The 57,671-nt window shown below is 57.7% G+C and carries 46 protein-coding genes, 4 tRNA genes and 1 pseudogene (1 of these 51 only partly in view); 24 read left to right on the forward strand and 27 right to left on the reverse strand.

Features of this window, described 5'->3' with window-relative positions; genetic code table 11:
• Positions 1–490: 490 nt before the first annotated feature.
• Entirely contained in the window at positions 491–3,409 is a 2,919-nt protein-coding gene (locus OGI63_RS00940) for a glycoside hydrolase family 3 protein (protein WP_041777452.1), read from the reverse strand.
• A 250-nt stretch (positions 3,410–3,659) separates the two neighbouring features.
• On the opposite strand from OGI63_RS00940, the gene OGI63_RS00945 reads away from it, so the two are divergent.
• The 7 genes from OGI63_RS00945 (at position 3,660) to OGI63_RS00975 (ending at position 11,322) form a co-directional block, all read left to right on the forward strand.
• Positions 3,660–5,714: a serine/threonine-protein kinase gene (locus OGI63_RS00945; RefSeq protein ID WP_041777453.1), complete on the forward strand. Its 2,055-nt coding sequence runs from the start codon at positions 3,660–3,662 to the stop codon at positions 5,712–5,714.
• Positions 5,715–5,770: 56 nt separating this feature from the next.
• Positions 5,771–6,754 carry a DsbA family protein gene (locus OGI63_RS00950; RefSeq protein ID WP_041777454.1) on the forward strand — a complete coding sequence of 328 codons (984 nt, stop codon included), beginning with the start codon at positions 5,771–5,773 and terminating at the stop codon, positions 6,752–6,754.
• Between the two features lie 112 nt (positions 6,755–6,866).
• Positions 6,867–6,940: transfer RNA gene (locus OGI63_RS00955), tRNA-Thr, on the forward strand.
• A 281-nt stretch (positions 6,941–7,221) separates the two neighbouring features.
• Positions 7,222–8,742, forward strand: a complete 1,521-nt coding sequence (locus tag OGI63_RS00960) for a G5 domain-containing protein (RefSeq protein ID WP_011743905.1) — start codon at positions 7,222–7,224, stop codon at positions 8,740–8,742.
• Between the two features lie 51 nt (positions 8,743–8,793).
• A complete protein-coding gene (gene rsmA / locus OGI63_RS00965; RefSeq protein WP_011743906.1) occupies positions 8,794–9,705 on the forward strand; it encodes a 16S rRNA (adenine(1518)-N(6)/adenine(1519)-N(6))-dimethyltransferase RsmA in 912 nt (303 codons plus the stop codon).
• A complete protein-coding gene (locus OGI63_RS00970; protein ID WP_011743907.1) occupies positions 9,702–10,628 on the forward strand; it encodes a 4-(cytidine 5'-diphospho)-2-C-methyl-D-erythritol kinase in 927 nt (308 codons plus the stop codon). Before rsmA ends, OGI63_RS00970 begins: the two co-directional genes overlap by 4 nt.
• A 61-nt stretch (positions 10,629–10,689) precedes the next feature.
• Positions 10,690–11,322 (forward strand): LytR C-terminal domain-containing protein, encoded by a 633-nt coding sequence (locus OGI63_RS00975; RefSeq protein ID WP_011743908.1) that lies wholly within the window; start codon positions 10,690–10,692, stop codon positions 11,320–11,322.
• Between the two features lie 116 nt (positions 11,323–11,438).
• On the opposite strand, the gene OGI63_RS00980 is transcribed toward OGI63_RS00975, so the two are convergent.
• Positions 11,439–12,857 (reverse strand): CCA tRNA nucleotidyltransferase, encoded by a 1,419-nt coding sequence (locus OGI63_RS00980; RefSeq protein ID WP_011743909.1) that lies wholly within the window; start codon positions 12,855–12,857, stop codon positions 11,439–11,441.
• A gap of 84 nt (positions 12,858–12,941) precedes the next feature.
• On the opposite strand from OGI63_RS00980, the gene OGI63_RS00985 reads away from it, so the two are divergent.
• The 5 genes from OGI63_RS00985 to trxB all read left to right on the forward strand — a co-directional run bounded on the left by OGI63_RS00985 (position 12,942) and on the right by trxB (position 20,660).
• A complete protein-coding gene (locus OGI63_RS00985) occupies positions 12,942–13,619 on the forward strand; it encodes an NUDIX hydrolase (protein ID WP_021912890.1) in 678 nt (225 codons plus the stop codon).
• Positions 13,583–15,742: a DUF6049 family protein gene (locus OGI63_RS00990; protein ID WP_011743911.1), complete on the forward strand. Its 2,160-nt coding sequence runs from the start codon at positions 13,583–13,585 to the stop codon at positions 15,740–15,742. The genes OGI63_RS00985 and OGI63_RS00990 overlap by 37 nt, the downstream gene beginning before the upstream one ends.
• A complete protein-coding gene (gene murJ, locus OGI63_RS00995; protein ID WP_011743912.1) occupies positions 15,739–17,478 on the forward strand; it encodes a murein biosynthesis integral membrane protein MurJ in 1,740 nt (579 codons plus the stop codon). Before OGI63_RS00990 ends, murJ begins: the two co-directional genes overlap by 4 nt.
• A 40-nt stretch (positions 17,479–17,518) precedes the next feature.
• A complete protein-coding gene (locus OGI63_RS01000) occupies positions 17,519–19,546 on the forward strand; it encodes a hypothetical protein (protein WP_011743913.1) in 2,028 nt (675 codons plus the stop codon).
• A 172-nt stretch (positions 19,547–19,718) separates the two neighbouring features.
• A complete protein-coding gene (gene trxB / locus OGI63_RS01005; RefSeq protein ID WP_011743914.1) occupies positions 19,719–20,660 on the forward strand; it encodes a thioredoxin-disulfide reductase in 942 nt (313 codons plus the stop codon).
• A 54-nt stretch (positions 20,661–20,714) separates the two neighbouring features.
• Here the strand turns inward: trxB and OGI63_RS01010 are convergent, their stop codons facing one another.
• From OGI63_RS01010 to rpmH, 8 genes are all read right to left on the reverse strand, one after another.
• Positions 20,715–22,001, reverse strand: a complete 1,287-nt coding sequence (locus OGI63_RS01010; RefSeq protein ID WP_011743915.1) for a ParB/RepB/Spo0J family partition protein — start codon at positions 21,999–22,001, stop codon at positions 20,715–20,717.
• 2 nt (positions 22,002–22,003) lie between these two features.
• A complete protein-coding gene (locus OGI63_RS01015) occupies positions 22,004–22,948 on the reverse strand; it encodes a ParA family protein (protein WP_003807153.1) in 945 nt (314 codons plus the stop codon).
• A 278-nt stretch (positions 22,949–23,226) separates the two neighbouring features.
• The gene (rsmG, locus tag OGI63_RS01020) at positions 23,227–23,961 is read right to left on the reverse strand and encodes a 16S rRNA (guanine(527)-N(7))-methyltransferase RsmG (RefSeq protein WP_041777455.1); all 735 of its coding nucleotides are present in this window, start codon (positions 23,959–23,961) and stop codon (positions 23,227–23,229) included.
• A 77-nt stretch (positions 23,962–24,038) separates the two neighbouring features.
• Positions 24,039–24,566 (reverse strand): protein jag, encoded by a 528-nt coding sequence (locus OGI63_RS01025; protein WP_011743917.1) that lies wholly within the window; start codon positions 24,564–24,566, stop codon positions 24,039–24,041.
• 155 nt (positions 24,567–24,721) lie between these two features.
• Positions 24,722–25,759: a membrane protein insertase YidC gene (gene yidC / locus OGI63_RS01030; protein ID WP_011743918.1), complete on the reverse strand. Its 1,038-nt coding sequence runs from the start codon at positions 25,757–25,759 to the stop codon at positions 24,722–24,724.
• Positions 25,759–26,064, reverse strand: coding sequence for a membrane protein insertion efficiency factor YidD (gene yidD, locus OGI63_RS01035; protein WP_011743919.1), 306 nt, complete (start codon positions 26,062–26,064; stop codon positions 25,759–25,761). The genes yidC and yidD overlap by 1 nt, the downstream gene beginning before the upstream one ends.
• Before the next feature lie 23 nt (positions 26,065–26,087).
• Complete coding sequence (gene rnpA / locus OGI63_RS01040; RefSeq protein WP_003807160.1) at positions 26,088–26,453, reverse strand: ribonuclease P protein component; 366 nt, start codon at positions 26,451–26,453, stop codon at positions 26,088–26,090.
• A 20-nt stretch (positions 26,454–26,473) separates the two neighbouring features.
• Positions 26,474–26,608, reverse strand: a complete 135-nt coding sequence (gene rpmH / locus OGI63_RS01045) for a 50S ribosomal protein L34 (protein ID WP_003807168.1) — start codon at positions 26,606–26,608, stop codon at positions 26,474–26,476.
• Between the two features lie 318 nt (positions 26,609–26,926).
• On the opposite strand from rpmH, the gene dnaA reads away from it, so the two are divergent.
• The 7 genes from dnaA (at position 26,927) to OGI63_RS01080 (ending at position 37,607) form a co-directional block, all read left to right on the forward strand.
• Positions 26,927–28,426 (forward strand): chromosomal replication initiator protein DnaA, encoded by a 1,500-nt coding sequence (gene dnaA, locus OGI63_RS01050; protein ID WP_003807173.1) that lies wholly within the window; start codon positions 26,927–26,929, stop codon positions 28,424–28,426.
• A gap of 495 nt (positions 28,427–28,921) precedes the next feature.
• Positions 28,922–30,046: a DNA polymerase III subunit beta gene (dnaN, locus tag OGI63_RS01055; protein WP_011742562.1), complete on the forward strand. Its 1,125-nt coding sequence runs from the start codon at positions 28,922–28,924 to the stop codon at positions 30,044–30,046.
• Positions 30,047–30,124: 78 nt separating this feature from the next.
• The gene (gene recF / locus OGI63_RS01060) at positions 30,125–31,336 is read left to right on the forward strand and encodes a DNA replication/repair protein RecF (RefSeq protein WP_011742563.1); all 1,212 of its coding nucleotides are present in this window, start codon (positions 30,125–30,127) and stop codon (positions 31,334–31,336) included.
• Positions 31,336–31,821, forward strand: a complete 486-nt coding sequence (locus tag OGI63_RS01065; protein WP_003807180.1) for a DUF721 domain-containing protein — start codon at positions 31,336–31,338, stop codon at positions 31,819–31,821. The genes recF and OGI63_RS01065 overlap by 1 nt, the downstream gene beginning before the upstream one ends.
• 292 nt (positions 31,822–32,113) lie before the next feature.
• Positions 32,114–34,240, forward strand: a complete 2,127-nt coding sequence (gyrB, locus tag OGI63_RS01070) for a DNA topoisomerase (ATP-hydrolyzing) subunit B (protein ID WP_033499638.1) — start codon at positions 32,114–32,116, stop codon at positions 34,238–34,240.
• A gap of 41 nt (positions 34,241–34,281) precedes the next feature.
• Positions 34,282–36,996, forward strand: coding sequence for a DNA gyrase subunit A (gyrA, locus tag OGI63_RS01075; RefSeq protein WP_021912818.1), 2,715 nt, complete (start codon positions 34,282–34,284; stop codon positions 36,994–36,996).
• A gap of 74 nt (positions 36,997–37,070) precedes the next feature.
• Positions 37,071–37,607 carry a DUF3566 domain-containing protein gene (locus tag OGI63_RS01080; RefSeq protein WP_003807186.1) on the forward strand — a complete coding sequence of 179 codons (537 nt, stop codon included), beginning with the start codon at positions 37,071–37,073 and terminating at the stop codon, positions 37,605–37,607.
• A 232-nt stretch (positions 37,608–37,839) separates the two neighbouring features.
• On the opposite strand, the gene gdhA is transcribed toward OGI63_RS01080, so the two are convergent.
• Positions 37,840–39,186, reverse strand: a complete 1,347-nt coding sequence (gene gdhA, locus OGI63_RS01085; RefSeq protein ID WP_011742565.1) for an NADP-specific glutamate dehydrogenase — start codon at positions 39,184–39,186, stop codon at positions 37,840–37,842.
• A gap of 190 nt (positions 39,187–39,376) precedes the next feature.
• On the opposite strand from gdhA, the gene OGI63_RS01090 reads away from it, so the two are divergent.
• Positions 39,377–39,820 (forward strand): MscL family protein, encoded by a 444-nt coding sequence (locus tag OGI63_RS01090; protein WP_011742566.1) that lies wholly within the window; start codon positions 39,377–39,379, stop codon positions 39,818–39,820.
• A 164-nt stretch (positions 39,821–39,984) separates the two neighbouring features.
• On the opposite strand, the gene OGI63_RS01095 is transcribed toward OGI63_RS01090, so the two are convergent.
• From OGI63_RS01095 to OGI63_RS01105, 3 genes are all read right to left on the reverse strand, one after another.
• Positions 39,985–40,057 (reverse strand) — tRNA-Ala (locus OGI63_RS01095).
• 1 nt (position 40,058) lies between these two features.
• A tRNA-Ala gene (locus OGI63_RS01100) sits at positions 40,059–40,131 on the reverse strand.
• 42 nt (positions 40,132–40,173) lie between these two features.
• Positions 40,174–40,247: transfer RNA gene (locus OGI63_RS01105), tRNA-Ile, on the reverse strand.
• A 100-nt stretch (positions 40,248–40,347) separates the two neighbouring features.
• Here OGI63_RS01105 and OGI63_RS01110 point away from each other — a divergent pair.
• Positions 40,348–41,049, forward strand: a complete 702-nt coding sequence (locus OGI63_RS01110; protein ID WP_021912820.1) for a M48 family metallopeptidase — start codon at positions 40,348–40,350, stop codon at positions 41,047–41,049.
• Between the two features lie 13 nt (positions 41,050–41,062).
• On the opposite strand, the gene OGI63_RS01115 is transcribed toward OGI63_RS01110, so the two are convergent.
• From OGI63_RS01115 to OGI63_RS01155, 11 genes and pseudogenes are all read right to left on the reverse strand, one after another.
• Positions 41,063–42,403 carry a hemolysin family protein gene (locus OGI63_RS01115; protein WP_041777183.1) on the reverse strand — a complete coding sequence of 447 codons (1,341 nt, stop codon included), beginning with the start codon at positions 42,401–42,403 and terminating at the stop codon, positions 41,063–41,065.
• A gap of 76 nt (positions 42,404–42,479) precedes the next feature.
• Positions 42,480–43,175: a carbonic anhydrase gene (locus OGI63_RS01120; RefSeq protein WP_011742569.1), complete on the reverse strand. Its 696-nt coding sequence runs from the start codon at positions 43,173–43,175 to the stop codon at positions 42,480–42,482.
• Between the two features lie 463 nt (positions 43,176–43,638).
• Positions 43,639–44,277 (reverse strand): hypothetical protein, encoded by a 639-nt coding sequence (locus OGI63_RS01125; protein WP_011742570.1) that lies wholly within the window; start codon positions 44,275–44,277, stop codon positions 43,639–43,641.
• Between the two features lie 69 nt (positions 44,278–44,346).
• Positions 44,347–44,748: an RDD family protein gene (locus tag OGI63_RS01130; protein WP_011742571.1), complete on the reverse strand. Its 402-nt coding sequence runs from the start codon at positions 44,746–44,748 to the stop codon at positions 44,347–44,349.
• 266 nt (positions 44,749–45,014) lie between these two features.
• Positions 45,015–45,215 carry a DUF6199 family natural product biosynthesis protein gene (locus OGI63_RS14260; RefSeq protein WP_034879698.1) on the reverse strand — a complete coding sequence of 67 codons (201 nt, stop codon included), beginning with the start codon at positions 45,213–45,215 and terminating at the stop codon, positions 45,015–45,017.
• Between the two features lie 1,092 nt (positions 45,216–46,307).
• A pseudogene (locus OGI63_RS01135) lies at positions 46,308–46,538 on the reverse strand (phosphoenolpyruvate carboxylase); the annotation flags it as partial.
• Positions 46,539–46,632: 94 nt separating this feature from the next.
• Complete coding sequence (locus OGI63_RS01140; protein ID WP_230468155.1) at positions 46,633–47,469, reverse strand: hypothetical protein; 837 nt, start codon at positions 47,467–47,469, stop codon at positions 46,633–46,635.
• Between the two features lie 169 nt (positions 47,470–47,638).
• Positions 47,639–48,415, reverse strand: coding sequence for an AAA family ATPase (locus OGI63_RS01145; protein WP_231837086.1), 777 nt, complete (start codon positions 48,413–48,415; stop codon positions 47,639–47,641).
• 44 nt (positions 48,416–48,459) lie between these two features.
• Entirely contained in the window at positions 48,460–48,879 is a 420-nt protein-coding gene (locus tag OGI63_RS01150; RefSeq protein WP_011742575.1) for an ABC-three component system middle component 2, read from the reverse strand.
• On the reverse strand, positions 48,872–49,297 hold the full coding sequence (locus tag OGI63_RS14235) for an ABC-three component system protein (RefSeq protein WP_319026322.1): 426 nt from the start codon (positions 49,295–49,297) through the stop codon (positions 48,872–48,874). The genes OGI63_RS01150 and OGI63_RS14235 overlap by 8 nt, the downstream gene beginning before the upstream one ends.
• Complete coding sequence (locus OGI63_RS01155; protein ID WP_231837090.1) at positions 49,188–49,910, reverse strand: hypothetical protein; 723 nt, start codon at positions 49,908–49,910, stop codon at positions 49,188–49,190. The genes OGI63_RS14235 and OGI63_RS01155 overlap by 110 nt, the downstream gene beginning before the upstream one ends.
• A 540-nt stretch (positions 49,911–50,450) precedes the next feature.
• Between OGI63_RS01155 and OGI63_RS01160 the strand changes: the two genes are divergently transcribed.
• The 3 genes from OGI63_RS01160 (at position 50,451) to OGI63_RS01170 (ending at position 55,276) form a co-directional block, all read left to right on the forward strand.
• Entirely contained in the window at positions 50,451–50,957 is a 507-nt protein-coding gene (locus OGI63_RS01160) for an RNA polymerase sigma factor (protein WP_157821773.1), read from the forward strand.
• A 324-nt stretch (positions 50,958–51,281) separates the two neighbouring features.
• Positions 51,282–53,678, forward strand: coding sequence for a glycoside hydrolase domain-containing protein (locus tag OGI63_RS01165; RefSeq protein ID WP_008783074.1), 2,397 nt, complete (start codon positions 51,282–51,284; stop codon positions 53,676–53,678).
• 833 nt (positions 53,679–54,511) lie between these two features.
• Positions 54,512–55,276 (forward strand): hypothetical protein, encoded by a 765-nt coding sequence (locus OGI63_RS01170; RefSeq protein WP_007058018.1) that lies wholly within the window; start codon positions 54,512–54,514, stop codon positions 55,274–55,276.
• A gap of 70 nt (positions 55,277–55,346) precedes the next feature.
• On the opposite strand, the gene OGI63_RS01175 is transcribed toward OGI63_RS01170, so the two are convergent.
• Entirely contained in the window at positions 55,347–55,982 is a 636-nt protein-coding gene (locus OGI63_RS01175) for a hypothetical protein (RefSeq protein WP_007054553.1), read from the reverse strand.
• Between the two features lie 144 nt (positions 55,983–56,126).
• On the reverse strand, positions 56,127–57,671 hold the 3' portion of the coding sequence (locus OGI63_RS01180; protein ID WP_011742577.1) for a phosphoenolpyruvate carboxylase. It continues 1,212 nt past the right edge of the window; only the last 1,545 of its 2,757 coding nucleotides appear in the window; its start codon lies off the right edge, out of view — the gene reads right to left on this strand; it ends in the stop codon at positions 56,127–56,129.

Below are 57,671 nucleotides of genomic sequence, written 5' to 3' on the forward strand. Positions count from 1 at the left end.
CCGCACCAGCAGACCGCCCCAAACTCAAGGAGCCAGGCCGCCGTGCTGAGCAGCAAGAGATAAACTTACACGAGAACCCGCAAACGCGCAACCCGACGGGCATGACGAAGCGTGAAACCGTTGGAAATCCAACGTTCCATCGGCGTGTCGAAAACGAGCCAAACGCGACCTGAAACCGTTGATGACACCATCATAGGACGCTAAAACCACGGCCAGGTGAACGCGAAAACAACAACCCACGGCGTGTCGGAATCGCAAAGCCAAATGCGGATGAAGCGAAGACGCGAACAATGCAGCCATCTGCGCTATGAACGCGATATGGGATCCATAGCCTGACAACCGCACCAATGCAATATCAGGAAATACAGCGCCAAGAAAAAGCAGCACACGGATCCGAACGAAGGCAATGAGATGCAAAAGCCGGGAGGCTCCATGTTCCACGGAGACTCCCGGCTTGGTATTCAATTATTGGTTTTCAGTTATCAGCCAATCACTCGGCCTGAGCGGGCTCTGCAGCCGGCTCAATCGTGGCGACGGCCTTCTTGCGGCTCAGGTAGCGCTTGATGGTCAGGAACTCCAGACCGATCACGAGCACCGCAACCACGCCCCAAGCCACGTACATGGCGGTCTTCCAGATCGGGGTGGCGACCTTCGGCTCGCCATTCGCGTACTGCCAGCTGTTGGCGGCCGTGTACAGGATGTTGTGCGCGGCCTGACGCATGGCCTTCACGGAAGTGGCGGACTTATCGGTGATGTGGTTGGTGATCTTGGTGGTGGCAAGCATCGAATCGTTGCCCGCACGCACTTCCTGATCGGCGTTCTGGTAGCCGTAGCCGCCGAAGTAGTCGGTCAGGACGAAGCCTTTGAAGCCCCACTCGCCGCGCAGCACGGTCTGCAGCAGCGCGCTGTCGGCGCCGGCATAGGTGTTGCCGATGTAGTTGAAGGAGCTCATCACGGCCTGGGCGCCGCCTTCCTTCACGCTCATCTCGAACGGCTTCAGATAGATCTCACGCATGGCCTGCTCGTTCGTCCACGTGCACAGCATTTCCGTACGCTTGGTCTCCTGGTCATTCAGAGCGAAGTGCTTCATGAAGGAGTACACGCCCTTGGACTTGGCACCGGAGATCTCGCTGGATGCCATCACGCCGGAGAGCAGCGAATCCTCGGAGAAGTACTCGAAGGTACGGCCGGAGAACGCGTTGCGGTGGATGTTCATGGCCGGTGCGTACCAGCCAGCCACGTGCATGTCGTGGGCCATGTCGCCGATCATCTCACCGAACTGCTTGGCGAGATCCTTGTTCCAAGTGCAGGCGAATGCCGTGGAAGCCGGGAAGCCGATGGAGCCAACGCCGGTGAAGTTGTTATTCAGCGATGCCGGGCCGTCCGCATCGGTCAGCTGGATCTTGCCGACGGACTTCAGAGCCTGGGTGCCATAGCCACCATTGGCGATGAGGTTGTCCATATCGTCGAAGGTGAGCTGGTCGAGCAGCTTGTCCCAATCGGCGTCGTCATAGTCCTTGCCGTACATATCGGACAGCTTCAGACCGTTCTTGGCACCGGTGGTCGGCATCTTGTCGGAATCCTTGTCGAACTTCTTCGGATCGTAGTTCGAGTTGTTGTAGAAGGTTTCCTTGGCCTTGTCGGACATCTTGAAGTTGGTCGGGGCGGCGGTGGCCTCCTTGTAGTTCGCGAAGTGGTCGGCGCGGGACAGGTACGTCACATCGCCCGCCACATCATCGAACTGGTTCGTGGCCACGGTCTTGTCGCCATTGTGGGTGTTCGAATCGGAATCGTAGGTGACGGTGTCCTTCACGGTGATCGCCTTGTGATCGATCACGTGGTGCGAATCGGACTGGATGGAGATGTCATAATCGCCCTTCTCCAGCACGTACGCCTTCGCGCCCTTGTAGTCGTAGGACGCCATGTCGTCGTCATCGAACTTGACGGTGACCTTCTGGGACTCGCCCGGCTGCAGTTCCTTGGTCTTCTCGAAGCCGGCCAGGTTCTTGGACGCCTTCTCGATGCCGCCGTCGGTGTACGGCGGGTTGTAGTAGGCCTCGACCACGTCCTTGCCGGCCTTATCGCCGGTGTTGGTCACGGTGGCGGTGACGGTCACCTTGCCACCCTTGTACTTCACGCTGTCGAGCTTCTGATCGAACGAGGTGTAGGACAGGCCATAGCCGAACGGGAACGCGACGGTGTCATCATAATTAATCAGGCCTTCGTCCGAAGCGGTCTCATAGAACTTGTAGCCCACATAGATGCCTTCGGAGTAGTTGACAAAGCCCGGAATGGCAGTGACGTCGTCACCCGTGAAGCCCTTGTACTTGGCTGCCTTGTCTGCCATATTGGTGTATTCGAACTTGCCGAAGTTGTTATAGGACACCGACTTGGTCAGATCCTTGAGGAAGGTGTCGGAGGTCTTGCCGGACGGGTTGGTCTCACCGGCAAGCACCTCACCAAGGGCGGAGAAACCGGTCTGGCCAGCCGGCGGGCACCACACGACGGACTGGATCTGCGGATAGTCGTTGAGGAAATCGAACTGGAACGTGTTCGCGCCGTTGTAGACGAGCGTCACCTTCTTGAAGTTGCTGGTGACCAGGTCGATCATGTCACGCTCGGTCTTCGACAACTGAAGGAAGCTCTCACCCTTCTGGAAGTCGTCATAATCCTTGGAGTTGTTCTTGTAGGTGATACCCTTCGCCTTCATGTCCGTCGGCAGGTCCGCGCCCTCGCCGCCGACACGGGTCAGCACGACCACGGCCTCGTCCGAGAAATCCTTCGCGTCGGAGACCAGCTTGTCGGAGTACTGCTTGGCCGGCACCTCGGGCAGGGTCCAATCCTGAGCGAACATGCCGACCTCAGGACGATCCTTGCGGTAGTCCGTGTACAGCTTGCTCAGCTCCGTATTGGTCTTCAGGCCAGCCTGCTTCATGCCGTCAAGCAGGGAGACGGTCTTGTACTGCTTCGACATGGAGCCGGAGCCGGTGCCGCCGTAGACGGGGTTGGTGGAGCCCCAGCCGAACACGTTGACCTTCTTGCCGGACAGCGGCAGGTTGGAATCGTCATTCTTCAGCAGGGTGACGGCCTCCGACTGCACATCCTTGGCCAGCTCGTTGGCCTTGGAAACCGTGGCGTCGGACAGCGTGTACTTGGTGATGGTCGCATTGTTGAGCAGCGTGGAAAGCGGGCCGGTCAGCATCATGGACACGGCCACGACGATGCCTACCAGCGCCACCAGCCAGGATTCGGAATGGACGATCTTACGGGTCGCCACGTCCTTGACCGTCTTCTTGTTGACGGCGAAGGTGATGATCAGCGCGAGCACGAATAGCACGCCGATCGCAATCAGATATGGTGTCAATGAACCGATGACGTTCATGACATCAGCCATGTTGATTTGCAGCATGGTCTGCCTCCTCCTTGATTCTCATAACCAAACGACACATTGGCTCCAATGCCTTTATCGGAACCACGAAACCATTCAACACTGCCCCGCATCTCATGGTTTCGGTGAAGTGGCTGCAGATGCGTGCGGCAAGTGAAGACACTTCTTCATGTCGATGATTCGATTTCATCAGACTTCAACGTGCGGCACATGGCGTTTCCCCAGCCTGTCAATTCGCGTGCATAATCTGCACGCCAAGTACGATGGAAGTATGAGCGACTTAAGCGCATTGAATCTGGAAGCAGGCAGCCTGGTTGGCGGCTACACGTTGATTTCCCGGCTTGGTTCGGGTGCCATGGGCTCGGTATGGCGTGTGCGGGACGATGGCGGCCATCAATATGCGATGAAGATTTTGCGTGATTCCCTCTCCGACGACGATTCCCCGCAGCGGCAGCGCGACCAACTGACCGCACGCGAGCGCCTGCGCAGGGAGGCGATGGCGTTGCAGAAGGTGCGGCATCCGGGCGTGTGCGGCATTGTGGATATGGAACTTGACGACGCGTTGGCTTTTATTGTGACCGAGTTGATCGAAGGCAAGAATCTGCGTGAGGATGTGCGCGTCAATGGCCGATATGTGGGCGACGATTTGGAACGGCTGGCACGCAAGCTGATTGAGGCGGTGCGTGCCGTGCATGCGTCCGGCATCGTGCACCGCGATATCAAGCCGACGAATGTGATGGTGTCGAGCACCGGCCCGGTATTGGTGGATTTCGGCATCGCTATGGGCGAAGGCGAAAGCCATGTGACGCGTACCGGTCTGGTGATGGGCACGCCGGGGTTCATCGCGCCGGAAATCATTGATGGCGCGGAATCGGATGAAATGACCGATTGGTGGTCGGTGGCGAGCGTATTGGCGTTCGCCGCTACGGGTGAGCCGGTGTTCGGCACGAAGCCGATGATGACCGTGTTGGAACGTGCGGCGGCAGGCAGCGCCAATCTTGCGGGACTTCCTGCGGGCACGATGGCCGCGTTCCGTTCGGCGCTTAATCCGGATCGGACGAAGCGGTGCACGCCGGACGATTTGCTGCAGGCGATCGCCGTGGATGCGTTGAATCCGCAGGCGTGGGTTGCGGCCGACAATGGTGGCGCAGCGGATGGCGATACGGAGGCGATGCCCCCTTTTGTTGAATCGCCCGACAATCCGCGCACGTTGTGGCGATTGCAGGACGATATAACCGGCGAAAACGCCATCGGCACGCGCACGATGCCAAGGCTCAGCGAAGCAACGCAGGCGATCGGGCAGCCCGATGTGAGCGCAACTCAAGTAATCGGGAAACAAGTGACCAGCCAATCCGACGCGAGCGCAACGCAGGTGATCGCACCTGTTGACGATGCCGAGACCAGAGTGCTTTCCGACGCACTTCCCAACGTGGACAGCACGCGCACGATGCCGCAATCGCAAGGCACGCGGGCGATGCCGACAGGCACACAGGTAATGCCGCAATCCATGCCGTCAACACAAATGCTGCCGGCCCAGAACGCATGGAATCCAGCGGAAGCGCCGACGCAAGTCGACCCGACCATCAAACCCGCGTTGCAACGCATCGCCATGCGGCAGCCACCGTCCGTCATACCGCAGGCCACGGTGGCCGCGGCGCAGCAATCGCCCGCAATGTCATTCCCGCCGGTACCCGGTATGGATGGGCCGAACGTTGCGGAAGCACCCAATCCCGCCGATGTGAAGCGTGGCGCGATGTTGGGCCGGGGCATGCTCCCCTGCGCGCTGATGGCGATTCCCGTGGCCGTCTGCGGACTGTTCTCACTGTGGACGGCGATGGCAGCCGCGTTGCTGTTCGCCTGTGCGCTGGCCACCATCGGATTCAACACGGAGGCGCAGCTCGAGCGCGAAGGCAAACGTGGCGGCGAGAAGAAAAGTTCCGACTGGCTGCTGCGATTGGCGGGACTGCCCTGGCACATCGTGAAGGGCTTCGGCGTCGCCATCGTGCGGACGCTGATCATGTTGGCCGTGGCCGCGCTGGGTTTGTCGCTCACCACGGTCGTGCTGCAGCTTCCGTATGCCGTGATGGATATGTGGATATTTGGATTGACGATTCCGATGCCGACGCTGCTTGGCGGTCCGCTTTCCGAAAGCGGGCTGGCGCAGGCTGCGTTCTGCGCGATCGGCTGGCTTGTGGCCGTGGCCGCTCCGGGCGCGATCGTACTGCGATTGGGCGGCGGCGCACTGCGTAAACAGCCGTATCTGCGCCACTTGAGCGAGCTGCCGACGCAATCGCAAGGCAATACGGAATTCCCGGCGAATCGATAGCAAGGCATCGCTAGTATGGTGCCCAGCATAACAACGTGAGGTCGAAAGGAATATCGATGGCCCAGAACAGCAAGGATGCGCAGAAGCGTACCAGCCGCGCCGAGCGTAGGGCCGCCGAGGCCGCGGCGATGAAGGCGCGCGCCGAGCAGATGGAAAAGGAACGCAAGCAGCAGACGATCATCGGCGGCATCGTGGTGGCGGTGCTGGTGATTCTGGTGGCGATCGGCGCGTTCACCGTGTACCACAACATGCATAAGAAGGCCGAAACGAAGGCTTCCACCGAAACCGTGCAGGAAGCGTACACGGCGTTGCAGAAAGTGAAGAACACTCCGAAGCTCGTCGATAAGAACGGCGGCCTGCTGATTTCCAAGAACGGCTACGGCAAGGCTGTGGAGGGCGCGCCGACCGTCGAGCTCTACATGGATTTCCTGTGCCCGGGCTGCGGCAACCTGCACCGCCAGTTGGACGCCGACCTGCAGAAGATGGTCGATGCGGGGCAGATCAATCTGGACCTGCATTTCATGGCGTTCATGGACCGTTGGTCCACCGACGAGTATTCCAGTCGCGCGGCGAACGCGGCCATCTACCTGGCCGAGCATGACAGCGACCCGAACCATCTGATCTCCTTCCTGGAGAAGGTCTACGCCGAGGATTTCCAGCCGGAGGAAGGCTCCGCATACAAGTCGGTGAGCGACGCCAAGATCAAGGAGCAGATGATCGCCGCGGGTGTTTCCAAGGATGTTGCGGACAAGGCGTTTGGCCGCGATTATCAGGAATGGCTTGATGCGATCGACACTTACACGCCGAAGCGTTCCGAACTGTGGCATCAGTCCGGCAGCTACAAGGGCAGCATGACCACGCCGACCGTGATCATCAACGGCAAGTATTGGGATATGGACCAGCTGACCACCGCCCAGACGACGGTTAAGGACGGTCTGTTGGAATCGATCGGCCTGAAGGACAGCGAAGTCGGCGTTGCCGGCAAGATGCCGTCCATCGGAGCCAAGAAGGGGCCGATTTCCGTCACCACGGGCGAATAACCCCTTACGGGCAGCCGGCGCGTCTCAACCCGCAATACTAAGTTGACGGCGGTGGAAGCGCTGGTTATGCTATTCATCGTTCCTCTGTTGTTTTCATAGCAAAAGAGGACATGCCTCCTTAGCTCAGATGGCCAGAGCGGCCGCCTTGTAAGCGGCAGGTCGTCGGTTCGATCCCGACAGGAGGCTCGAACCCGTATGACGGGCTTGGACCTCTTACCATGGGTAAGTGCTCCAGAAGTCTTCCCCCAACTTGAGACTTCTGGCAAAGCGGACGAGACGTCCCCCAACCTATCTCGTCCGACCGGGGGCAGGACATCCCCTTCTCTCCTGCCCCCTTTTTATTTTTCGCTTTTCGCACCTGCTTTCAAAAATGTGGCGGTATGGATAAAACCATCGGAAAGCACGGCAACCGTTCCAGCTGAGCCGTTACAATAACGGCGTTGTAGGCAGCGCTGAAAAGAGGATAAATGACGAGAAGGTGGACCCCTCGGAGATTCGTGACGCTTCGTCGTGTCCGCGTCATGGCATGCGTGGCCTCATTGACTTTGACTTCGGCGTTGGCGTTTGGTGTGGGCGCGCGCAAATCCGTGGCATTGACCGTCAATGGGGAGACCACCACGGTGACCACATATGCGATGAGCGTGGACCGTCTGCTGCAGGAGCAGGGCGTGAAAGTCAAAACGCACGACCTGGTGGAGTCGACCAGCCCGACCAGCATGCTGAAGAACCATGATGTGGTGAACGTGCAGAGCGCATACCAGACCACCATCACCATCGACGGCCAGGAAGTGCCGTTCTGGACGGTCGCGTCCAGCGCCGAGCAGTTGCTGGACTTCTTCAACCAAAACGAAACCGAAGCGGCGAAAATCACCGTCAATATCAGCAACGTCTACAACAAGCTCACCGGCGGTCTCATCATCAACCAGAAGGGGCCCGTCACCGTCATCGCGGACGGCAAAAGCTCGGTGGCGCCGAACGGCAAGCTGCCCGCCGCCTCCATTCTTGACGCCAAAGGCATCACGTTGGGCAAGGAGGATCGCGTCAGCGTCGAAAAGGACGGCAAAAAGACCATTCTGCGCGTCCGCCGCGTGACCCACGGCGAGGAAACACGTACGAAGGAAGTGCCGTTCGGCACGCAGACCATCATCGACCCGAACCTGCAGCCGGGCGAAGTCACGATACGGCAGGAAGGCGAAAACGGCGAAATCCAGCAGACGTACGCCGTCACCTACGTGGATGGCGTGAAGGAAAGCGAGACGCTGACCGAAGAGAAGACCACGAAAATCGCCATCGACAAAGTCATTGCGGTCGGACCGGAAAAAACTACGGACGATACCGACAAATCCGACAACAGCGGCAACGGCAATGGCGATAACGGCGATTCCGGCAAGACGGACGACGGCAAGAACGATTCGGGTAAGAACGACTCGAATAAAAACGACAATAAGTCCGATTCGAACAAGTCCGATTCCGACAAAACCGATTCGAACAAGTCGGATTCCTCGGATAAGAACAATTCGAACAACAACTCGAATAACAATTCCAACAACACCAAGAAGGACGATCCGGCACCGACCCCCACACCAACCCCTGCACCGCAGCCGACTCCCGCACCCCAGCCCAAACCGCAGCCCACGCCGCAGCCGAGCAATCCTTCCGCAGGCTGCCGCTTGTACCATCCTTCCGCGGCACAGGCACAGGCCTACGCTTCCGGCGCGGCGGCGCAGCGCGGCTGGACCGGCCAGAACTGGACGGATCTGGTCAAACTCTGGAATCGCGAATCCGGATGGAGCTGGAGCGCGGAAAACGTGTATTCGGGCGCATACGGTATTCCACAAGCGTTGCCGGGCAGCCAAATGGCCACGTTCGGCGCGAATTGGAAGGACGATGCCGCCGTGCAGATCGACTGGGGTCTGAGCTACATCGCACAGCGGTACGGCAGCCCGTCCGCGGCGTGGCAGCACTCCGAACAGACCGGATGGTACTGATCCGGCTAATCGCCAACGATTTTCGTACCGGCATGAACGGATAATGAGGGAATGACAGAAAACGTGAACGAGCATACGCAGGGCCATTTGCTGGGGGCGGCCGACATCCGACGCATCGCCGCCGACGCGGGTATCAGCCCGACGAAGAAATTCGGGCAGAATTTCGTGATTGATCCGGGAACCGTGCGTCGCATCGTGCGCGAGGCCGGCGTGACCGCCGACGACCATGTGCTGGAAGTCGGTCCCGGACTGGGTTCGCTGACGCTGGCGATTCTGGAAACCGGCGCCACGATGACGGCTGTGGAAATCGACCCGCCGGTCGCCGAACGCCTGCCGAAAACCATCGCCGAATTCATGCCGGACGCCGTGGACCGCTTCCGTGTGGTCAACCGCGACGCACTTACCGTCAATCCGGAGAATCTGCCCGATTTCAAGGATGACGATTCCTTCACGCTGGTGGCCAATCTGCCGTACAACGTGGCCACGCCGATTCTGCTCACCCTGTTGGAACGTTTCGACAATCTGGGCACCTTCCTGGTGATGGTGCAGAAGGAAGTGGCGGACCGTTTGAGCGAGAAGCCCGGTTCGAAGATCTACGGCACGCCGAGCGTGAAGCTCGCATGGTACGGCACCGCGGAACGCGTGGGCGTCATCGGCCGCAACGTGTTCTGGCCGGCCCCGAACGTCGATTCCGCGCTGGTGCTGTTCAAGCGCTACCCGGGCGGTCACACCCCCGCCGCGGACAATGCGGACGGTTCCGTGGTGGATCGCGAAACCGTGTTCCGTTTGATCGACGCGGCTTTCGGGCAGCGCCGCAAGACCCTGCACGCCGCATTGAAGAAAATCGTGCCGTCCGAAGCGTTCGAGAAGGCCGGCATCGACCCGACCCGTCGTGGCGAGACGCTCACCATCGACGAATTCGTGGCGTTGGCACGCGCGTTGGATGAGGTGTTCGCGTCATGAGCACCATTGATTCGCCCGCCATCGGAACGGCCACCATCAACGCCGTGAGCGTGGACTGCCCGGCGAAAACGAATCTGACCCTGCATGTGGGCCCGTCGCATGCCGAATGGGGCGGCCGTCATGAACTCGACACCATCTATTGCGCGGTCGGCGTATACGACACCGTCACCGCCACGCGCAAAGCGCCGGGAAGCGGCTTCTCGCTGAATCTCGAGGGCGCGTATCTGGGCGACCTGGCCTCTTCCGGCAGCGATATGCGCCGCAACCACGCCGTGCTGGCATTGTTCGCCATGGCCGAAGCGAGCAGCCATGAGCCGGACGTGGCGTTGAACATCGACAAGCGCATCCCCGTCGGCGCGGGCATGGCCGGCGGTTCCGCCGATGCGGCGGCGACGATTCTGGCATTGAACACGTTGTGGGATCTCGATTGGCCGATCGAACGCCTGCAGGAAGTCGCGGCCACGCTGGGCGCGGACATGCCGTTCTGTCTGACCGGCGGTTACGCGCGCGGCACCGGTTTCGGCGAACGCATCGAACAGCTTGATGACGATGGCGATATCGTACGCGATCTTACGGAACGTGGGTTTACCGGCCATCTGCTGGTCGGCGCATACCGTGCGGAACTGCGCACGCCGGAAGTGTATGCCACATTCGATCAGATCGGTGCCGGCGATGGCGATGAGAACCACCTGCAGAAGGCGGCGGTCTCCCTGCATCCGCGTAGCGGACAGGCGATCGAGGAAGCCTTGCGTGCGGGAGCCAGCCAGGCGTTCGTCTCCGGTTCCGGCCCGTCCGTCATCGCGTTCGTGCCGACGGAGGATGCGGCGGACGCCGTGCAGCGGGCATGGCAGGACAGCCGTTGCGTCGATCGCATCATCGCCACGAACGCCCCAGCCCGACCGATTGTGCATATCACCGCATGACACATATCACCGCATGACAGTAAAGTTGATGGCAATTGGTTTGTTCAAAAGGAATTCGTAAATGACCCAGGCTAACGACGAGCGCGCCGCGCGCAAAGAGTACATTCGCCGCCGTCAGAAGACGGTGTTCAGCATCGTCGGAGCCGTCATGGTGGTCGCCATGGTGGTGTCCCTGCTGTTCTTTTTCCATGTCGGAGGCCTGGGCAACGTCAAGTCGGCCGCCGTACAGCCGAACTACGGCCAGCAGGCACCGTGCCCCATCAAGGAAGCCGACGGCAACAAGGCCAAGTATGTGGAGAATCGCAACATCACGCTGCGTGTGCTCAACGGCACGAAGTTCTCCGGCTTCGCCAAGGCGGTGAGCGACGCGTTGCAGAACCGCGAGTTCAACCCCCAGACGCCGGGCAACTACACCAAGAAGGTGGATCGCACGATGATCGTCTTCGGCAAGAACGGCGTGAATCAGGCGTACACCGTGGCAAGCAATTTCACCGATGCCATGCTGGTTATGGACGACCGTCAGGACCAGCTGATCGACGTCATCGTGGGCGCCACGTTCGACAATCTGCAGGATACGAAGAAGGTTCCCGCCGCAGGCAAGGCGATCACCGGCATCCAGGGCTGCGTCGCGGTGGACAAGATGACCGACCTGCCCAAGGCGCCCGAGCATGATGCGGTGAATCCGCAAAGCTGACCGCCAATCGAAATCGATATAGGCAATATGAAAAACCCGCGCTCCCCCAATCGGGAACGCGGGTTTTCGTATTCGAGCTGTTCCATGCATGCGGCGAAACCACCGCATGTCAATCGCTATTCGCCCTGCTCCTTGTACCAGCGTTCCAGCTCGGCAACGGCCACGTCACGCTCCACCGGACCGTTATCGAGGCGGTATTCCAGCATGTGCTTGTACGCCTTGCCGACCATCGGGCCTGGTTCGATGCTTAGCAGCTGCATGATCTCGTCGCCGTTGAGGTCAGGACGGATCGCGTCGAAGTCTTCCTTTTCTTTCAGGTCGCGTACACGCTGTTCCATCTCGTCCATGGCCGCCGAGAACATCATGGCCTTGCGCTTGTTCTGTGTGGTCGTGTCGGCGCGCGTAAGGCGGTTCAGACGCTCGTACAGCGGGCCAGCGTCCTTGACGTAGCGGCGGACCGCGGAATCCGTCCACGGCTCCTCCACGTAGCCGTGGAAGCGCAGATGCAGGTTGACCAGCTCGCTGACGTCCTCGACCATGTGGTGGTCGAAATGCAGTGCCTTCAAACGCTTGCGCGTCATCTTCGCGCCGACGGCGTCATGACGGTGGAAGCTCACCTTGCCGCCCGCTTCGAAACGACGGGTCTTCGGCTTGCCGATGTCGTGCAGCAGAGCCGCCAGACGCAGCGTCAGGTCCGGGGCCGGCACCGGACCGTCGGAACCGGTTTCGAGGGCGACGGCGCGTTCGATGACGATCATGGTGTGTTCGAACACGTCCTTATGGCGATGGTGCTCGTCGATTTCCAGCTGCAGCGCGGGAATTTCCGGCAGCACGATGTCGGCAAGACCGGAATCGACCAACGCTTCGATGCCGGCGCGCGGGCGATCGGACAGCAGCAGCTTGACCAGTTCGTCGCGCACACGTTCGGCGGAGACGATTTCGATGCGATCGACCATGTCGGACAGCGCTTCGGCGGTTTCCGGCTCGATGCGGAAGCCGAGCTGCGCCACGAAACGCACGGCGCGCATCATGCGCAACGGATCGTCGTCGAACGACTGCCGCGGATCGACGGGGGTACGCAGCACGCCTTTGGCCAAATCGTTCGCACCGCCGAACGGATCGACGAATTCGAGTTCCGGAACACGCAACGCCATCGCGTTGACGGTGAAATCGCGGCGGGAAAGATCGCCTTCCAGCGTGTCGCCGTAATTGACTTCCGGCTTGCGCGAGTCGGGGTCGTACGTGTCGGAACGGTAGGTGGTCACCTCCACTTTCACCTCGGTGCCGTCCTCACGCCTGCGCATCGCGCCGAGCGTGCCGAATTTGCGGCCCATATCCCAGAAGCCATCATGCCCAAAACGGCGCAGAATATGCTCAAACTGCTCGGGACGCGCCGATGTGCAGAAATCCAAATCATGCGATTTGCGATGCAGCAGCAGGTCGCGGACAGGACCCCCGACCAGTGCCAGTTCGTAGCCTTCCGCAGCAAACATACGTCCTAATTCAATGGCCTCTGGCCACACTTCGAAGTTCACGCCATACCTTTCAGCACCACAAGTTTTCCGTTTACCAGCATACCGTTACCCCACCTGCACACAGAATTGAGTATGGTTGGAATCATGATTACGCCCGCAGACCTTGCACGCATGCTTGCCCATGCTGCGGACGACCATGCCCAAAATCCGCTGGAACCGGACGAACTGCTGTACACATCGCAGTCGGTTTCGCTGCAGCAGCTGCAACAACTACAGCAATTGCAGCAGCGCACGATCATCACGCCGAGCGCGCCTACGCCGGCGATGATGCCGCGCCGGCGCACCGCGGATGGTCCGACCACGTTCGCATCGCTTGACGCGCAGGAGCTGCCGGTGGTGCGCGAGTATTCGGCGGGCGGGCTGGTGTTCGACGACAAGGGTCGCGTGGCGATCATCGCACGTCATTCACGCAGCGGGCATTTGGAATGGTGCCTGCCGAAGGGACATATCGAAAAAGGCGAAACGCCGCAGCAGACGGCCGTGCGCGAAGTGCATGAGGAAACCGGCATTCTGGGCGAGGTGGTCGATTCCATCGCCACCATCGACTATTGGTTCACCGGTACCAGCCAACGCGTGCACAAGCTGGTGCACCACTTCGCGTTGCGGCAGATCGGCGGCGAGCTGACCGTCGAAGGCGATCCCGACCATGAGGCCGAAGACGCCATTTGGGTGGATTTTGCTGATTTGGACGATGTGCTGAGCTATCCGAACGAACGGAAGATAGCATGGTTGTACGCAAGGAAACTCAACAGACAGGCGTAATAGTGAATCAATCCGCACAACGGCACGTTTCGCGTGGCCTTCGCGCGTTATCATCCATCCTCGCCATGGTATTGACCATGGCGTTGATGTTGTTATACGCACCCACGCCATCGGCAAGGGCCATGGAATCGACCACATCGGCGGAGTCGACGGACGGTATGTTGTCCATCAACTCTTCCACGGCCGTATTGACGGACACCTCCGGATACCATCTGAACGCCACGGTGACCAACACGACCGGACAGGAGATTCCCGCGGGAACGCTGACGCTGGCCATGAACGCCTTCTACACGTTCGTTTCGCGCAACGACATCCAGGATTGGTCTGAAGGCAACGGGCGAATCCCCACCCCGCAATCCGTGGGACAGGCCGATGTGCCCGCGTTGCAGCCGGGAGCCAGCGCCAACGTGAGCATCGACGCGGACGCCCATCAGGAATCGCTCGCGGCCATCAACTCTTGGGGGCCGAAGCCGGTGCTGCTGAGCTATTCCGCCAACGGAACCCCCCTTGCTCAATCGCATACGTTCGTGACGCGCACCGGCGCGGGACTCCACACGCCCAGCACGCCGGCGCTGCACATCACCGTCGCCCAGCCGCTGGCCGCCAACGGGTGGACCACCGACAGCAAGCTGCTTGGACAGCTGGTCGATGAAGGGGGTATTTCCTCCTCGAAACTGGCGAAAATCGCCATGCCCAGCAAGGATGACGACGCACGGCTCAAATCGTTGCAGCAGACCTTCGCCAAGCACGACATGCTGCAGGTCGTAGGAGATCCGACCTACCTGCAGGCGATGGCGATGCCAACGCGGGTCGACGGCATCACCCAGCCCGCATTGTTCGACATGACCGCCTACAGCGCCATGAACAACGCTCCGGCCTACAGCGCAGCCGGTATCAACGACCGTCAATGGTCCGCAGCCAAAGCCCGGAAAACCTATCAATCGGCATTGGGTGACAGCAACGCGGACATCACCGCATACGCGTGGCAGGGCAACGGCAATTGGACCCTACAAGCGTTGACGAAGGCCCGCCAGCAGGGGTACGGCACCGTCATCGCCACGCATGACTTCGAAGAGGACGATGCGGATACCGTACGTACCGGCAAGACGGTGGTCTCCACCGATGTCGGGGACATCACCGTGCTTTCCGCGCAGAATGTGCTTTCCGGCCTGGCCCAAGGCAAGGCGACCAGTGACGATGCCAACGCCGACAGCGAGGGAACCACGGCCGGCAGATTGGCGCGATTCGTCGCGCAAAGCGCGTTCTACCAGATGGAACAGCCTTATGCGGAACGCAACCTGCTGGTCTGTCTGAACGAGGATTCCGACCCCAGTGTTGTGGACGCGCTGATGAGCGACATCGAGCAGTCGCCGTGGCTGAACCTCACCGATCTCGCCACGTTGAAGGATGCCGACATCTCCGAAGATGCGGCCAGCATGTCAACCGACCTTCCCCAAACGGACGGCCTTACCGATAGCATGCGCAGCGACGTCCAGCAGACTCTGAGCGCGCTGGCGAACTCATCGAGCAACATCAAACGTTTCAATACGTCGATCCTCGTCAAGCCGAACGGAAAAGACGAATCCGACGTCAACACCTGGAGCAGGCAGCTGACGAACGCCCACACCATCATGGCCCTGCACGCGTTGGGCGGCGAAAGCCCTTCCAGAAGCACGATGGCGGAAGGCGCGAACCAGCTCGCGGCCCTGCTGATCAACGGTGTGGCGATCACGCCGACGGAAAGCGTGAATGTGGTCAGCGAAACCGCGAAAATGCCGGTGACCATCAGCAACAGCCACCCGTACCCGGTGAAGGTGAAGGTCTCGTCGCTGACCGATTCCATGCAGATCGTCACGTCCCGATTCGACACCGTGCAGGTGCCGCCCCACGGCGAGGCACAGGTGGCGTTCACCATCCGTGTGTCCACGTCCGGCACCGCCAACGCCACCATCAGCCTGTTCGACAGGAATGGTGCAGCGTTTGGAGCCACGCAGGTCACCCACATCACCAGCGCGCTGCAGATCAGCGACAAGAGCGGTTTCGTCATCATCGGCTTCGCCGTGCTCTTGGGCGCTGTGGGACTGTGGCGTCAATTCAACCGTAAGAAGGATCCCGACGAATGAGTTCTTCCGTTGGCCGTAACTCACTGATCATGGCCTCCGGTACCGCCGCTTCGCGCGTGACCGGCCAAATCCGCACCATCCTGCTTGCCTGGGCCTTGGGCACCACCGGCTATGCCGCCAACGCCTACCAGGCCGGTTCGATGATTCCGCAGGTCATCTACACGCTGGTTTCCGGCGGCATCTTCAACGCGGTGCTTGTGCCGCAGATCGTGCGCACGCTGAAATCGAAGGACGCCGAAACCAAGCTCAACAAGCTCATCACCCTTGCCATCACCCTGTTGTTGGGTGTGACGCTGCTCATGGCCGTTGCCACGCCGTTGTTGACCAAACTGTATGTCAACGGCAGCGCCGAAACCATGGCCCTCGCCACCTCCTTCACCTTGTGGTGCATGCCCCAGATCTTCTTCTACGGCCTGTATACGGTGATCGGGCAGATTCTCGCGGCGAAGGACCATTTCGTCACGTATGCGTGGAGCTCGGTCGGCGCGAACATCATCAGCTGCATCGGTTTCGGCGCGTTCATCGCGATGTTCGGCAGGGCCACGGAACGTCCGCTGGACTTCTGGACGCCGACGAAAATCGCGCTGACCGCCGGCACTTGGACGCTTGGCGTGGCGTTCCAGGCGCTGGTGCTGTTCATTCCTTTGACGAGAATCGGCCTGAAATACCGTCCGAAATTCGGCGTTCACGGCATCGGACTGCGTTCGATGGGACCGGTCGCCGCGTGGAGCCTCGGCATCGTCGGCGTCGATCAGATCGTCAACATCATCGTCACCCGCGTGGCCACCAGCGCGCCGTTCAAGGCTTCGGAACAGCTGCATATGAGCCAGTTGGACGTGGCCGGCAACGCCTCGTATCAGAATGCGTACACCATCTACATGCTGCCGTATTCGCTGATCGCCGTGTCCATCGCCACTGCGATCTTCCCGAAAATATCGAAAGCCATCGCGGACCGCAATATCGACGAGGCGCGCAAGGATCTGAGCTCGGCCCTGCGTAATCTCAATCTCATCATGTGCTTCTTCGCAGCGGCGTTCATCGTGCTTCCGTTGCCGATCATCCTCGCACTGCTGCCGTCCATCAGCGTGCGTGAGGCGCTGCTCATCAGCACGCCGCTCGCCGCTTTGGGCATCGGCCTGCCGCTTTCCAGCTCGTATCTGGTCATCCAACGCACGTTCTACGCGTTCGAAGACGGCAAGCATCCGTTTATTTTCATGGCGATCACCATGACCATCCAGGGTGGCGTCATCATCGCGTCGACGTTCATTCTGCCGCCCACGCAGTGGATCACCGTCATCGGATTGGCGATTTCGGTGAGCTTCATCCTGCCGTATCCGCTGCTTACGCACATGCTCCGCTCCCGTTTCGACGGCGATGTGGACGACAAGCGCATCATCACCGCCTATGCGAAGGCGCTGGTGGCCACGATAGCCGCCTGCGTGATTGGCCTGCTGTGCCGCAACGGCGTCTACCGGCTGGTCGGAGCGCATATCGGCCCCGACGACGGCACTATGAACTGGGGTCAGGCGGTTCTGTCCGCGATACTGCTCACCATCGTCATCGCCATCGTCTATCTGGCGTGCCTGTGGGCGCTGCGTGCCGAGGAGCTCACTTCGGTCGTGGGCATGCTCGCCGCCCGCATACCAGGGCTTGGCAACAAGCCTAAGTCTGGCGGAACGGCCAGCCCCAACGGTAAACTTGAGCAAAGTACCGCCGAAAACGGCGACCAAGAATAACAGCGTAGGTAGAACAATCGTTACAGAGTTGAAGGAAACCATGAAACCTCAACTGGGAGATACCATCAGCAACCGCTATGTGCTGGTTTCGCCATTGCGCGAGGAAACCGGCTTGCAGGTTTGGAAGGCAAGCGATCACGTGCTTGCCCGGGATTGCCAGCTTTTTATCGTCAACAACCGCAAGGCTTTGCAGGACGTCAATGCGACGGCCTCCATGCTGGCGATTTCCCACGACGCCCATTTCACGCAGGTGCTGCAGCTTCAGCACGTGGGCGAGGTGGCGTTGGTGATCACGCAGCTCGATGCCGGCATGTCGTTGAGCGAGTATCTCACGCAGTCCAGCAAGCCGCTGAGCTTCACCGCGATCCGTTCCATTCTTGGTGAGGTCGTCGAAGCCCTGCACGTGTTGCAGAAAGACAATCTCACGCATTTCTCGATCAGCACGGACACCGTGCGATTGACCCGCAACGGCATTGAAATCGCCGACGCGCCGGTAAGCATCATGCTGGCCGATACTTCGCGCGTGCAATCCGTGGAAAACCAGGAGCAGCTTGCGATTCGCCAGGTCGCTTCCCTGCTGTATTCCCTGCTGACGCGCACGCCGTCGACGCTGTCCACGAACTACCATCTTGACGCGATTTCACCGAACGTGCCGATGGAGTTCCGCGTGATTTGCAAGCGTGGTCTGGATCTCAAGGAGAAGGACGGTTTCCCGACCGTTCCGATGGCCACCATCGCCGAATTGGAGGCGTTGCTGGGCGACTACGAGCCGCTGGTGAAGCTTAACGGCCCCGATATTGCGTTACCGTCCGCGGATTCGGAATGCTCGATTGTGAACGTGCCCCTGCTGCAGATTCTCGAGCAGGATGCCATCGCCTTGCCCGATACGCTGGCTGAAACCGGAAGCATTCCGGAAATGACGTTCGAAGCGCCTGAACCACACACTGATTTCTCCGACAGCAAGGAAGCCTTGGCCAAGGGTATGGCCGCGACCGGCGGTGCCGTGAAATCGCTGTGGAACAACAGCCGCGAACTACTCAGCGAAGAGGACCTCGACGGATCCTCCGAAGATGTGGATTCGCCGTTCTCCTTCCCCATCCGTGTTTCCACGCCGTCGCCGCAGGGCGATTATCATACGGACGATTCGCAATTGGAGAAGACCGGTCGCATTCCGGTGATCGGACCTGACGGACGGGTCATCGAGCCGGGCGAGGAATCCGCACGCGCGTTGAAGGCGGAGCAGGAAGCGATCGACGCGGCATATCAGAACGAAAACGGAGCCCCCGTTGCGGTGCCGCCGAGCTTTGCCCCTAAAGCCTCTTCCTCCAGTCCGGCCGAGGTCGCCAATGCCAAATTGTTCGGCAAGCTCACCACCAAGGTCGTGGCCATTGTGGTCGCGTTCATTGTGGTGGCCGTCGCATTGGGATTCGCCATTCATGGTTTGACCAAGAAGCCCGATGACGGCATCACCAATACGAATTCCAACAATCCGTGGCCGGAAATGAACCTTGACGACGTGCCTTTCGGCAATAATGGCGATTCCGGCAATGGCAGCAGCTCCGCCAGCGATGCAAACAACGATTCCAACGATGCCAACAGCTCCGACAACGGCAGCTCCGATTCCAGCAAGCCGAAGAAAACCACGAAGAAGAGCCATTCCGCCAAGAAGGACGTCGACAAGGTGGTGACTTCGGATAAGAAGGTGCGGAAGGTTCCGGAACCGAAGATGCCAGAGAACACGACTCCGTATGAGATCGACAACCGCCAGTTCCTGTCCAATCCGGACGGACAACAGGGTTACGGTTATTACCTCCACCTCAGCCAGCCCCAGAAAGCGTATCGCATGGTCATCAAGATCCGTTCTTCCGGTGGCCAGGGCTACATTCGCGTGAACGCCAAGTCCAGCCCGAACCAGGGTGAACAGGTCGCCCAGTTCGAGTTCGACGCCAGCGGCACCACCGAAATCAAGTTCAACAAGGCCGTGGAGACCCAGGACATCCTCTTGTGGGTGCCGTTCGACAGCCTTCCCGGCAACCAGCTGTACATCGATTCGGTGCAGATTTTCTGACGCATCGGCAGACAAGGAGGGTGTGCGGATTGTTCCGCACACCCTCTTTTTGTTTCACGTGAAACAACGTGACGGATAGCTGACTTTTTTGAACGCCTTTTTGAACGCTTTTTTGAACGCCATCTGCAAAACCGCCCGCAACCGTCGTGGAAACTGCATTACAGTAGCAACCATGAGTGATATGCGTGATGTGGTGATTATCGGTTCCGGCCCGGCTGGCTATACTGCCGCGATCTATCTTGGCCGCGCCGGCTTCGAGCCGCTGGTCGTCGCCGGCGCGCTGACGCCCGGCGGCCAGTTGGTCAACACCACCGAAGTGGAGAATTTCCCAGGCTTTCCCGATGGCATCATGGGTCCGGATCTGATGGACAATATGCGCAAGCAGGCGGAACGGTTCGGCACGCATATCGTTTGGGACGATGTTGTTTCGGTTGCTTCGAATGCCGATTCCGGCATCAAAACCGTCACCCTTGACGACGGCGACGTGTACGACGCACGCGCGCTGGTCATCGCAACAGGCTCAAACTATCGTAAGCTGGGCGTGCCAGGCGAGACGGAATACGCAGGCAAAGGTGTATCCTACTGCGCCACCTGCGATGGTTTCTTCTTCCGCAACAAGCCGATTGTGGTGGTCGGCGGCGGCGACAGCGCTTTCGAAGAAGCTGATTTCCTGTCCCGTTTCGGCTCGTCCGTCACCCTTATTCATAGGCGTTCCACGTTCCGTGCTTCCCGCATCATGGTGGAGCGTGCGCAACGCAATCCGAAAATCGATTTCATGCTTGACGCTGTGGTGCAGGAGATTCGCGGCGACGAGAACGGCGTGCAGAAGGTGGAGGTGCGCAACACCGCCACCGAAAAGACCTCTGTAATCCCCGCTAACGGCGTTTTCATGGCGATTGGGCACACTCCTGCCACTGCTTTTCTTAACGGGCTTGTAGACGTCGATTCAGCCGGTTATATCACGGTCGATGGCGCCAGCACGCGTACCAGCGAACCCGGCGTTTTCGCCGCGGGAGACTGCATGGATAGCGTCTATCGGCAGGCCATCAGCGCGGCGGGCATGGGGTGCCGCGCCGCGCTGGATGCGCAGGCTTATCTCGATTCGCTCAAGTAAGGCTCAAATCGTTCAAATCATTATCGCTCGCCGAGCTCGATTGGCTCGGTTCGTTCAGCTCTGCTGCTGCATAAGCAGGTCGACGATGCGTTCCATATCGTCTTCCGATTTGAACACGATTTCGATTCGCCCGTGCTTCTTCGATCCCTTGATGGAGACCTTGGTGCCGAAACGCTGCTCCAGACCAACCTGAACGGGGGTACCAGCCCACGGATTGAGCTTGCTGGCCTTCGGCTTCTTGGGCTGGTCGCTTTCGGCGGCCTTCATCGACACGATTTCCTCGGTGCTGCGTACGGACAACCCCTCGGCGATGATGCGCGTGGCCAGCTGTTCCATATCCGCTTCCGTCGGCAGTCCCAGCAGCGCACGCGCGTGGCCCGCGGACAGCAGTCCGGATGCGACCTTCTTCTGCACGGCGGCCGGCAGGTTGAGCAATCGCAAGGTGTTGGCGATTTGCGGACGGGATTTCGACACCGACTTGGACAGTTGGGCCTGCGTCAGGCCGAAATCGTCGATCATTTGCTGGTAGGCAGCCGCCTCTTCCAGTGGATTCAGCGCGACGCGATGCAGGTTTTCCAGCAGTGCGTCACGTAGCATATCGTCATCGGCGGTGGTTTTGACGATGGCCGGAATCGTTTTCAGGCCGGCGATCTGCGATGCGCGCCAACGACGTTCGCCCATGATGAGCTCGTACATGCTATCCATGCGCCCGTCGAACATGTTGTGCGGTTCGGCCGGTTTGGCTGTGGCTTCCCTGCGGGCGGCTTCGATTTGCGATTGCGGACGCTTGCGTACGACGATTGGCTGCAGTACGCCGACTTCCTTGATGGATTCGGCTAGCTCGCGCAGGTCGTCTTCATCGAAAATGGTACGTGGCTGATGCAGATTGGGACCGACGTCGCTCAAACGCAGTTCAACCAGATATCCACCCTGCACGGGAAGCAGTTCCGGTTCATCCTTCTTATGTTCGGTCGGCGTGGTTTCACGTGAAACACTCCCCTGCTGCTCGCCCTGTTCGGAAGCTGGCTGAGCGGTGGAGCCGAAGAACATGTCCGCGGGATGCGCGCTTTCGTTCAACGAAATCGACGGCATGCTGGCACGACGATGCTGGTTTTTCTTGGTTGTTTCACGTGAAACAGCATGCTTCATCCCCTGCACGGCGTTCACCGATGCCTGTGCGGTAGCGGACGCGCTCTTGGATTCCACATGCTCATCAGTCTTGGAAGCCTTGACTTCTTTGGCGGCAGCGGCAGGCGCCGCATGCTCCTGATGCTGCGGCTCCCCCGGAAGAGAAGGAAACAGTGCGCCAAGACCTTTACCCAAACGCGACTTAGTTGCCATGATCAGTTCTCATTCCTTCTTGCATCGATTGCCTGCAGCACCGTATCGGAACGACGCGAAAGTTCCAGCGCGGCTTCGCAGTACGCGATCGCACCCATGCCCTTGGGGTCGTATGCGATCACGCTTTGGTTGAAGCTTGGCGCTTCGGAAATCTTCACCGTGCGCGGAATGGTGGTGTCGAGCACGATTGTCGGATAGTGCTTCTTCACTTCCCCATGCACTTCGCGGCTCAGCAGCGTGCGCTTGTCGTACATGGTGATGAGCATCGTGGAGACCAGCAGCGACGGATTGTAATGTTCCTGCACCAGTCCGATGGTGTTGATGAGCTGGCCCAAACCTTCCAAGGCGTAATACTCGGCCTGAATCGGAATCAGCATTTCGTGCACGGCGCACATGGCGTTGATCACCAGCAGACCCAGGCTCGGCGGGCAGTCGATGATCACGTAATCGTAATGCTCTTCGCTGGTGGCGAGGAACTCGTCCACCGCGTTCTTCAGCAGCGAGTTGCGATCCGCCATGTCGGCGACCTCAAGTTCGGCGCCACTCAAATCGATGGATGCGGGGACCACGTCGAGGTTGTCGAAATCAGGGCACGTGCACTTGACTTCCGCGATGCGCTTGCGTCCTTCGATGACGTCATACACCGAAGGCTGACCGGAGGCGTGCGGGGCACCCAATGCCGTGGAGGCGTTGCCCTGCGGATCCATATCAATAAGCAGGACCTTGCATCCGAAACGGGCCAAGGCCGCGGACAGGTTCACCGCGGATGTGGTTTTGCCGACGCCACCTTTCTGGTTGGCGACTGCGATCAGGCGCGTTTGGGCCGGCTTCGGGCAGACCGCATGCTCCAATGCCTTGTATCGCGTCGATTCATCAGCGATTTGCGCGCCTACGGGGGATGTCGAGCCTTCGAAGATTCGCTTGATGGTTTCCGTGGCGGATTCCATCGACGTCAAATTGTCTGGTTCTTCAGGTCCAGTCATGAACTAGCCTTCCTATACATATTCAACAATCAAGTTTCATCATTTGGGTGGACAGATTTTCACCTGTTCACGGCCATGTGCACCATTGTGAACAACGGTGGATAGTTGGTGGATAACTCATCCGACCACCCAAAAGTTATCCACAGAACAATCGTTGCAATTCCAAGCTTCTTCAAGATGCTTCGTAACACATTTCCGCGATTGTGGATACTGTGGATAACTCACGCGATTTTGTGGATAACTTATCGCTCGTCCACCATCAGCACATGCGTCGGTTCCAGACCCGGACCGACCTCGGCCTCCACCACGCGGGGATGGATACCGCCGTTTTTGGAGATCTCTTTGGTGGCCTTGACGATTTCCTCCTGCGCGGATCGTCCTTTCAGGGCAACCAGCCGTCCGCCTTTGTCCAGCAACGGCAGCGTCCATCCGGATAGTTTGGTCATCGGCGCGACCGCACGGCAGGTCACCACGGCAAACGGATGCCTGACCGGGATGGGATTTCCGTCGAGATCGACGGCATCCTCTCCCCTGCCCTTCCGGCCACCGTTCGAACCGCGGACGGCTTCGATTACGGCGTTGGCTCGGGAGCGCACTATCGAGACATTGTCCAATCCCATTTCGTCAACGCACTCATGAAGCCATTCGATACGGCGTTCCATCGGTTCCACCAAAGTGAACTGGTGGTCCGGCAGGCAGGCGGCCGCCACGATACCGGGGAATCCTCCACCACTGCCGATATCCGCCACCGTCTTGAATTGCCTCTTGGCCGTTGCTTCACGGATGAACGGTACGATGGCCGCGGAGTTCAGAATATGCCGTTCCCAAATAATACCGACATCGCGTGGCCCTATCAGCCCGCGCGGCTCTCCTTCCGCAGCAAGTTTCACGTGAAACACCTTCAACTTGCCCAATGCATCGCCAAGCACTTCCTCAAGAATCGGCGACCCATCCAATTCGTCATTCACATCACTCATGCACACCATCCTAATCTACAGGCATCAAAAAGCGCCGCGAGAAACTCGCGACGCTTCATGTTTCACGTGAAACTATTTCAGGCTTCGTCGATCTCGTCGGCGTCATCGGCTGCGGAAGCCTTGACGTACACCGTGACGTAACGATGCGGTTCTTCGCCATGGGACCGAGACTTCATGCCTTCCTCGCGCACCACATCATGGATGATCTTGCGTTCGAAGGAGTTCATCGGCTTCAGGTCCACCGGCTCGCCAGTCTCGCGCGCCTCGTCGATGGCATCCAGCGCAAGGTCGTGCAGGCGCTGGCGCTTGCGCTTCAGATAGCCGTCCACGTCCACGATGAGGTGGGACCGCTCGCCGGTCTTCTGTTGTACGGCGAGTCGGGTGAGCTGCTGCAGGGCGTCCACGACTTCGCCGTTGCGTCCGATCAGATGTTTGATGTCGGTGTCGTCGTCGGCAACGATCTGCACGGTCGGACGGTTGTTGCGCACGCCCATTTCGATATCGCCCTCGTAGTCGACGATGTCAAGCAATCCTTCAAGGTAATCGGCAGCGATGTCAGCTTCGTCATTGAGCTGATCGATGGTTTTCTCAGCATCCTGCGCCATGGTGTTTTACTCCTTTGAGCGGGGTTCGTATTATTTCAAGTCTACTGAAAGTCTACTGAAAGTCTACTGATTGGGTTGTATCATATGGGCGATTCGCCCGATACAAAAGCGGTGTGTCCTGCGTTTCACGTGAAACACAGGACACACACTTGATGTTATTTCTTCTTCTTCTTTTTGCGGCTTGGCTGCTGACGCTGGAAGCCGTTCTTTTCCTTCGCCTCCGCGGCCTTCTTGGCTTTCTGCAGCTCCTCCTCTTCGAGGGACGGCAGACCGGCCTTGGCGCGGCGGGCGTTCTCGTGGGCGTGGTCGCGCTTTTCCTTCGCTTCGGCGGCCGGGGATCCCGGAGTCGGGAAGACGTGGATCTGCCAGACGGAACGCAGCAGGTTGCAGATGTTGTTGGTCAACCAGTACACCAGCACTGCGAACGGCATGGCGACGCCGGAGAAGATGTACATGATCGGGAACATCCACAGCATCATCTTCTGCATCATTTCAGTCTGCTTGTTCGCAGCGCTCTGGGCCATGTTGCGCTTCATGCTGTTGTACTGCATGAGCCACAGGCAGAAGCACATCAACGCCACGAAGATGCCGATGATGATCTTGCCGTGGATGTCGGCGGTGGTGAAGTTCTCGGCCACGTTCACGCCGAACACGTTGGTGGAGGTGAACTGCTTGGCGGTGGCGATGTCGAAGGCGCCGAGGCCGGAACCGTTCCTGAACTTGCCACGGGCGATGTATGGAATGGCCGACAGGGTGTAGAACATGCACATGAACACAGGACCCTGCACGAACATAGGCAGCATCGACGTGCAGCCGCCCATCGGGTTCGCGTCGTTGTCCTGGTAGAGCTTCATCATCTCGCGTTGCAAAGCCTCTTTGCTGGCGGGATCGTTCTTGCCTTTGTACTTGTTTTGGATGCGCTGCATCTTGGGCTGCAAAACGGCCATCTGGGCCTGCATCTTGCGCATGCCCTTCATGGACTTGTAGAACAGCGGGAACACGCACGCCTGGACCACAATCACCAGGAACACGATGGACATGACCCACGAGAAACCGATCTCGTTCATGCCCAGCATCACCATGAATCGGTGGAATCCGGCCATAATCTGCGTCATGAGCCACTCGACGGGGTACAGGAGCTTGTACAGCCAGCCCCAGAAACCACTATCGAGGAGGAATTGATCTTGATTCATTACAGGCCATTCTCCTTATCGCCTATAGGTTCATCTACATCCAGAGGCGTGAGACGAGGCTCCTCATGTGCCTTCGACCACGAACATCTGTAAAACAAGGAATAGAGCTGTGGAACGTCGTCGATTCCTCCACGGTTCCACTGGTTGCAACGAAGAAGGCGTAATAACGCAAGAAGGCCACCTTTAAGGCAGCCAAATCGTTCAATCGCCTGAATCGCATAACTGGAGCAGCTGGGATAATACCGGCACCGAGGTGCGGTATGGGCGGAAATATGTTTCTGATACCAGCGGATGAGCCGCACCATCCAATTGCGATGATGCCCCTTGCTCATTGTCGGGAAGCGGTTTTACGTTTCACCGCTTCGAAACACGATGCCATCTGCTGCTCAAGCGACAGGAAATCGGCACGTGCGGCACTTGGCTTGGCACGCAACACGATATCGCAGGATTCAGGTAATAGTGATTCGTACTTTCGTGCAAGCACACGGAAACGCCTTTTCACGGCGTTGCGCGTGACCGCGTTGCCAACAGCTTTGGAAACGGCCAAGCCGACACGGCGGCCTTGCACCGTCGCTGTATCGCCCGTTACGACATCGTCGTGCATCAGATAATGCACGACGATGTCTTCTCGCGATACCCTACGACGGCGTTTGAGCACCGCAACAAAATCGCGATGGCTTTTCAGCCGTTCCACCGCTCTATGCCACTAAAAAATCAGGCAGCGAGGGACTTGCGGCCCTTGGCGCGGCGACGGTTGATCAGAGCGCGGCCTGCGCGGGTGCGCATGCGCTGACGGAAACCGTGCTTCATGTGGCGACGGCGGTTGTTCGGCTGGAATGTCCTCTTCATAATTAATGCTCCCGGTGTTTTTAGCCATGCCAAGGCACGGCTCCTCATGAGTCAAGCTCTACTAAATTACTCTGACCCCTGAACAGATTGTCGCGTCGTCCATTTTTCTTCACATTTTCATGGGGATTCCCCGCATAAAACAATCCACATAATCGTTGCGATTCCGCCGAATTCCCCCACAAAAGTTATCCACAAACTACAACAATGTTATTCACATTTCAATCTTTTCAACACGCACGCCGGTGGATAACTCGGGGAAAAGAGAGTACAAATATACAGTTGCACATCAGTGGTACGTCTGTCGAGAAAGGATTATCCGTGGCTGATAACACGACAACAGATCCTCTCGAGCAGGCTCGTGGGGTGTGGTCCGACGCTTTGGCCCTGCTGCACCAGAATCCGTCGCTGTCCGTACGTGACAAAAGCTGGCTGGAGAACGTCTATCCCGAAGGCATGTGGGGTCCGACCATCATGCTGTGCGTGCCCAGTGAGGCGGCTCAGCAGGCTTTGCAGACCGAATTGAACAAGCCGTTGATGGAGGCGTTGCGCGAATCCGCCGAACAGGACATCTTCCCCGCCTTCAAAATCGTTGAAATGAAGCCGAAAACGGAGGAACAGCCGGAGGAAACCTATCCGCGCTTCTCCCCCGCGAAATCGCCGGCGAAGTCCCCTGCGAACGAGACGATGCAGGGCCAGTTGCCGATTCCCGCGACGATGCCGCCGGAACAGGACCATTTCCAGAGCGGCCAGAACAGGCCGCTGCTCGACCCCGAAACGCATTTGAACAAGAACGCCACCTTCGACACCTTCGTGCCCGGCGATTCCAACCGTTTCGCACGTACCGTGGCGCTGGCCGTGGCGGAGGGTTCCGGCCATGATTTCAATCCGTTGTGTATCTACGGAGGCTCCGGCCTGGGCAAAACCCATTTGCTGAACGCCATCGGCAACTACGCGCTGGTCAAGGACCCCAATCTGAAGGTCCGCTACGTCACCAGTGAGGAATTCACCAACGAATTCATCGAGGCTCTGGCCGATACGAACCAAAGTTCCGGCCAGATCAAGGAATTCAACCGCCGCTACCGCGAGGTCGACGTGCTGCTCATCGACGATATCCAGTTCCTGAGCGGCAAGGACGCGACCCTTGAGCAGTTCTTCCACACGTTCAACACCCTGCATCAGGCCAACAAGCGCATCGTGATCGCCTCCGATGTGCCGCCGAAGGACCTGCAGGGCTTCAACGAACGTCTGATCTCCCGCTTCGAATCGGGCCTGACCGTGGACGTCAAACCGCCGGATCTGGAGACGCGAATCGCCATTCTGCGCATGATCGCCACCATGAACGGCTCCAATATTCCCAACGACGTGTTCAACCTGATCGCGGAACGGTTCACCGAGAACATCCGCGAGCTGGAAGGCGCGCTGAACCGTGTGACCGCCATGGCGTCGCTGAGCAACCAGCCGGTCACCAAAGCCCTTGCGGAGCAGACTTTGCAGGACTTCTTCACCACCGACGTGGAGATCAAGCCCGCGGACATCATCACGCAGGTGGCCAAGTACTTCTATTTGACGTTCGACGACATCGTCGGCCGTTCGCGTACCAAGAAGATCGCGCTGGCACGCCAGATCGCCATGTATCTGGTACGCGAGCTGACCAGCATGAGCCTCAACGACATCGGCCTGGTCTTCGGCGGCAAGGACCACACCACCGTGATGCACGCGTATACGCGCATCAACGACGAGATGCAGGAGAAGCAGGAGATCTACAACTACGTGACCGAGTTGACTCTGCAGCTCAAGCAGCGTTCCAACGACAAGTAACGGAAGCAACCACAACAAACGGCGTATTTCCAACGGTTTTCCTTAGGCTGGTAAATTATTTACCAGCCTTTTTACTATCCGCGTGACACGCCCGGACATAATTTCTTGTACATCGAGTTTTCCACATACATATCCACATTTCGGGGAAAGGTCTGTGGAAAAGCCGTTGGAAACACGGAAAACGGCAGTGGATGACTCGTGGATTATTCACAGTGAATTGTGGATAAGTTTTGCGCGGCCATGAGCCTGTGGATAACCCATGCTCTTATCCACATTCGACTCAGAAGTTATCCACAGGTGACGTCTCGTACTGAAGCGTTGCTGCACTTGGGCTACGCGAGCTTATCCACACTATCCACAGGGCTTATTATTACGAAAGTACGTTTTTCTTACTTTCATCGTCATTCTCGTAATGCGGGGAATTCCCCACGCTTTCGTCGTCGTTGCTCTTATCGCTAGAATGGCATGTGGATCGAACGAAACGAGGAATACCCCATGAAAGTCGAAGTCAATTCCCAAGCTCTTGCCGATGCCGTGGCATGGACCACACGTGTCATCGACGCACGTCCCGCAACCCCGATTCTGGCGGGCATCCGTCTGGAAGCCATTGACGGCACACTCCAGCTTTCCGCCTTCAACTACGCCATTTCCGCACGCCACCACATCGAAGCCGGCGTGGACGAGGCCGGTAGCGTTCTGGTGCTGGGCAAACTGCTTGCCGACATCACCAAGTCGCTGCCCGCTGCGAAAACCTATCTTTCCACCGATGGTTCCACGATGACCATCACGTCGGGCAAGTCGACCTTCACCATGCAGCTCATGCCGGAAAGCGAATATCCGGATCTGCCCGTGGTGCCGACGAAACTGGGTCAGGTGGACTCCCCCACCTTCGCTCAGGCCGTCAACCAGGCGTCCGTCGCGGTCTCCCGTGAGGAGAACCGTCCGGTGCTCACCGGCATCCGCGTCCAGTTCCAGGGCGACAAGGTCATCATGAGCTCCACCGACCGTTTCCGTCTGGCCCGTTCCAGCTTCACCTGGACGCCGGAGGATGCGACCATCAGCACCACCGCTTTGGTCCGTGGCTCGCTGCTGCGCGACATGGCACGTTCGCTGGACGAGCATCAGAACGTCACCATCGATTTCGATGCGGACAACCCGTCCCTGCTGGGCTTCGAGAACGCCGGCCGCGTGTCCACCTCCCAGCTCATCGACGGCGAATTCCCGGCCGTTGACCGCCTGTATGCCGATGAATACCCGATTCATGCCGTCATCAACAAGCAGGCCCTCATCGACGCCATCAAGCGCGTTTCGCTGGTCGCCGAACGCAACGCCCCGATCCGCATGGTCTTCTCCGGCCAGGAGCTGACGCTGTCGGCCGGCACCGCCGACGAAGCACAGGCGAAGGAGATTCTCGACATCGACATGGACGGCGAGGACATCACCGTGGCGTTCAACCCCTCCTATCTGGTCGACGGCCTGAGCGCCATCAGCGAGCCGTTCGTGCGCATGAAGATGACCACCGCGGTCAAGCCCGTGGAATTCAACGGCCAGCAGGAAGCGGATTCCGACGAATCCATGGACTACCGTTACCTGCTCGTTCCGATGCGCTTCAACAACTGATTTCGTTCCACCTGTGGCCCGGACGGCAAGTTCCCGTCCGGGCCACCATGCCATCACCTTCAAGGAATCCCGGTTTTCATGCATATCTCCCGTCTCGCGCTCGACCATTACCGGTCATGGGACCATTGCGTGCTTGATTTCGAACCGGGAATCAACATTCTCCAAGGCTCGAACGGCCTAGGGAAAACCAATATCGTGGAAGCCGTGGAAGTGCTGTCCACCGGCTCCAGCCACCGCACCTCGTCATCGCTGCCGCTGGTCGAAAAAGGCCACCCTTCCGCCACTGTCCGGGCCAACGTCGAAGATGCGGGCGAACAGCGCACATATGAGATCACCATCGCCGCGCGAGGCGCCAACAGGGCGCGCGTGGACGGCGGAAAATCGCAATATATGAGGGATATCGTGGGTTGGGTCCCCTCCGTGTCCTTTACCCCCGAAGACCAGCGGTTGGTGTCTGGCGATCCGGCCACCCGACGGAACTTCCTCAACCAGGCGGCTTCGCTGCTGTTGCCCCGTTATGCGCAGTCGTTGCAACAGTTCACGCACGTTGCCAAACAGCGTGCCGCATTGCTCAAACAGCTGTCCGACGGCTCCGGCATCGATCCCGAATACGGGCGTCAGGCCGTGCTGAGCGGTCTGGAAGTGTGGACCGGCCAATTCATCGCCCTCGGCGTGCAATTGACCAAGGACCGGAACGATGTGATCGGACTGCTGCGCGAGCCGTTCACCCGCATCTATGCTTCGTTGGCGGGCGAAGAGGAACAGGCCGACCTGGTGTATGAGCCGTCCTTCGACGAGGTGCTTCTGTTCGACGAGCCGGCCGCGGAAATCAGCCGTCATTTCCAACGCATCTACCCCGGCGAAGTGGCCCGTGGGCAGAATCTGATCGGACCGCAGCGCGATGATCTGACATTGCGGCTCAACGACATGCCAGCCCGCGAATTCGCTTCGAACGGCGAGATGTGGACAATGGCGTTGGCCCTGAAAATGGCGCTGTACGAAGTGGTTTCGGCGCAGCGCGACGTCAAGCCGATCGTGATACTCGACGATGTGTTCGCCCAGCTCGACGAGTCCCGTCGCGGGCAGATCCTCGACTTCGCGCGACGGCAGGACCAGGTGCTGATCACCGTCGCCGCGGCAAGCGATATTCCGCAAGGCGAGGCGCATGTCATCGACGTTGCCGCGCTGCGTGCGCAATCGCAGGAGACGGACGGCGATATCGCGGCGATGGCGGCCATGCTTGCCGCCGGACGTGGCGCGCAATCGCAAGGAATCGAGGCCGAATCCTAATGCCGAAACCACCAATCTGCGAACTGCTGAACCTCGACCAACGCAAACTGCCGGCCGAAGTGTTCGACCGCATCAGCGACCGTGCCGGGCGGCTCAAGGAACGCGAGGAACGCGCGCGCAAGGCGTGGGAAAGCTTCGGCAAACCCGGACGCGATCCGGAAACCGTCGGCAGCCTGTTCAATCTGCTGGCATCGAACGGCGCATGGATACCCCACCTCAAAATGGCGCAGATGCGCGACCATTGGGACCAGGTGGTGGGCGTGGAGAACGCGAAGCACTCCTACCCCGCCAGCCTGCGAGACGGCGTGCTGACGATACGTTGCGACAGCCCGGCCTGGACCACCACCCTGTCGTATATGACGCCGTTGCTGACGGACACCATCCGCAGGAAACTCGAAGGTCTGACCATCAATGAGGTGAGGGTCACCGGCCCGCAGAGCCAAGGGTTCAGCCGTGGGCGTATCTCAAGGAAGATTCGCTACTGAGGGCTATTGCGAAGTCGACTTACAATCGACCTCTCTGACAGGAGAGATCGATTGTGGCGCGCGTGAAACAGGCCGTTGCGACGGGGTTTACGGAGGTTTTCCGGCTCGTCGGACGCGTTCGGAACCATGCCGAAGCCGTTGAAAACCGTTGAATTCCAAGGACAAATGTCTATAGCGCGCTGTCCCCCTCCATGAGTAGAATATCCAGCAGTGTATGTAAACGCCTAGAAGGGGCCTTTATTTGCGTTCTAGGTGGTATCACCTGCGGAAATGACCCTTGATGGCGGGAAAAATGCAGGAAGGAATCTCTGTGGCAGACCTTGATGCGGATTCGCTGAACGAATCAGCTGAAAACACGCAGGAAGATCAGATTCAGGATCAGATCCAGAACGACCAGCTCGAAGATGCGCAACTTGACGATTCGCTGTCTCCGGAACACTACGACGCGTCCGATCTGAGGGTGCTGGAAGGCCTTGAGGCGGTGCGTATCCGCCCGGGCATGTATATCGGCTCCACCGGCCCTCGCGGCCTGCACCATCTGGTGTATGAGATCGTCGACAACTCCGTCGACGAGGCGCTTGCCGGCTACGCGTCGCACATCGAAGTGACGATTCTGCCGGACGGCGGCGTGCGTGTGGTGGACGACGGCCGAGGCATCCCGGTCGACGAAGTGCCGGGTGAAGGCATCTCCGGTGTCGAAACCGTGATGACCAAGCTGCACGCTGGCGGCAAGTTCGGTGGCGGCGGCTACGCGGTTTCCGGCGGCCTGCACGGCGTGGGCATCTCCGTGGTGAACGCGCTGTCCACCCGCGTGGACATCGAAGTGCGCCGTCAGGGCTTCCACTGGACCCAGACCTACATCGACCAGAAGCCGACCGCGCGTCTGCTCAAGGGCAAGCCGATGGAGGAAGGCGAGTCCACCGGCACTTCCGTGACCTTCTGGGCCGATGGCAAGATCTTCGAAACCACCACCTACGATTTCGAGATCCTGCGCAACCGCTTCCAGCAGATGGCGTTCCTGAACAAGGGCCTGAAGATCTCCCTGACCGACCTGCGCGAGCCCGACCAGGCCGGCGACGAGGTTTCCGGCGAGGAATCCGAAACCGAAGACAAGTTCCAGACCGTCACCTACCAGTACAACGACGGCATCAAGGACTACGTCGACTACCTGGTGAAGTCCCGCAAGGCCACCCCGGTCGAACCGGACGTCATCGACTTCGAGGCCGAGGACCTGAAGATCGGCATCTCCGCGGAAATCGCCATGCAGTGGACCACCGCGTATTCCGAAGCCGTGCACACCTTCGCCAACACCATCTCCACCACCGAAGGCGGCACCCATGAGGAAGGCTTCCGCGCCGCGCTGACCTCGCTGGTCAACCGTTACGCCCGCGAGAAGAACATCCTCAAGGACAAGGACGAGAACCTGTCCGGCGACGACGTGCGCGAAGGCCTGACCGCCGTCGTGTCCGTCAAGCTCACCAACCCGCAGTTCGAAGGCCAGACCAAGACCAAGCTCGGCAACTCCGAAGCGAAGACCTTCGTGCAGCGCGTCATGACCGACAAGCTCGGCGACTGGTTCGACGCCCACCCGAACGAGGCCAAGAACATCATCCAGAAGGCCATCGAGGCCTCCCGTGCGCGTCTGGCCGCCAAGAAGGCACGTGAGAACACCCGCCGCAAGTCGATCTTCGAATCGGCCGGCATGCCGGACAAGCTCAAGGACTGCCAGTCCAACAACCCCGAAGAATGCGAGCTGTTCATCGTGGAGGGTGATTCCGCAGGCGGCTCCGCCATCCAGGGACGCAACCCGATCACGCAGGCCATCCTGCCTCTGCGAGGCAAGATCCTCAACACCGAGCGCGCAAGCCTGGACCGCATGATGAAGTCGGACACCATCGAATCGCTGATCACCGCCGTCGGCGGCGGCTACGGCGAGGACTTCGACCTCAACAAGGTGCGCTACCACAAGGTCATCATCATGGCCGATGCAGATGTGGACGGCGCGCATATCGCAACCCTGAACCTGACGCTGTTCTTCCGCTACATGCGTCCGATGATCACCGCCGGCTACGTGTACGTGGCCATGCCGCCGCTGTACCGCCTCAAGTGGACCAAGGGCCCGCACGACTTCGTGTACACCGACGCCGAACGCGACCGCGTGCTCGCCGAAGGCAAGGCCGCGGGCCGCCAGCTGCCGAAGGGCGAAGGCATCCAGCGCTACAAGGGTCTGGGCGAGATGAGCTACCAGGAACTGTGGGAGACCACCATGGATCCTGACCATCGCATTCTGAAGCAGGTGCAGATCGAAGACGCGGCCGCGGCCGACGAGACCTTCTCCATGCTCATGGGCGACGAAGTCGAACCACGTCGTCTGTTCATCCAGCGCAACGCACGCAACGTCAGCTGGATCGACGCGTAAACGCGTAGGGTTTCGCAGGACTTCAAAGCAAGGATTAGAAATTGGCAGACGAAAACAACAGCAACGAAGACGGCCAGTTCGTGCCTGACGGCTCCATGGAACCGTTGAGCCCGCAGGAGGCCGACAACACCGATTATGGCCTGATGGTCGGCGAACGCGTCCAGAAGAAGGATCTGCAGCAGGAAATGCGCGAATCCTATCTGGCGTACGCCATGTCCGTCATCGTCGATCGTGCCCTTCCGGACGTGCGAGACGGCATGAAGCCGGTGCACCGCCGCGTGATCTACGCGATGTACGACGGCGGCTACCGCCCTGACCGCGGCTACTCCAAGTGCGCACGCGTCGTCGGCGAAGTCATGGGCAAGTACCATCCGCACGGCGATTCCGCCATCTACGACACGTTGGTGCGTATGGCGCAGTCGTGGTCGATGCGATACACGCTCGTCGACGGCCAGGGCAACTTCGGCTCCCCCGGCGACGACCCGGCAGCCGCAATGCGTTACACGGAATGCCGTATGGCGCCGCTCGCCATGGAAATGGTGCGTGACATCGACAAGGACACCGTCGATTTCCTGCCGAACTACGATGGCAAGACGCAGGAGCCGACCGTGCTGCCGGCCCGCTTCCCGAACCTGCTGTGCAACGGCTCGTCCGGCATCGCCGTCGGCATGGCGACCAACATTCCTCCGCACAACATGCGCGAGGTGGCAGAAGGCGTGCATTGGGCGCTCGACCATCCGGACGCGAGCCGTGAGGAACTGCTCGACAACCTGATCCGCATCATCAAGGGACCGGACTTCCCTACCGGCGCCACGATTCTCGGCCATAAGGGCATCGAACAGGCGTACCGTACCGGCCGTGGCCTCATCACCATGCGAGCCGTGGTGAACACCGAGGAGATCAAGGGCCGCATGTGCCTCGTGATCACCGAACTGCCGTACCAGGTCAACCCGGATCGTCTGGTCGTGTCCATCCGCGAAGCGGTGCGCGACGGCAAGATCCAAGGCATCGCCGACATGCGCGACGAAACCTCCGGCCGTACTGGCCAGCGCCTCGTGCTCGTGCTCAAGCGCGACGCCGTGCCGAAGGTCGTGCTCAACAACCTGTACAAGCATTCCCAGCTGCAGCAGACCTTCGGCGCGAACATGCTGGCACTGGTCGACGGTGTGCCGCGCACGCTGTCCCTGGATGCGTTCATCCGTCATTGGGTAAACCACCAGCTCGAAGTCATCGCACGCCGTACCGCCTACCTCAAGCGCGAGGCCGAGGAACGCGACCACATCCTGCAGGGCTATCTGAAGGCCCTTGACATGATCGATGAGGTCATCGCCCTCATCCGTGCCTCCGAGTCCGCGGAGACCGCCCGCACGGGCCTTATGGACCTGCTTGACGTGGACGAGGTGCAGGCCGACGCCATCCTCGCCATGCAGCTGCGCCGACTGGCCGCCCTGGAACGTCAGAAGATCCTCGACGAGCACAACGAGCTCATGCGCAAGATCGCCGACTACAACGACATCCTCGCCAAGCCGGAACGCCAGCGCAAGATCGTCGGCGACGAGCTGGACGAAATCGTCGCCAAGTATGGCGACGAACGCCGTACCAAGATTCTGCCGTACTCCGGCGAGATGAACGTCGAAGACCTGATCGCCGAAGAAAACGTGGTCGTCACCGTGACCCACTCCGGTTTCATCAAGCGCACCAAGGCCGACGAATACCGCGCGCAGCACCGCGGCGGCAAGGGCATCAAGGGCGCCAAGCTGCGCGAGGACGACGTGGTGGACCACTTCTTCCTGACCAGCACGCACAACTGGCTGCTGTTCTTCACCAACAAGGGCCGCGTGTACCGTCTGAAAGCATACGAGCTGCCGGAAGGCTCCCGCGATTCCAAGGGACAGCACGTGGCGAACCTGCTGCAGTTCGGCCCGGACGAGACGATCCAGACCGTGCTGTCGATTCCGAACTACGACGTGGCCAAGTACTTGGTGCTCGCCACCCGTTCCGGCAAGGTCAAGAAGACCGCGCTCGCCGAATACGACTCCCCGCGTCAGGGTGGTCTGATCGCGGTACGACTCATGACCGACGAGAACGGCGAGAACGCCGACGAGCTGATCGGTGCCGCGCTGTGCAACGCCGACGACGACATCATCCTCGTCTCCAAGCAGGGCATGAGCCTGAAGTTCGAAGCCAACGACGAGCAGCTGCGCCCGATGGGCCGCCAGACCGCCGGTGTGCAGGGCATGAAGTTCCGCGACGGCGACGAGCTTTTGGCCATGGATGTGGTGCAGGGCGATTCCGACAGGGATCTGCTCGTGGTCACCAACGAGGGCTTCGCCAAGCGCACCGCCATCAGCGAATACCGTCTGCAGGGCCGTAACGGCTACGGCGTCAAGGCCGTGCAGCTCGCCGAAGGCCGTGGCTCCCTGGTGGGTGCCGTGATCGTGGAGGAATCCGACCAGATCATGGCCATCATGAAGTCCGGCAAGGTCATCCGCTCCAACGTCGCCGAAGTCAAGCGCACCGGACGTACCACCCAGGGTGTGACGCTCGCCAAGCCTGACAAGAACGACGAAATCATCTCCATAGCACGTAACGAGGAGACCGACGAGGATGATGCCGAGCAGGCCGCCGCGGAAAACGGAGCAGTCCAGAACGACGCAGCCGCGCAATCGCAAGCCGAAACCACTACTGAAAACTCCGCTGAAACCGGTACGGAAGCCACTTCCGATGCCGGCGATGGCGAGAATGTAGAGGCCTGAGACACAGGCGGGGAATCGTCTGCGAAAACTGGTAGCCTCGGCTAGAAGTAGGCAAGATTCTGCAAGGAGCAACGATGAGCGAGAACAATGAAAGCCATCAGGCGCAGGCAGGGGCGCAGGCCCCACGCGTGGCCCGTTCCGCATCCAGCCAGCCGTTGAGCGGTACGGAACAGTCTCAGGCGCATGAGAACATGGCCGCCGCGTCCGGCGGTGTGAAGGTTCGTGAAAAAGCGCGTCGTGGCGCGCCTCGCGCCCGCCGCATGAGCCTGTCCCTGACCCGCATCGACGCATGGTCCGCGGCCAAGGTGGCGTTCATGCTTTCCATCGCGGGAGGCATCATCCAGATCGTCGCGGTGACGCTGCTGTGGCTGCTGCTGAACGTGGTCGGCGTGTTCGATCAGGTGACGCAGATCGTGTCCTCCACCGGTCTTGACGCCGGCGGATTCGACCTTGCCAACGTGCTTTCGCTGAGCACCGTGCTGAGCGCGGTCACCATCTTCTCCATCATCGAAGTGGTGCTGTTCACCGTGCTGGTGGTGATTCTCACGCTGCTGTACAACGTGGTGAGCACGCTGGTCGGCGGCATCCACGTGACGCTCGGCGACGACTGATCGATTCGTCATACGGCGTTCGTACGGCGCTTGCGCAACGTAAGCCGTTCGTGCAACATAAGAAGACGGCGCTTCCCTACTTCGGGAGGCGCCGTCTTTTCTTATGTAATCGCGATTATGCGGTCGCTTTTATGCAATCGTCATACTGCGTTGCGCGTTATGCCGTAACGCATATGAAAACGGTCCGTGCGAACGAATCGCACGGACCGTTGAAACGGATTGTGAAAGACGATCAGAGCACGCCCTGGGCGACCATGGCGTTGGCGACCTTGACGAAGCCGGCGGCGTTGGCGCCGAGCATCAGATCGCCCTCATGGCCGTACTCCTTGGCGGCGGCCAGGGAATTGGCGACGATGTTCTCCATGATGGACTTGAGCTTGTTGTCCACCTCTTCGAACGTCCAGGAAAGGCGGTAGGAGTTCTGGCTCATCTCAAGGCCGGACACAGCCACGCCACCCGCGTTGGCGGCCTTAGCCGGGCCGTACAGCAGGCCGTTGTCCTGATAGACGGCGATTGCCTCCGGGGTGGACGGCATGTTGGCGCCTTCGCACACGACCTTGCAGCCGTTGGCGACGAGGGCCTTGGCGGACTCCTCATCGATTTCGTTCTGGGTGGCGCACGGCAGCGCGATGTCGCACGGCACGGTCCACACGCCCTTGCAGCCCTCGTGGTATTCGGCACCCGGAACACGCTCCGCGTACTCCTTGATGCGGCCGCGGTGGCCGAGCTTGATGTCCTTGACGATGTCGAGCTTGATGCCGTCCGGATCGTAGACGTAGCCGTTGGAATCGGAGGCGGTGACGACCTTCGCGCCGAGGGCCTGGGCCTTCTCGGTGGCGAAGATGGCCACGTTGCCGGAGCCGGAGATGACGACGGTCTTGCCTTCGAAGGAATCGTTCTTCAGGACGCGCAGGGCTTCCTGGGTGTAGTAGCACAGGCCGTAGCCGGTAGCCTCGGTGCGAGCCAGGGAGCCGCCGAATTCGAGGCCCTTGCCGGTGATCACGCCGGAGTATTCGTCGCGGATACGCTTGTACTGGCCGAACAGGTAGCCGATCTCACGGGCGCCGACGTTGATGTCGCCGGCCGGAACGTCGGTGAACTGGCCGATGTGACGGCACAGCTCGGTCATGAACGCCTGGCAGAAACGCATGACTTCGGCATCGGACTTGCCCTTCGGGTCGAAGTCGGAGCCGCCCTTGCCGCCGCCCATCGGCAGGCTGGTCAGGGAGTTCTTGAGAATCTGCTCGAAGCCAAGGAACTTGATGACGCCCTCGTTCACGCTCGGGTGGAAACGCAGACCGCCCTTGTACGGGCCGATCGCGGAGTTGAACTGGATGCGGTAACCGCGGTTGACCTGCACCTTGCCCTCATCGTCCGTCCAGGCGACGCGGAACTTCACCACGCGCTCCGGCTCGACGAGGCGCTCGAGCACGCCCGCCTTCTCATATTCCGGGTGCTTCTCAACAACCGGCTCGAGGCTTTCGAAGACCTCGCGAACGGCCTGCAGGAACTCCGGCTGGTCGCCATCGCGCTTCTCGACCTGCGCGTACACGCGCTTGACGTACTCATCAGTGAGCATATTTTTCCCCTTCGGGATAGTTGGGTTATCAATACGGCGGTTTCATTCTATGTGCTTGACTGTGAGACGCACAAGATATTGCTCAAGATTTGGCTGGAGGCGTTTGGAACGCCATAGGATAGTGTGTGGAAGGCGAGGAGAGAGCGTCGTCCGCAACATCAACTCCCTCATTTCCCACAGGAGAAAAACCATGCTTGAAGGATTCAAGAAGTTCATTGCACGCGGCAACATGATCGACATGGCTGTCGGTGTTGTTATGGGCGGTGCCGTCACCACCGTGGTCAATTCGATCGTGAACAGCGTGATCAACCCGTTCATCGCCATGATTTTCGGCAAGCCGAATATGGACGGCCTGCTGGCGATCACGTTCAACGGCGCGACCGTCTCGTTCGGCGCTGTGCTGGGCGCGATTCTGAATTTCCTGATTATCGCGGCCGCCGTTTATTTCTGCATTCTGGTGCCGATTAACAAGTTCCGCGACATGACCGAAGCGCTGCTTGCCAAGACCAAGCTTGCCGAGCAGAAGGAAGCCGAGGAAAAGGCCGCTGAAGAGCCGTCTGCCGAAGAGCAGACCGTCCAGCTGCTGCAGCAGATTCGTGACGAGCTGGCCAAGCAGAACACGGCCCGCAACTAGTTGCGATTCGTGGTGCCGCTCCCCTATTGATTTGATGATTCCGGCCGCTTGTGGGTATGCGGGCGGCCGTTTTATTTGGTTTGCGGGCGATCGCGTCCGTTGGATGGTCGACAAGAGGCTGAATACGAAAAAGGCTTCCGATTACTCGGAAGCCTTCAATTCTGTGGAGCTAAGGGGATTCGAACCCCTGACCCTCTCCATGCCATGGAGATGCGCTACCAGCTGCGCCATAGCCCCGTGGAGCTAGCCGGGTTCGAACCGGCGACCCTCTGCTTGCAAAGCAGATGCGCTACCAGCTGCGCTATAGCCCCATAGGTGAAAAAAGCGGCTATGCCGCTTCCTTACCATCTACGTGGGCCCGGGAGGACTTGAACCTCCGACCTCATCCTTATCAGGGATGCGCTCTAACCACCTGAGCTACGGGCCCAACTTGCTGTGTCTTGAACACAACGAATTGAAATGATACTTGAATCACAGGGAAAGTCAAGTGCCGCCGTGTCATCGGCGTGTCGTGGCATAATGCAGGCATGACATACGGGCAGCGCAACGGCGGTAACGGCCGTTACGGCAGGGGAGTGGGGCATCGCAACCGCAATCGCGTGATTTCCGAAACGACGGCGAGCATCGCCGGCATGCGGGTGGCCATCGTGCGCAAACCCATCAAAAACATGTACCTGCGCATCAAACCACCGAACGCGGATATCGTCATCTCCGCGCCGCAACGAATGTCGCAAAGCGCTATCGAACGGTTTGTAACGGAACGCAAGCCGTGGATCGAACGGGCGCAACGCAGCATGCGGCAGGCCAGAGACGCGCAACTCAACGCGCAGCGTGCGCAAAACGGCAATATTGGCGATACTGGCGCTTCCGCCAACCCGCCCGCTTTCGTATGGACGGACGAGGCCAAGGCGCGGGCGCAACGCAACATCGAATCGCAATTGCCTGTGTTGCTTGCCAAATGGGGCCCGATCGTTGGCCGTACGCCGACGCATATCACGTTGCGTCTGATGAGTTCGCGTTGGGGATCGTGCACGCCGAAGACCGGACGTATCCGACTTAACCTGCAGCTTGGTTTAATGGCCCCTAGATTCCTCGAATACGTGCTGGTGCATGAGATGACCCACCTGTGGGAGAACGGCCACGGAGAGGGCTTTCAAAGGCGTATGAGCGCCTATCTGCCGCAATGGAGGCAGTTGCGCCGCGACATCAACCGGCAGGTGGTGCTGTAAGAGGCCGCTCGGGTTACTTGGCGTCCGCCGCGGAATCGCCAGCCGCGGAACCGTCCTCATCGGCGGTGTGCCGACGCACTTCCAGCGTTTCGATACGACGGCCGTCCACTTCGGTGACGACCATGTCATAACCGTCATCGGATGACAGCACGTCGCCGACCTCGCCCATTTTGCCGGTGTGCGCCAGGAAATAGCCGGCAACCGTCTCGTACGGGCCGTCTTCCAGCTCGATGCCGGTCAAATCCGCGAAATCCTCGATCGTCATGCCACCTTCGATGGTGGCCACGCCATTGACGAAAGCGGCGCGTTCTGTGCGTTCGCCGCCCTTTTCCTCCGGCAGGTCGTATTCGTCGCGGATGTCGCCGACCAATTCCTCGGTCATGTCTTCCAACGTGACGATGCCGTCGGTGCCGCCGTATTCGTCGATTACCACGGCCAGGTGAATGCCTCGTTTGCGCAGCAGCTCAAGGCTTGGCAGCAGCTTCGACGTGCCCGGCAGGGAAATGCCCTCACGCGTCACGTCGGCAACGGTTCTCGCCTTCGGATCGCGGATGTCGAGCAGGTCGCGCACGTGCACGAAGCCGAGCACATCATCGAAATCCTTGCCGGTGACGGGGTAACGCGAATACGGCATTTCACGCACGTACGCGGCGGCTTCCGCAATCGGCATGGAGCCGTCCAGGAACGCGACGTCGGCACGCGGACGCATGACCTCCGCCACAATGGTTTCGGATGCGTCGAACACGTCGTCGAGGATGGTGCGCTCGTCCTTGCTGAGGTTGGTGTTGGTGTTGACGAGCACGCGCAGTTCGTCGTCGGACACCTCGCTGTCGGTTTCGTTCGGATCGAAGCCGAGCAGCCGCACGATGCCGTTCGTGTTCTTGCCGATCAGCCAGATGATCGGCTTGCACACTTTGGCGAACACATGGATGGCCGGCACCACGGCACGCGCGATCTGCTCGTTGCGTTGCATGGCGATACGCTTCGGCACCAGTTCGGAAATGACGATAGAGCAATACGAGATGATCAGCGTCAACGCGATGGTGGTCAGGGGAGCGGCGACGTTATGCGGCACACCCCAGTCTTCGATGACCGGCACGATATACGGGGCGATTGAGGATTCGCCGAACGACGCGGACAGGAAGCCGCACAGCGTCACGCCGATCTGCACGGTGGACAGGAACGTGTTCGGGTCGCGTGCGATCTGCGCCACACGCTTGCCGCGCGCATCCTCCTGTTCCATCTGGTCGATCTGCGATCCGCGCAGGCTGACCAGCGCCAGTTCGGTGCCGGCGAACACGGAACCGAGCAGCAGGAAAATGAAAATCAGAAGGATGTTCAAACCAAGCGACATGATTCCAATCTAAAGCAACGGCATGTCAAAACAGCGCGACGCAACGGATCCGGAAGCCGTCTTTTTCCGGAAAACGTCAGAAGCTCAATACTTCGACTTTTCCGGTGTCGAGCTGGTAGCGTGCTCCGGTGATCATCAGCCGGTCCTCCGCCAGCGCGTGCTGAATCACCTCGGACTGTTCCACCAGTTGCTCGATGGTGCGTGCGATGTGCACGCGCTCGAAATCCTCCGTCGATTCCAGCTCCGACTCGTGCGCCTGCCAGATCGAAAAACCGACGGTGCGCAGCATCAGCGATTTCGCGTTCAGAATACGTTCGTCAAGGTCGGCAACGCTGTCAGCGGCCATCAGCGAATCCTCTGCGTCGGCGGTCAACTCGTGCAACAACGCCTCGTATTCCTTGCATGCCTGCTTGATCGCGCCGCAATTCTGATGGCCGAGCACCACCAAAAGGCGCACGCCGAGCACGTCCACCGCGTATTCCAAAGAGGCGATCACAGCATCGTCTATGACCTGCCCTGCCGTGCGCACGGTGAACAGATCGCCGATGCCTGCGTCGAAAATAATATCGGGGCTGACACGCGCGTCGGAGCAGCTCAGTATGGCCGCTTCCGGCTCATGCGTGTCGATAGTCGCCTCGCGCGCTTCCACGCTGCGGTTCGGATGCTCCAGCTTGCCTTCCGCGAATCTACGGTTACCGGCCAGCATACGGCTCCACACGCCGCTTGCGGTGCCTTCCACGTCGTTCTGGTTCACAAATGGTTCGTCCGTCATTGATTCCACCTCTTTGTCATTTCATCACAGGCTATGGTTCATCATAAACGGTGTTTCTGAAGTTGTTTCGATTGAATCGCCATCTAAGGCAGGGGCTGCGGACGTTTTCTTGGAGATAATCACGCAGCTATTCCTTGGCTCTGACGGTATCGTGCCGGACTCATCCAACCGAGCGACTGCCCCGGGTGCTAAATAGACGTGCAACGCCTTGTCTAGGTTTGGAAGTGTTCAGTTTCTAATTTAAGAAGGCGTTGCGCTTACAAGTTGAATCCGGGAACGCGAGCGGGGAGGCCCGCGCCGTTTATCGGCACGGAACCTCCCCGCTCGTATCATCCAGGCGGTCAGCCGAAAATCAGCCCGTGTTCTGCAGGCCTGCTGCGACACCCGGCGCCTGATTTGGGCGTTGCCATATGGATTCAGCGATGATCATTGCACTTCATGTAACTGCAATATTTGCTGTTATTCATTGAAATTCTTGATACAACGATGTTTTATTGGTATGAAAAAATGCTTTGAAAGTTGCGGCGAAAGAGACGGGACCTCCTTTGACAACCGCATGAAAAGTTCCTTTGCTAAGAACATTCAGATTTCCTTCAAACCAGGAATAATTTGGAGACCATTGGAAAACACAGACCCCGGTCTGGTATGAGCTTCCAAGCAAGGATTTTGAGGTAACTTTGTAATTCGTTACTGTAGCTCGAAAATCTTGCTTTACCCAACAAGCTCCTCCTGCTGGGACTCCAGAAAAGACGCTTGAGGTATATGTTGCCGTACCGCGTGTGCTTGCGTTTTTGGTTTCTCTGGTATTAGAGGCTGTATCTTCTTCGTATGCTTTCGCAATAGATTCAGCGTATAGATTGGCGTCACCGTGGTATTCATCAATCGTACTTTGAGGAGCATCGATTTTAAATTCGCCGAATTCGACGTCTAAGTTATTCGTGGAAGCAATGTTAGAGAGTTTTTCTTGCAGAGCGACTTCTGCAGAAGAATTGAAGGCGCTTCGGTCATGTCCAGAAGTGCTAGCCATTGCTGATGGGGTACCAGAGAACGCCAGTATTGCCACCAGTACTGTGGTGAACGCGATTTTTTTATGAAGGTTCATTCGTAGTCTCCTTTGGCTTCGAAAGTATTTTTTATCCAGTGATGCGTCTTTGCGTCACTTTAGTTCTATCTATTCTATACTGATTATCGTTGTTCTCATAATTTTGTCGGCGAAGGTTTGTCCTTTGGTGTCCCATAAAGGCCAAAGAAACCCAATGAAACATGGCACGAAATCAACGCAGTGAGCTATCTCGCGTAAACCCATCCTTACTCCCGATATGGGCAGGTTGGAATATTGATCGACTACCTGCAGTCCTAGAAAATGATGCGACCAAGCTTGTCCGTTGCGCGTAGAACAGGCAGAAATCACGCAAACTATGATTATGGAGACGCAGTTAATCCAGATTCCCATGGTTCCATCTATGGAAGATCTCCCATATAAAACGCTGTTTATTAATTGTGATAGCAATGAAGTTGGCAATATTATGCGAAGAATATATGACGCTGCTCTGCGACACCATATTTTCCCCATTGACGGCCTCCTTGACGAACCCGGCCAGATTGGAAACAGTATAAGAAAAGGTTCAGTGTAATGCTGTAGTTCCCCTTCTAAGTTATTTCAATCTTATGTTGGATTCCATAAGAATAGGACAAAACGCCGGATAACGCGAGCGGGGAGGCCCGCGCTGTCAACGGCGTAGGCCTCCCCGTTCATCGAGCGGTCGGTCAGCCGAAGATCAGCCGGTGTTCTGCAGGCCTGCTGCGACACCCGACACGGTGCACAGGATCAGGTAGGTGTTACTGCAGTCTGCAGAAGATGAAAAGAATAAGAGCTAAAACAAGAAAGGCGGCACCGCTTATTCTCATTAAGGATGTGTATAGATTGCTCGGATCTCCTTTTTGAGTCCAGAGGAAATTGCTTATTTTCCAGAGTTGCCTTGGAAAAATAAGCATACATAATCCTAGCAGGGCAAGTGCTGTGAGATATATGTACTGCACTGTTCTCCTTCTGGTTTGTCCCTACTGTTTTATTGATAACCCTTTTGCCTGAGGTTGTGGACAAGGCTAGAACTATATTGGCTCCAAAATCGACGGGGTTAGCTCTATGCGCGTGCATTTCGAAACTGGTCACACGGCTGGAGACTTGAGGGCGCATATAGAATTCGCCCCCATTGGTGCCATTGTTGAAAACAATGGAAGGTGAAACCATATAGGTGGAATATTGATCATTTGAACTTTGCCCATCGAGATTGACTACCCGGTCGATGACGTTATTGGCGACAATCCATCCAACCTGCTACCAATTTACAGCAAAGGCTGGAGTGGTCATAACTGTGCATAGGCAAACTGAGATAATTGTGGAGAATAAAAAAACTCTTCTGGATTTCATAATTTCCTCCATGTGAAAATTTAATCTCAATCGACAATGATTAAGATATTAAGAGTATTCTAATGGAAAATGAGTAGGGGTGCACTCTAGGGTGTGATTTTCTAGTGAAAATAGCAAAGGTTCTCTCTCGTGGAAGTTGCAAACGAGGGCTTCGCTATGTGTCTGTGTTTCAGGAGTCATGCAGTTGTTACTGAATCATGAGTGGATTGAGGATAAGTATGCTAGTGCTGCATGTTAGGCGCTGAACAAAAACCTTCGAGTGCGGCGTCTTCCGTCAACAACACAACTCGTTCAGAAATACACCCAATATGGTCAAACAGTAAGACAGCGCTATGATGCGAACAATCTTCTTCCAAGACAGTTTGTCATGAAGGAAAGCCGTAACCAAAAGGGTTGTCATTGGGGTTATAAGCAGGACGAGGAAGAAATAGAGAAATGTGGACTAGGCTCAATCTGCCGAGAATATAAGTCTGACCGAACCAGTTGTATAAGCCCACGATGGCTGTCGGTGTCGCGGCGTGGGTAAACGCGGACAGGCGCCGGGTTACGTCGGATGATTGGGAGTCTGTCGCTCGGCCTGCGTGCCTGTTTTGTGCGCTGTCGCCGGCCAGGCTAGGGCCGCGCGACGCGAGCGGGGAGGCCCGCGCCATTTATCGGCACGGAACCTCCCCGCTCGCATCATTCAGGCGGTCAGCCGAAGATCAGCCCGTGTTCTGCAGGCCTGCTGCGACACCGGACACGGTGCACAGGATTAGGTAGGTGTAGTTCTCCTTCTGTCCGTGCGTGAGCTCTTCCTTGTCCACCTTCTTGCGCAGCGACCTGAGGGCGAGCACCTGGGTGACGGACAGCGCGTCCACGTACGGGGAGCGGATGCGGATGGCCTGGCCGAGCACGTGGCGGTGCTGCAGCGGCCACTTGTCGCCCACGATGCGCTCAAGTTAGTCCGGTCAATGGCTTTGGAAAATCATGGGGAGTGCGGCTGCGCGGGTTCGCTCCTCGACAAGGTGACTTGATTTGGGACCGCCGTTAACTTTCGTCAGACACATCGTAAATCCCGTCCAAGTATCCGTATCGTCCGTTGTGCTTGTCCTTCGAGAATTCGACGATATTGATGTTATCGTCAAGAGGAATGCCAGCCATGTGATTCGTGTTTTCGATAATGATGATTTGTTGTGAAACCGCTTGTTTCGCTAGATAGGAAAACAGGCCCACTTTCATGGATGAGTCTTCCAGGGGTCGTATTCCTTCGTCAAACCCATGCAGAGGCGTATCAATAAGCAGCCAACCCGGAGTATGCTTTGACTGTTCATTGAGATAATCATGAAATGCGAGCATAACAACGCTGTTAAGAAATGCGCAGTATCCCTTGCCTTGTTCATCAGCCTTGGAATACCCTGCTATTTCGACATCAAAAGAAGATCTGCTGAAATCTGCAGTATCAGCACCTTGAAAATGACATTGTTGCAGAATGCTGCGTATGGTGTTATTCATGGAATACCAGAAATCACTCTGGAAACATTCGCGTGGCTTGTATTTTTCATCATTCTGTGTTGCTTGACCAGCGTCATCGAGTGCCTTGTTGAAACGAGCATGCAGCGCTATGAGTTCCGCATATTCCGCATGCAATTGTTCTGCATGGGCAATTTGCTCAATATCTTGTTGCATGTGCTGCGCTGTTGGTTGAATGTCGGATTTGAGCGAATGCATATTTTGCCGATGCTGCTGTTTCTCCAGATGCAGCTCCTGTTGCACCTCATCGGCTTTGTCGACGAGGATGGCTAGATCGGTTTCAACGTCTGCTTGGATTCTGTGGATATGCTCAATTTCTGTTGAGACGATTAGAATGTCCTGTTCAGTCGGCACAGACATGTGGATGGGGCTGTGGCAAAACTGACATGTGGCGGGATAGGCATGTGTGCGGGCATGTTTCATTGCCTGTAGTTGCAAATCAAGACGTGCAGCGTCTGATTCGTATTGACTGATAAGTACCTTACGTTGGCGAATAAGTACCTCAAGGTGCTCATATTGTTGATTAAGCTGAGAGATATGTGAGATGGTATGGGCATCTCGATTGAGGAGAGTTTGTCTTTGCTGTTCTACGTGTAATGCTTTTTTGTGAAGGTCTTAAATAGGTGTGAATGGTCTTCCCCTCATTTGTTGCGATATGGCGCATCTCCTCAAGGTGTCTGATGCGAGGCTCTATATCATCCAACTGCTGATGGATGAACTGTTCCACGGCTTTTCTGCGGGCGTGACGTTCGCTGGCACTCTCTGTCTGTATGGAGTTGTCGATTTTTTCATCTTGAACTAGCACGAGCAACGAGGACAGACTTTGTGTGAGAGTTGCTAGAGAGGTACTTTTGGGGAAAAGAATGGAGGGGCGTGCACGTCCTATTTGGTCCTCGGGGACAATCATGAGATGTCTGATGGCATTCCATGTGAAAGCAACTGTATGGTAGGTTTCGTTTGTCGCTATTCTACGGGTTGATTCAACGCCTAGTAAGGCAAGAAGAACCGTATTGATTGATTTACCGGCACGTGATGAAACGGAGTAGGAACCGGGGACGATCATTGGGTTGCTGGATTTTACATGGATAGTGTTCTGAACGTGAATCGAACGACTAAGCGAAACCTCACCGCCGTTGGTCACGAACGTGACCTGTGCAATTTCATAGGCAGTTTTATCGGTAAAGGGGAGCTCTTTCCCTCCGCAGGCAAATTCCACGGTTTTTGCGATTCTGGTTTTCCCGGTGTTCGAAGCGCCGATAATGCAGTTCAGCCCGCATGTGAGATTAATGGCGGATTCCACTCCGTCCTTTCTGATTGCCGAAATTCGACGTATCCATGTGTTTCTCATAACTGGTTGTTCTCTTTCGTTATTCGGTTCATGATGGTTTCATAATCGTTTTTTATCAAGAGCTGAACAGCCTGTCGATAGGAGGCAGCGTAATCGCCGTGCAATGCTTCCGAATATTGGAAACATTCCGGAGTGGCGCGGTACAACAGGCAAGTGGAATCCACGGTTGCTGCTCCAACGATTACGAGTTGGGCTAATCCTGCTTGTATTCGTTTGCGACGAGCATCATATTCGGCTAAAGCATGTGGACCATCGCCGTGAAGATTGCGCTGTCCGAATCCGAATGTTTTCATATAGGTGGCGATAAGGTCAATGGCTGTGATTTCGTCAATTGTGGAAGGTCTAGAAAGAAGGGGAAGGCATAATGTCAATCGTGTTGCTGTTTCCTGTGTTGTGTTAAATAATGAATTATTCATTTTCGTGTACCCACTCCAGCATATGGTCGTTGACCAGCATATGACACAGCCCTTTCTTTTCCGCTGCCTTAATCATTGATGGGAATTGGGCTATAACTGAACCGGATAGGGGGAAACCGGCTGCCTGAGATAGCGTTGCTCGCATGCGTAACAGTCCATCGGCGTAATCAGATGCGCAGGTATCGCATATTCCGTCATAAAGATCAACCTTCAGTGCATCAAATTCTTGCTCTCCGTTTTCTATAACATCCCGTAGATTCCTGCGCATTCCTTCCGCATCGTAAAAATATTCACGTTGCTTGGCGTATTCAGGACGACATGTCTGAGGAAGATCGTCGGAACAGTTGATTGGCTTGTGCAAGTGATCGGCATAGGCGGCTTGCATCTGCGTGAGGTATGTCTTTTTCAAGATGATCATCTGGTTTATCCGGTGGAATTGGATAAGCCTTCCAGGGGACCGAAGAGCGCCCAAGGTGCAATTTGCCGTTGTTGATGCGACCAGACGCCAGAGGTAAGTTTTCGAAAATATCGAATTTCGGCTGAAAGCTTATGCCGTCGATGAGAATGTCACGTCCACCGGCATTCGCCTGGAGTATTGACAGAAGCCATTTTCCTGTGGCAGAAGGAAGCTCACTGATATCCGTAACTCTAATATTTGCCTTGATAAGCTCCTTTTGAAAATCGGCAAGGGCATCAATGCTGATATCGCAGCAAAGACGTTCTACTTTCGAGATATCTAGGCGCTGATAAAACTCGGCGGCTTTCCAGGCAGGAATCTTCTTGCGACCGTTATAAAAACGAGTCAGATCAGTATCGTTGATTCCAGACCAGACCCCGGTGGTAATAGTGGTCTTTCCGGGTTTGCGGTTTCGATGATGTTGGGGAAGTGGATTTCTTAGACCGTCATCCTCTAACACAGCATCGAAGAAATCCTTCATAAATCCCTTTTTGTGGTGGTCTACGCCAGATATATAAGGGTTTACGAGCTGACAGAAGACTCCCAGAGCATAGGTAGCAGTAGTTTCGGCCAAGTGAGTCTCCTTCTCGTCTCCATTTGTCTTCATCCGTCGCCTTCCCATGAGGTCACTGTTCCTACGATGGAAGCCAGATTCAGACGAATAAGCCGGTAAAACACTGGAATATCGCCAGTATACGCCGCTTACAGCTGGATCAGAGAAGCGCAACTTTCGTCTATTGAAAGGATTTGAGACCAGACACATCGTAATTTCTTCTTCAACTCGATGTCATGCGATAACCGGTTATAGAAGTAGGGCATTGGGCTGTTCATCCGTTGTGCCGCAGTGAAGCTGACTGGGGCTTTTAACTAATCACATGCATGAGATCTGCCTGCTTATTCATGGTGACGCGTCGGTTTTCTCCTGAACTGACGCGTCATGCTTATCCAGCAGGTTGGATGCTCATGTGGTGGCCTATGCAAGCAGGTCTCGAAGACCCAATAACTGGGTGGGATCGAGACTGGAATGAGAATTTCATTGAAACATGAGGCAATGCGCGCCGGTAATGTGTCCGTAACTGATATATACAACTGTTCGGAAGTGGAATTACGGACGATGGTTGAACGCGATAGATGTTTGCGCGCAATCCGTATGGGTTGTTCGCCACGTGATATTGCACTACGTACCCCTCAAACGATACTTCAGGAATTGTGGAATGCGGAGGAACGTTCCGCTCACGCTTATTATCGATCGGACCGTGTCAGCGGAGTTATTTGCTCCTATGAGGATTTGGTTGGTGCAGGGCGGGAACCCCAGGGGTGTTCTGCTTCTTCTGAGGATATTCTCTTATGCGCGGAGGATGCGAGAGAAAGAGCTAACTGTTTGCAAGCTATCTTTGCGGAGATCGAAAAACTGCCAGCAGGTCAGCGCAATATCGTCAGGGGTGTACTGGTAAAGGGGGCATCTCAATCAGATATGGCACGAGAGCTGGGCGTGTCCCGAGCTGCGGTGTCCAAACAGCTTTCAACGGCTGTGCGCAAAATTCGTGCCGCTATTCGCGACGAAAGCAAAGAAACGAAGAACACGACAACATCAGCAGTTTGTGAAAGAAAGGAGCATTAATGGTTCATTTCAGTGTTATCAGAGTGAAAGGAAGCCCGTCATATGACTTCGATGCATGCGGAGACATTTTGGCTATGGCCAAAGCTGTAGGTGTCATGACGGAAAACATGCGCACTGATCGCTGCGACAATACACAGTGTGATGGAAGTCGTTGTAAGGGAAACACTATGTTTCGGTTGGAGTTAGACACCGAAAATCGCAGAGTTCATCGCAGACGCCATGCCAGATGAAACGCCCGAGGTTAACACCTCGTGGCGAAACGGCAGTGCAGGTGAGGGCAGATATTGGGTCTGCCTTCAGCAACAGGTCCCGAAGGAGGACATCATGACTGATCAGATGGTGCTGCAGACGCAGCAGTGGCTGAACAAGACATACGGGAATGATCCCCGATTCAAGAAAATCAACCCGGACGGCAGAACTGGTTGGCCGACAATCTATGCGCTTACTCGCGCATTGCAGATTGAATTGGGCATCCAGTCCACTGCCGATAACTTCGGTCCTTCCACCCAGCGGTTATTCAAGCAGCGGTATCCGAATGGGGTGCGGCAGCAGGCAGTTGCGGACAAGAGCACTTCCAACGTGTATTCCATCATTCAGGGGGCGCTGTGGTGCAAGGGCTACTCCACTGGTGGCAACATCTCACAGCATTTCTACGACGGAACAGGTTCCGCGATCAGGAAGCTTAAGGCTGATATGGGCATAGAGGGAGATTCCAGCGTAGACGTTGAGATCATGGGGGCGTTGCTCTCGATGAAGCAGTTCGTGCTGCTGGCCTCTTATGGCGGTATCGACTCCGTCCGTAGGGCACAGCAGTTCATCAACAAAGCATATCGTCCATACACGGGCATCATTCCGACTGATGGACTGTACGGCAGGGAGATGAACACGGCTCTTATCCAGGTGCTTCAGTCGCTTGAAGGTTTTTCACCCAGTGAGGCAACGGGGAATTTCGGCAACGGAACTAGATCTCGTTTGAAAACGATAACAGCAAATAACGCATCCTCTAATGAGTCGTGGGTCTGGCTCGCCAGCACGGCTTTGGCGTGTAATGGGATCGGGGGCGGGCCGACCTTCGTATGGACGAGCACGTTCGCCAATATCGTGAAAGCGTTCCAGGAGCGTTATGCCATTGCTGTGACGGGCTCTATTGATTCGACCACGTGGATGAGCCTGTTGACATCTAAAGGTGATCCTGACCGTCCGTGTGTGGCCTGTGACACTAGGTTCGAAATTACCGACGCCAGGTTGGCGACGTTGAAGGCAGACGGGTATGAAATCGTGGGACGTTATCTGACGGAGCCTGGCCAGTCGTCGTTGGCGCCCAAGGATTACTTTAAGGCCATCCGTCCGGGTGAGCTCGAGCGCATCACTCGGGGCGGCATGCGGTTCTTCCCGATCTTCCAGGAGTACTCCACGAAGCTGGAGCATTTCACCCCGGCAAACGGCGCTGCTCATGCCAAGACCGCTCGTGAGGCGGCGCAGCGTCTTGGCATCCCTCCCACCCATATCTACTTCGCTGTAGACTTCGATGCGACCGATGACCAGGTGACCAGCAATATCCTGCCATACTTCCGTGCGGTTTGTTCGTCTCTTGGTGGTGGATACGGAGTAGGGATTTACGCGTCCCGCAATATTTGTTCCCGCGTCATCGGTGCGGGATGCGCGAGTAACGCGTTTGTGTCCGACATGTCGACGGGATTCTCGGGCAATCTCGGCTTCCCCATCCCGGACGGTTGGGTCTATGACCAGTTCACCGAGATTGACGATTACAAGGGCCAGGGCTGGGATCTGGACCGTGTTGCCTATTCCGGGAAGGTATCAGCATGCGCTTCACTGTTGCCTGCCGTGCCAGTGCCTGCGCCTGATCCCGATCCCGTCTCGCCAGAAACGGATCCGCTGCTAAGATGGGTCGCCGTCACGGAGCAGGAGTGTCGCAAAGCCCTTGCCGCTCTGGGTACCCAGGTAGCGGTTTACGAGGACAGCATCGGTCAATTCATCCTGGAATGGCTCCGCAAACCTGAATACTGGTCGGAAGGCGGTAGCGGGACACAAGCAATGTGGCACGCATATACTCCTGAAGTTTCGACTCCGCCCGACTTGGACGCGGCGCGTGTGGTATGTGCCAATGTATGCGAAGCACAGCCTTCAATTAAAGAGAAACTGCCATCGACTCGAGATGTTGCACACATGGCTGCAACTGCTCTCGGATACCTGACATGGGGTATCGAAAACAATCCAGCCAAATATGGTCTAGGCGATTTAGGTGGCTGGCCTCTCGACTTGTTGCAGATCTGGGGTGCCTATCGCCGTGACGGCAAGCATGCCGACTTGGCAGCATGGCTCTATAAGCACCTTGGGAAAGATGAAGGATTCGGGTACGATGACGTTCTTGCGGATGCAGATGCATGGCTAATTGCTTCTAGTATGAGGAAACGATCCGGTTCGACGGTTCTTTCTGCTGCTATGCGTGAAACGTTTAAGCAGAGTGAGACCCATCGTATCGTTCGATTCTACGACGAACGTTTTGCATCAAGCGCAGATAATGTGGTGAGTGCATATTCAACAATGGCGGACGGTCTTGATGCACTTGGTTTGACAAATATTGGAATGAGCGAAAGCATCCTAAAAAAGGCTGCCGGTACAGACAAGCTTCCTGATAAGCAGGAAGCTGAAGTGAGTGCTCGGGCGTTCGCTGCATTCATTGATCAGCCAAGACGGTAGCTCGCATAATGCATTATGTGTGGGCAGATGTGTCGTCTGCCCACACATTCGCTGTTGTGCTTTCGATTTGGAATTCCTCTGCCAGATACGGGGAAACTTCTAAAAGGCCGCTATGCCGAGGAAGAGTCCTGTAATACCGGTGGCCATCAATACGATGATGGTGATGATTCCGGCGAAGATGCGTACAGGAAGGGTTTCTTTTCCATGGTTTGATGGGCTGTCCGCAACTAATCTCATTACTCCAGCTGTAACCCAGCAAACTGCGCCCAGGACTAGTGCCAGGAATTCTCGACACCATTCCGTTTCAAGTGCGGGAATGCCGACGATTGATGACGGGTCGCTTGCCAGTCTTGGCGGAATAGCGCATAGGATACGCTCCAATATCAGGTAAGGGGTATCAAAATGGATCAGAGTCAAAGCGAATGGGAGCTGTAGCGCCAGTCCTATCCACCACAGCGTGCGTCGGATGGTCGCGAGTCTGTCGCCCGGCCTAGTGTCCGGCTTGCCGCCTTCGCCCTCCGTCCCGGCACCGTCCGCGGGCGTGTGGTCCCCCTCGTGCGCGTCCGTCGTCCCGTCCGTGTCCCTTTCCGCGTCCATATGTCCCCCTCCGATCATCCGAGTCTGTCGCTCGGCCCGCGCGCCCGTTCCGTGCGCGCCGTCGCCGGCCAGTCTAGGGCCGTGCGACGCGAACGGGGAGGCCCGCGCCGTCAATCGGCACGGAACCTCCCCGTTCATCAAGCGGTCGGACAGCCGCGGATCAGCCCGTGTTCCGCAGGCCGGCGGCGACACCCGAGCAGGAGTGTCACAAAGCCCCTGCCGCTCTGGGTACCCAGGTGGCGGTTTATGAGGACAGCATCGGTCAACTCATCCTGCAATGGCTCCGCAAACCTACGTACTGGTCGGAAGGTAGTTCCGGCACGCAGGCACTATGGCATGCATACACACCGGAGCCGGTTACTCCCAGCGAATTGGCCTTGTCGCGTCAGGCATGCGGTGTCGCATGTGATGCACAGCCTGTCATCAAAGGCACGCTGCCCAATCGGGACATCGCCCATATGGCTGCCACATCCTTGGGATACTTGACATGGGGCGTTACGAACGATCCAATGGACTATGGTCTCGGTGATCTGGGCGGATGGGCTCTGGATTTGCTGCAGATTTGGGGAAGCTACCTGGCGAATACCCCGAAAGAGGACCTGGCGTCATGGCTGCACGCTCATCTCGGCGAGCAAGACGCTCGTATGGGATTCAGTTACAGCGATGTTCTCGCGGACTGTGATGCATGGTTGCTGGCGCGGTCCATGCAGAGCAATTCTTCCGAAAGGTCTTTGTCCACCGCTATGCGGGACATGTTCGCGCAAAGCGAGACGAATCGAATTAAACGGTTCTATCAGTCCCGGTTCAAGGGAAGTGCGGACAACCTGGTCATCGCATTTCGAAAGCTTGTTGATGGAATCGATCTTGGAATATTCGATAACGTATCCGGAAGTAAAAAAGCACTGCTCATTGCGTCACATGCAGACCGACTCCCGAGTCAAGCGGAGGCTGGTATATTGGCATTATCCTATGCTGAATCTCTTGAAAATCCGAACCGTTAATCAATCATGATTGTGATCGCATTGCGTGGAATGATTCAGCCATTCCACGCAATGCGCCTCTGGTAAAACGTCATAGAGTCATTAGAGCGGAAAGTAGCGTTATCACAAGAACGGGAAAGACCATGACCAGCACGAGAAACGATATGATTCCCACAAGGACATGCGAGGCGGAAGAGGAATGATCACGAAGTTCCGGATATACAGATCGCATATATGAACGCACGCCAAAGATGACAAGCGCCGCAATCCAGCAGACTACCCCCATAATCAATACTAAGGTAAGTCTACGTACATACTCAGTTGCCGTAGTTAAATTCATGCACGAAGAGGAAGAGAACGTTAAGACTCTGCAGATTATAGTATCATCATCGCCATTGGCGCCCCATTCCGCCCACAAAATAAGTGCTGGTGAAAGCAGCAGTAATCCCAGCCACCATAGCACGCGTCTGGCCTTGCCCAAAGCCACATAGCATCTACTCGCCTTAAGGAATTTGGTAGCTGCTTTCGGTGCCAAAGCATATTTCTTGCCGGAAAAATTTTCTGACGTATCTTCCAGGCCATGTTTTTTCCCAATGTCATCGATCATAGCCGGATTCGCTTTGCAAATGTGGCGTTCGTTTCCGGCATCGCCCTCCGCCTTGATGCCGTCCGTTGGCCCGGTGCTCCCGCGCTCATTCGATGGCTTGTCCATGTCCCCTCCGATCATCCGAGTCTGTCACTCGGCCAGCGCGCCCGTTCTATGCGCGCCGTCGCCGGCCAGTCTAGGGCCGTGCGACGCGAACGGGGAGGCCCGCGCCGTTTATCGGCACGGAACCTCCCCGCTCGCTTTTGTCAGGCGGTCAGCCGAAGATCAGCCCGTGTTCTGCAGGCCTGCTGCGACACCGGACACGGTGCACAGGATCAGGTAGGTGTAGTTCTCCTTCTGGCCGTGCGTGAGCTCTTCCTTGTCCACGCGCTTGCGTAGCGAGCCGAGGGCGAGCACCTGGGTGACGGACAGCGCGTCCACGTACGGCGAGCGGATGCGGATGGCCTGGCCGAGCACGTGGCGGTGCTGCAGCGGCCATTCGTCGCCGACGATCTTGAGCACCCACTTGCGGGTGAGCTCCATCTCGTCGAGGACCTTCTTGTTGAGGTCCTCACGGTCGCCGAGGGCGAGGTACATCTTGGCGATGCGCTCGTCGGTCTTGGCCAGCGACATTTCGATGTTGTCGATGAACGTGGAGAACAGCGGCCACTCCTCGTACGCCTGACGCAAGGTGTTCAGGTCGCCGAACTGCTCGCACGCGGTGCCGAGGCCGTACCATGCGGCCAGGTTGATGCGGGCCTGGGCCCAGGAGAAGATCCACGGAATGGTGCGCAGGTCGTCGAGGGACTTGGCGCCCAGACCACGCTTTGCCGGACGGGAGCCGATCGGCAGCAGGCCGATTTCGGTCAGCGGCGTGACGGTGGAGAACCACGGTGCGAAGCCGTCGGTGTTCAGCAGGTCGAGGAAGCGGTTGTGCGCGGCCTCGTCGAGCTTGCTGGCCATGTCGGCGTACTTCTTGGTCATATCCGTGTTGCGCTTCTCCACGCTCGGAGCGGACTGCAGCAGCGTTGCGGCTGCGACGGACTCCACATGGCGGATTGCAAGCACCGGGTTGCCGTAGCGGGCGAAGATGACCTCGCCCTGCTCGGTGAGCTTGAAACGGCACTTCACGGAGCCGACCGGCTGTGCGAGCACGGCGCGGTTGGCCGGGCCGCCGCCACGACCGACGGCGCCGCCGCGGCCATGGAACAGGGTCAGGTCGATGTCGTGCGATTCGGCCCACTTGGCGATGCGCTCCTGCGCGGAGTGCAGGGCAAGGGTGGCGGAGGTCGGGCCGGCGTCCTTCGAGGAGTCGGAGTAGCCGAGCATGACTTCCATCTTGCCGCCGGTGGCCTTCAGACGAGCCTGGACCTCCGGGATCTTGATCATTTCCTCAAGCACGTCCACCGAGTTCTGCAGATCCTCAAGCTGCTCGAACAGCGGAATCACATCGATGGTCGGAACATCCTCGGGGTGGGAGAACGCCAGACGGTTCAGTTCGTACACGTCCTTGATGTTCTGGGCGCTCTTGGTGAAGGAGATGATGTAACGGCGGGCGGCCTTGATGCCATTGCGCTTCTGGATGGAACCGAGCGCGCGGAAGGTGTCGAGCACCTCGTGGGTCATCGGCTGCAGCTCGCCACGCTCACCGTGCAGGCCATGCTCGCGGATGTCCTCCAGAGCGCGGGAATGCACGACGGAATGCTGACGGAACTCCATCTCGACCATGTGGAAGCCGAAGGTCTCGGCCTGCCAGATGAGGTCCTGCAGCGGGCCGTAGGCGGAACGCTTGGCGTTGGCTTCGGCGAGGGAGCGCTGCACGGTCTTCAG

It is taken from the genome of Bifidobacterium sp. KRGSERBCFTRI, from assembly GCF_025908335.1.

Excerpts from the sequence above, each read along its gene's own strand:
- OGI63_RS00940 (WP_041777452.1), bottom strand. The coding sequence starts at position 3,409 with ATGCTGCAAATCAACATGGCTGATGTCATGAACGTCATCGGTTCATTG.
- OGI63_RS00945 (WP_041777453.1), top strand. The coding sequence starts at position 3,660 with ATGAGCGACTTAAGCGCATTGAATCTGGAAGCAGGCAGCCTGGTTGGC.
- OGI63_RS00950 (WP_041777454.1), top strand. The coding sequence starts at position 5,771 with ATGGCCCAGAACAGCAAGGATGCGCAGAAGCGTACCAGCCGCGCCGAG.
- OGI63_RS00960 (WP_011743905.1), top strand. The coding sequence starts at position 7,222 with ATGACGAGAAGGTGGACCCCTCGGAGATTCGTGACGCTTCGTCGTGTC.
- rsmA (WP_011743906.1), top strand. The coding sequence starts at position 8,794 with ATGACAGAAAACGTGAACGAGCATACGCAGGGCCATTTGCTGGGGGCG.
- OGI63_RS00970 (WP_011743907.1), top strand. The coding sequence starts at position 9,702 with ATGAGCACCATTGATTCGCCCGCCATCGGAACGGCCACCATCAACGCC.
- OGI63_RS00975 (WP_011743908.1), top strand. The coding sequence starts at position 10,690 with ATGACCCAGGCTAACGACGAGCGCGCCGCGCGCAAAGAGTACATTCGC.
- OGI63_RS00985 (WP_021912890.1), top strand. The coding sequence starts at position 12,942 with ATGATTACGCCCGCAGACCTTGCACGCATGCTTGCCCATGCTGCGGAC.
- OGI63_RS00990 (WP_011743911.1), top strand. The coding sequence starts at position 13,583 with ATGGTTGTACGCAAGGAAACTCAACAGACAGGCGTAATAGTGAATCAA.
- murJ (WP_011743912.1), top strand. The coding sequence starts at position 15,739 with ATGAGTTCTTCCGTTGGCCGTAACTCACTGATCATGGCCTCCGGTACC.
- OGI63_RS01000 (WP_011743913.1), top strand. The coding sequence starts at position 17,519 with ATGAAACCTCAACTGGGAGATACCATCAGCAACCGCTATGTGCTGGTT.
- trxB (WP_011743914.1), top strand. The coding sequence starts at position 19,719 with ATGAGTGATATGCGTGATGTGGTGATTATCGGTTCCGGCCCGGCTGGC.
- OGI63_RS01010 (WP_011743915.1), bottom strand. The coding sequence starts at position 22,001 with ATGGCAACTAAGTCGCGTTTGGGTAAAGGTCTTGGCGCACTGTTTCCT.
- OGI63_RS01015 (WP_003807153.1), bottom strand. The coding sequence starts at position 22,948 with ATGGAATCCGCCACGGAAACCATCAAGCGAATCTTCGAAGGCTCGACA.
- rsmG (WP_041777455.1), bottom strand. The coding sequence starts at position 23,961 with ATGAGTGATGTGAATGACGAATTGGATGGGTCGCCGATTCTTGAGGAA.
- OGI63_RS01025 (WP_011743917.1), bottom strand. The coding sequence starts at position 24,566 with ATGGCGCAGGATGCTGAGAAAACCATCGATCAGCTCAATGACGAAGCT.
- yidC (WP_011743918.1), bottom strand. The coding sequence starts at position 25,759 with ATGAATCAAGATCAATTCCTCCTCGATAGTGGTTTCTGGGGCTGGCTG.
- yidD (WP_011743919.1), bottom strand. The coding sequence starts at position 26,064 with ATGGTGCGGCTCATCCGCTGGTATCAGAAACATATTTCCGCCCATACC.
- rpmH (WP_003807168.1), bottom strand. The coding sequence starts at position 26,608 with ATGAAGAGGACATTCCAGCCGAACAACCGCCGTCGCCACATGAAGCAC.
- dnaN (WP_011742562.1), top strand. The coding sequence starts at position 28,922 with ATGAAAGTCGAAGTCAATTCCCAAGCTCTTGCCGATGCCGTGGCATGG.
- recF (WP_011742563.1), top strand. The coding sequence starts at position 30,125 with ATGCATATCTCCCGTCTCGCGCTCGACCATTACCGGTCATGGGACCAT.
- OGI63_RS01065 (WP_003807180.1), top strand. The coding sequence starts at position 31,336 with ATGCCGAAACCACCAATCTGCGAACTGCTGAACCTCGACCAACGCAAA.
- gyrB (WP_033499638.1), top strand. The coding sequence starts at position 32,114 with ATGCAGGAAGGAATCTCTGTGGCAGACCTTGATGCGGATTCGCTGAAC.
- OGI63_RS01080 (WP_003807186.1), top strand. The coding sequence starts at position 37,071 with ATGAGCGAGAACAATGAAAGCCATCAGGCGCAGGCAGGGGCGCAGGCC.
- gdhA (WP_011742565.1), bottom strand. The coding sequence starts at position 39,186 with ATGCTCACTGATGAGTACGTCAAGCGCGTGTACGCGCAGGTCGAGAAG.
- OGI63_RS01090 (WP_011742566.1), top strand. The coding sequence starts at position 39,377 with ATGCTTGAAGGATTCAAGAAGTTCATTGCACGCGGCAACATGATCGAC.
- OGI63_RS01110 (WP_021912820.1), top strand. The coding sequence starts at position 40,348 with ATGACATACGGGCAGCGCAACGGCGGTAACGGCCGTTACGGCAGGGGA.
- OGI63_RS01115 (WP_041777183.1), bottom strand. The coding sequence starts at position 42,403 with ATGTCGCTTGGTTTGAACATCCTTCTGATTTTCATTTTCCTGCTGCTC.
- OGI63_RS01120 (WP_011742569.1), bottom strand. The coding sequence starts at position 43,175 with ATGACGGACGAACCATTTGTGAACCAGAACGACGTGGAAGGCACCGCA.
- OGI63_RS01125 (WP_011742570.1), bottom strand. The coding sequence starts at position 44,277 with ATGAACCTTCATAAAAAAATCGCGTTCACCACAGTACTGGTGGCAATA.
- OGI63_RS01130 (WP_011742571.1), bottom strand. The coding sequence starts at position 44,748 with ATGGGGAAAATATGGTGTCGCAGAGCAGCGTCATATATTCTTCGCATA.
- OGI63_RS01150 (WP_011742575.1), bottom strand. The coding sequence starts at position 48,879 with ATGAATAATTCATTATTTAACACAACACAGGAAACAGCAACACGATTG.
- OGI63_RS14235 (WP_319026322.1), bottom strand. The coding sequence starts at position 49,297 with ATGATCATCTTGAAAAAGACATACCTCACGCAGATGCAAGCCGCCTAT.
- OGI63_RS01160 (WP_157821773.1), top strand. The coding sequence starts at position 50,451 with ATGGTTGAACGCGATAGATGTTTGCGCGCAATCCGTATGGGTTGTTCG.
- OGI63_RS01165 (WP_008783074.1), top strand. The coding sequence starts at position 51,282 with ATGACTGATCAGATGGTGCTGCAGACGCAGCAGTGGCTGAACAAGACA.
- OGI63_RS01175 (WP_007054553.1), bottom strand. The coding sequence starts at position 55,982 with ATGATCGGAGGGGACATGGACAAGCCATCGAATGAGCGCGGGAGCACC.